We start from the raw sequence: 56,190 nt of genomic DNA on the forward strand, positions 1-56,190 counted from the left end.
GGGGGATGCGGACCACCGTCGCGGCGATACGATTCCCGGCCCCGTTGGGGCCGCCAATCGTGCCGCTTCCTCGAAACAGGCTCGCTGTTTCCGCCGCTGGCGGCGCTTCGCCTGTTTCCCCCACTTTTCTTTTGACGCGTCGAAAGAAAAGTCGCCGCGCCCGGTGGAAAAGAAAAACGCCAGGCGTGACCTTTGCTACGCAAAGGTCAGACCGGGGGTCTCCTCAGACCCAGCCGACCGCGTCGTCGCAAAGTCCGCTTTAAGTGAAAAGCCCAGCGTGAAAGGGCTTTTCACGCGCCGCTCCCGTGCTCCTCCTTTTCCCACCGCAAACGCTTCGCTGGTTTGCGGCGGGAGCCCTGGGGAAGTCTTCTGCCGAGTGCGCCGAACATTGAATGAAGATTGAAACTCTGCCGCCGCAAGTTGGAACTCGGTCAGTCATCGGGGTGCAGAATCGAAAGGCCCCTGCGTGTTGGCCCCGGGCGTTCCGCTTACGCTACGCCCTACCGGGGCAATAAACGATAACCACCCCGGGTATGCGCGTAACGCGCGGGCAGAGAAGAACAGACCTTTCGGTTTTCCACCCCGACAATCGCCGCACTTCCGCAACTTGCGGCGGAGCAGTATCGAATTTGCACTGTGTATAGCGCACCCGGCAGGAGACTGTCCGGGCATGGGAAGCACCGTCTGAGGAATCTCCCGTAGCCTTTGTGTACAAAGGCGAAAAAGCGCTTTTCTTTTGGACCGTGCACGGCCCGTTTTCTTTGGGCAAGACCCAAAGAAAATGGGGGGTGCATCCCCGCCGGGGTCCCGGCATTTTCCGCACCGGAATCGGTGCATCATCTCCCGGCGATGGCCGGACCCCCCGCATCCGGACGGGTGCATCTCCGCCGGAGACCCGGCAATCTTTCCCTGCCGCTGTGGGCGGCAGCCATATTACAGGAGGTCACAACTATGGAACGACGCAGAGTGGCGATCACAGGCATGGGGGCCGTGACCCCCGTGGGCCTGACCGCGCCGGAGAGCTGGCAGGCCGTGAAGGACGGCCGGTGCGGCGTGGCGCCCATTACCGCATACGATCCCGCAGAGCAGAAGGTGAAGCTGGCCGCGGAAGTGAAGGGCTTTGTCCCCGAGGAACACCTGGGGAAGCAGGAGGCCAGGCGCATGGGCCGGTTCACCCAGTTCGCCGTGACGGCGGCCCGGGAGGCCATGGCCGACGCCGGCTTTGCCGCCGGTGAGGAGGCGGACCGCTGCGGCGTTATCGTCTCCAGCGGCATCGGAGGCCTCTCCATCACCGAGGCGGAGCATGACCGGGGCCTGGCCCGGGGCTGGGACAAGGTGTCCCCCTTCTACATCCCCACCGCCATCAGCAACATGGCCGCCGGTCAGATCGCCATCGACACCGGCTTCCAGGGCATGTGCTCCTGCCCCGTCACCGCCTGCGCCGGCGGCACCAACGCTGTGGGCGACGCCTTCCGCTATATCCGGGACGGCTACGCCGACGTGATGCTCTGCGGCGGAACGGAGGCCTGCGTTACCCCCCTGGCCATCGGCGGCTTCACCGCCATGCGGGCGCTGACCACCACCGAGGACCCGGACCGGGCCTCCATCCCCTTCGACGCGGAGCGCAGCGGCTTCGTGCTGGGGGAGGGCGCCGGCATCCTGCTGCTGGAGGAGCTGGAGCACGCCAAACGCCGGGGCGCTAAAATTTACGCCGAAATCGTGGGCTACGGCGCCACCTGCGACGCCTACCACATGACCGCTCCCCGGCCTGACGGCAGCGGCGGCGCCAGGGCCATGGCCCTGGCCCTGCAGGACGGCGGCGTGGAGCCGGAGCAGGTGGGCTACATCAACGCCCACGGCACCTCCACCCACCTGAACGACGCCGGCGAAACCGCCGCCGTGAAGGCGGTGTTCGGCGATCACGCCTGCCGGCTGGCCATCAGTTCCACCAAGTCCATGACCGGCCACATGCTGGGCGCCGCCGGCGCCGTGGAGGCCATTTTCACCGCCCTGTCCCTGCGGGACGGCTTCCTCCCCGCCACCATCCATTACCAGACCCCGGACCCGGAGTGCGACCTGGATGTGGTGCCCAACACCGGCCGGGCGGCGGACGTGGAGTACGCCCTGTCCAACTCCCTGGGCTTCGGCGGCCACAACGGCAGCATCCTGCTGCGGAAATGGGAGGGCTGAAGCATGGGCATGCAGTATGATTCCAACCAGATCGCGCAGATTCTGCCCCACCGCTACCCCTTCGCCCTGGTGGACCGCATCACTGACGGCGAGCCGGGCCAGTGGGCAAAAGGCATCAAGTGCGTCACGGTGAACGAGCCCTTCTTCCAGGGCCACTTCCCTGCCAAACACGTGATGCCCGGCGTGCTGCTCATCGAGGCCATGGCCCAGGTGGGCGGCGTGGCCATTCTCAGCCTGCCGGAAAATCAGGGGAAGCTGGCCTTCCTGGGCCGGGTGAAGGACGCCCGCTTCCGCCGCCAGGTGGTGCCCGGCGACGTGGTGGAGATGGAGTGCCGCCTCACGAAACGGCGGGGCCCCATCGGCGTGGGCGAGTGCAAAGCCACGGTAAACGGCGAAGTGGCGGCCACGGCGGAAATCACCTTTGCCATTGGCGGGGAATGATATGGTTGCCCTTTCCCCGGATATCGGTTATAATTACCTTGCAAAGAGCGGGAATTATGGGGAAAAGAGGGCAAGACAGATGCTGAGAGACGCGTTTTATCAGGTGTACACCAAATTCAAGGTCCATTTTTACCAGGAGATCTTCCAGCGGTTCCAGAACCGGGAAGCCAGCCTCACCACGGTGGAGACCTTCTGCATGGAGATCATCTCCGCCCTTGGCCGCCCCACGGTGAACGAGTTTGCCACCTTCATGCGCATCTCGCCGCCCAACGCGGCCTACAAGGTCAACAGCCTGGTGAAAAAGGGCTACATCAACAAGACCCAGTCCCAGGACGACCGTCGGGAGTATCACCTGGAGGTCACCCAGAAGTACATCGACTACTACAACATCAGCAACAACTACATGCGGGAAGTGATGGACCGCATCGCCGCCCGCTTTTCCGCGGAGGAGTGCCGCCGGCTGGAGGAGATGCTGAACATCGTCAGCGACGAGCTGATGCCGGAGGTGCAGATTCCCCGGGCGCGGATGCCGGAGTGAGGAGTGTCCGCCGCAGGAAGTCATCAATACGCCTAAAGCGGACGGTATTTTGTGGGGAAAATGTGGAAGAATCCACGATTTTCCCCACTTTTCCCCGGTAGAGTGTTGACAGGGCGGACACGGCGTGCTACGATACGGAAAAATTGAATCGCTGAGATAGAGGCGCGGGAACCATCAGTACCTCCGGCAAGGCCAGACAGCCGCCGGCGGGGAAAGGGGCTTCCGCCGAAGCATCCGGGCGTTGTCTGGCGACCGGACGCTGGGCCGGCAGGGAATACCTGACGGACTGTCACAGAGTTGTTTTGTGAAGCGCTATCAATGGCTGACCATGCCCGGGAACGGCAGTTCCCCCATTGTCTGATTTCCATGGACCGCTTGACAAAGCGGTCCAGTTTTTTTCCTCCCCCGGCGCGGCGGCGGAAGGAGGTTCCCCTGTCCGCCGCGATACAAGTCTGGAAATTGGAAAGGTGAAATGAAATGAAGAAGCTGCTCTCTCTTGCCATGGCCGCTGTCATGGCCCTGTCCCTGGCCGCCTGCGGCGGCTCCGGCGCATCCTCCACCCCCGCTGCCTCTGCCCCTGCCGCCCCCGCCGCCTCCGCTCCCGCTGAGGCCGCCGAGTTCACCGGCGTGGAGGACGGCGTCCTCACTGTGGGCATGGAGTGCGCCTACGCCCCCTACAACTGGACCCAGATGGACGACTCCAACGGCGCCGTGCCCATCAGCAACGTCCCCGGCTCCTACGCCAACGGCTATGACGTGATGATCGCCCAGAAGATCTGCGACGCCAACGGCTGGAAGCTGGAGATCGTCTCCAGTGCCTGGGATTCCCTGTGCCCCGCCGTCCAGTCCAAGACCATGGACGCCAACATCGCCGGTCAGTCCATGACCGCTGACCGCATGGCCGAGGTGGACATGGCCGGCCCCTACTACTACGCCACCATCGTCTGCGTCACCACCAAGGACAGCCCCTACGCCTCCGCCACCTCCATCGCCGACCTGGCCGGCGGCAAGTGCACCTCCCAGTCCGGCACCATCTGGTATGACTCCTGCCTGCCCCAGATCGAGAACGCTGAGCTGCTGGCTCCCGCCGAGACCGCCCCTGCCATGATCATGCAGCTGCAGACCGGCGCCGTGGACTTCATCTGCACCGACATGCCCACCGCCATGGCCGCCGTGGCCAAGGACGATAACCTGGTGATCCTGAACTTCTCCGGCACCGACGGCGACTTCCAGTTTGCCTCCGAGGAGGAGCGGGCTGAGAACGTGAACATCGGCATCTCCGTGCTGAAGGGCAACACCGTCCTGAAGGACGCCATCGACAGCGTGCTGTCCGCCATGACCGAGGGCGACTTCAACGCCCTGATGGATCAGGCCATCGCCATCCAGCCCGAGGTTTAATTCGTACCCCTCTCTTCCCTGCGTCCTCCGGCCCCGGAAACGGGGTCGGGGGATGCACCCATCTCACCGAAAGGAGCTTCCTCCATGGAAAAGCTGGTAAAGCTGTGTCAGGACATTGCGCTGCTGTGGAGCAAGTACTGGCCCATGTACATGGCCGGTGTGAAAAATACGCTGGTGCTGGCCCTGGCGGCCACGGCCATCGGCTGTGTCATCGGCCTGATCTGCGGCATCCTGAACACCATTCCCTGCGCGAAAAGCGATCCCCTTCCCAAGCGGTTTCTCCTGAAGCTGATCCGGGTTCTGGTGCGCGTCTACGTGGAGGTGTTCCGGGGAACCCCCATGGTGCTGCAGGCGGTGTTCATCGTCTACGGCCTGCCCTATTTCACGGATAACGCCCTGCGGTTCGACAACATCTGGGCCGCCGCCATCCTCATTGTGTCCATCAACACCGGCGCCTACATGGCGGAGTCCGTCCGGGGCGGCATCATCTCCATCGACCCCGGCCAGACCGAGGGCGCCAAGGCCATCGGCATGACCCACGTGCAGACCATGACCAGCGTCATCCTGCCCCAGGCCCTGCGGAACATCATGCCCCAGATCGGCAACAACTTCATCATCAACGTGAAGGACACCTCCGTCATGTTCATCATCAGCTTTACGGAGTTCTTCGCCGCCCACCGCTACATCGTGGGCGTCAACAACATGTACTTCCCCTCCGCCACCATCGAAATGATCGGCTACCTCACCATGACCCTGGCGGCCTCCTTCCTCCTGCGGCTGGTGGAGAAGCTGATGGACGGCTCCGACAGCTACGAGCTGGTGCAGGCGGACCAGCTGACCATGACCGCCGGCACTTACAGCCACCCGGACAGGGGCACCCCCTTTGACGAGCGCAGCAAGGAGTACCGGGAGCGGACGAAGCTGGCCCTGAAAAACCGCAACGGAAGCACGAGGGGAGATCGATGATATGAGCGATATGATTCTGCAGGTCAACCACCTGTCCAAGTCCTTCGGCAGCCACGAGGTGCTGCGGGACATCGATTTCACCGTAGCCAGGGGGGACGTCACCAGCATCATCGGCGCCTCCGGCTCTGGCAAGTCCACCCTGCTGCGGTGCATCAACCTGCTGGAGACTCCCACCTCCGGCGAGATTCTGTACCACGGGAAGAACGTGGCGGGCCGTGGCGTCAACGCCGCCGCCTACCGCTCCCACGTGGGCATGGTGTTCCAGTCCTTCAACCTGTTCAACAACATGACCGTGCTGGAAAACTGCATGGTGGGCCAGGTGAAGGTGCTGAAAAAGAACAAGGAGGACGCCCGCCGGGCGGCCATGAACTATCTGGAAAAGGTGGGCATGGCCCCCTACATCAACGCCCGGCCCCGGCAGATCTCCGGCGGCCAGAAGCAGCGGGTGGCCATCGCCCGTGCCCTGGCCATGGACCCGGAGGTGCTGCTGTTCGACGAGCCCACCTCCGCCCTGGACCCGGAGATGGTGGGCGAGGTGCTGAACGTCATGCAGGGCCTGGCCCAGGAGGGCATGACCATGCTGGTGGTGACCCACGAGATGGCCTTCGCCCGGGATGTGTCCACCAACGTGGTGTACATGAACCAGGGCGTCATCTGCGAGTCCGGCACGCCGGAGCAGGTGTTCGGCGACCCTCAGAAACAGGAGACGCGGGACTTCCTCTCCCGCTTCCGGGGCCAGTAAATCAGAAAAAAAGACCGTCTCCCGGCCGGGAGACGGTCTTTTCGCGTTTATTGCTTCCGCTGTTTCTCGTACTCCCGGAGGGCGGTGAGGGCCTCCTTCCCCATGGGAATCAGCACGATCATGTTGAAAATGGTCATCAGGCCGATGCCCACGTCGCCCAGGTCCCACACGAAGGTGTAGGCCGCCAGGCCGCCGATGAACAGCATCACCAGCGCCAGAATCTTGTAGGCCGTCTGGGAGGCCCAGTTGTCCCCCAGCAGGTAGGCCACGTTGGGCCGGGCGTAGAACAGGATGCCGATGAAGGTGGAGAAGCAGAACAGCCACAGCACCGAGGCGATGAACACCACGCCGAAGGTGCCCAGATGGTGGCCCATGGCCGCCTGCAGCAGTCCCATGCCGGACAGGCCCTCCGTCACCTCCGCGGGAGCCAGCAGCATGATCATGGCGGTGCAGGTGCAGATGACAATGGTGTCGATGAACACGCCGAAGGCCTGCAGCAATCCCTCCTTGGCGGGGTGGTCGATATCCGCCGCGGCGGCGGCACAGGGGGCGGAGCCGGAGCCGGCCTCGTTGGAGAAGAGGCCCCGCTTCACGCCGTTCATCAGCACCGCGCCGAAGGTGCCTGCCGCCGCCTGGCGCAGGCCGAAGGCCTCGGAGAAGATGCAGCGGAACACCTCCGGCAGCAGCCCGGCGTTCAGCACGATGATGACGATGGTGATGAGGAAGTACAGCCCCGCCATAATGGGCACCACCACGTCCAGCACCCGGACGGTGGCGTTTTTCCGCAGCACAATCACCGCCGCCACCGCCACCAGTACCACCGTGGTGTACAGGGGCGGGATGGAGAAGGCGTTGTAGAAGGCGTCGGACACGGAGTTGCTGATGACCTGGCTGATGCCGCCCCAGCAGATGAGGCCGGAGATGGCGAACAGCACGGCGACGAGGGACTTCTTCCGCCCGGTTTTCCGGGTGAAAAAGGCGTGGATGTAGTAGGCGGGGCCGCCCCGGTAGCCGCCGTACAGGGGGTCCGGCTCCTTGTAGAGCTGGGCCAGGGTGGCTTCCGCGAAGGCGGTGGAGGAGCCCAGCAGGGCCGTGACCCACATCCAGAACACGGCGCCGGCGCCGCCGGCGGAGATGGCGGCCACCACGCCTACCAGGTTGCCCATGCCCCCCCGGGTGGCGGTGGACACAATGAGGGCCTGGAGGCCGGAGATGGAGTCATGGCGGCTCTTCTCCTTCTTTTCCAGGGTGATGCGCAGCATCTCCGGGAACAGCCGCACCGGCAGGAAGCGGGTGCGGACGGTGAAATAGACGCCGGCGGGAATCAGCAGCAGCACCAGCAGCGACAGCCCCACGCTGCCGCCGCCCGGCAGGGGGAGGGTGACCAGGTCGCCCCACAGGAAGTTGTAAACAGCCCGAAAAGCAGCCATGACATTTTCTCCTTTAAATCTTTAAATCCGCAAATCCGGTTCCCCCATTATACAGGAAACCCCCGGCTTTTGAAAGAGGTTTTTTGAGAAAATGTTTTTTCATGGCGGACAAAACAGCTTCAACTGCTTTGTGAAAGCGGTATGCGCTCTGAAAGAACCTTGCATATCTGTGTAATCATCTGTGATTTTACAAAATCATATGCTGGCTGCATGATTTTGTGCTACGATGTAATCGGAGGTGGATATTTATGCGCGAGAAAGAATTCAGAGCATATCTGGAAGATGCAGAGCAGATCAGCAGCAAGGATAAGGCGGTGAGCACCCGTGTCAGCCGCGCAAACGCGGCGGAGGAGATCTGCGGAGTATCATTGGACGATATTGTTGCCGATGATAACAGAATGTATGAAGCTCTGCTCCGCATCCATGCGGATGCAAAGGAGAAAAACGGAAATATTCAAAATGCTGTTCGGTGGTATTATCGCTTTGCGAATGGCAGAGAGTTTCCGAAGCTTTCGTCGTATCGCTGTACAAAGAGAAAGTAGAAATTGCTGCTGTTTCTTTCTGCTCGGCCTTTTAAACTGACAGGCCCCGGACGCTGTGCGCCCGGGGCCTGTGAATTTCGGAAGCAATATCAGTTGCCGCACTCGATGGAGATGCGGTTGAACAGCCCCAGCACGTCGTCCACGGTGGTGGCCTGCTTCTCCGCCCCCGCCCGGTCCAGCACCACATGGCCCTGATTCATCATGAGGATGCGGTCGCCGTACTCCACGGCGTAGCGCAGGTTGTGGGTCACCATCATGGCGGTGAGCTTCTTCTCCCGCACCACCCGGTCGGTGAGCTGCATGATCACCTCTGCCGTCTTGGGGTCCAGGGCGGCGGTGTGTTCGTCCAGAATCAGGAACTGCAGGGGCGTCATGGTGGCCATCAGCAGCGCCACCGCCTGGCGCTGGCCGCCGGAGAGACTGCCCATTTTCACGTTCAGCTTATCCTCCAGACCCAGGCCCAGGCCCGAGAGCTCCTGGCGGTAGTAGTCGATGCGCTTTTTGTTGACGCCCCGGGTGAGATTGAAGGGCTTCCCCTTGTTGTCCGCCAGGGACAGGTTCTCCAGCATGGTCATGTTGGGGGCGGTGCCCAGGGCGGGGTCCTGATATACCCGGCCCATGGTGGCGTAGCGCTGGTAGTCCTTCAGTCTGGCGATGCTCTTCCCCCCTACCAGCACGTCGCCGCTGTCGATGGGGATGGAGCCGCAGATGATGTTCAGCAGCGAGGTCTTGCCGCTGCCGTTGCTGCCCACGATGGCCACGAACTGCCCCTCCTCCACCGACAGGGAGAAGTGGTCGAACAGCCGCAGCTCCGTGACGGTGCCGGGGTTGTAGGTTTTGGTGATGTCACGTACTTCAAGCATGGATGATCTCCTCTCCTTTCCGTCCGGAGAAAATCAGCACCAGCAGGAACAGCATGGCGGTGATGAACTTCATCATGCTGGGGTCGAAGCCCAGGCTCAGCGCCGCCTGGATGCAGGCCTTGTACAGGATGCTGCCCGCCAGCACGGCGGTGGTGCCCCGGACGAAGGTCAGCCGGCGGAACAGGGAGATGCCGATGATGACGGCCGCCAGGCCGAACACCACTTGGCCGGTGCCCATGGTGGCGGCGAAGCTGCGGGTCTCGTGGCACACGATGCTGCCCGCCAGGGCCACCAGCCCGTTGGACAGGGCCAGGCCCAGAATCTTTACGCTGCCGCAGTCCCGGGACAGGGCCGTCACCAGGGTGCTGTTGTCGCCCACGGCCCGCAGCAGCAGGCCGGACTTGGTGCGGAAGTACAGGTCCAGGGCCAGCTTCACCAGCACTGCCAGCACCGCCGACACCACCAGCTTCCGGATGGACAGGGACGTGTTCCCCAGCAGGGCCATCACCGGGGCGGAGGTGAAAATGGTGTCGGTGCCCCGGTCCACCGGCAGGTTGGAGCCGGCGATTTTCAGGTTGATGGAAAACAGGGCCGTCTGGGTGATGATGCCCGCCAGCAGGTTCCGGATGTGGAACTTCACGTGGATGATGCCGGTGAACAGCCCTGCCAGCACGCCCACGCCGGTGGCCGCCAGCAGCGACAGCCACGGGTCGCAGCCATGGGTCAGCAGCACCGCCGTCACGGCGGCCCCCAGGGGGAAGCTGCCGTCCACCGACAGGTCCGGAAAGTCCAGAATGGTGTAGGTGATGTACACACCGAAGGCCACCAGAGCGTAGATCAGGCCCTGGGTCAGCGTGCCGATGAGCAATTCCACAGTCATGGGAAGGTCCTCCTTTTAAGGTGGGAAACACGCCGGAAATCCCGGCACCCGGGCAGAATGCCCGTGCACCGGAATCTCCGACGTTTGGAAAAGAGAGAGGGGAAACAGAATCAGGCTTCGCCGGACTCGATAACGGCCACGCCGTTGCCGGCCAGCTGGGTGATCTCCGGCATGGTGATGTTCATCTCGGCCAGCGCGCCGGAGTTGATGTAGCAGCCGTACTCGGAGATGGTCTCATAGGGGATGTCGGCGCAGGCGGCCTCGCCCTTCAGGACTTTGGCGGCCATCTGGCCGGTCTGCACGCCCAGCTTCACATAGTCCAGACCGGCGGCGGCCACGCAGCCCAGCTTCACCTGCTCCACCTCGGAGCCGTAGACGGGGATGCCGGCGGCGTTGGTCTTGTCCAGAATGGAGGACAGCACACCCACCACGTTGTTGTCGGTCAGGTTGGAGAAGCAGTCAACGCCCTTGGCCAGCAGGGTGTCCACCGCCTGGGGGACCTCTGCCTGGGAGGTGACGCCCAGCTCCACAATGGTGAAGCCGTACTCGGGGGCCTTCTCCTGATACTCGGCGATGGCGGATACGGAGTTGGGCTCGCTGGTGGTGTAGATGATGCCGATGGCCTTGGCGTCGGGCTGCAGCTGGCGGATCAGGTCCAGCTGGGCGTCCACCGGCAGCTTGTCGGAGGTGCCGGTGATGTTGCCGGAGTCCAGCTTGGCGGCCACGGGATCGGTGACGGCGGTGAAGATCACGGGAATGTCCTTCTCCTCGGCGGCGTTGTAGCAGGCGATGGCGGAGGGAGTGGCAATGCCCACCATCAAGGCGGCGCCCTCGGCGGAGAAGCTCTGGCCGATCTGGGTGTTGATGGCGTCGTCAAAGCCGGCGTTCTGATAGTCCACCCTGAAGTCCACGCCCTCTTTCAGGCCGGCCTCCTCCAGGCCCTGCAGAAAGCCGATGCGGCAGTTGTCCAGGGAGCCGTGCTCGCCGTACTGGTTGATGCCGATGATGGGCAGCTCCGCGGGAGCGGACGCGGCGGCGGAAGCAGCGGGTGCGGAGGCGGCAGGCGCGGAGGACGCGGTGTTTCCGGAGCCGCAGGCGGCCAGGGACAGCATCAGGGACAGGGACAGGGCGGCGGCGACCATATTCTTGAACAGCTTTTTCATGATAAAATCTCCTTTACAGACGTTGTTTGTTTGGTTTGGCGGGATGGAAGGGGGTTCAGCGCTGCCATCGGCGCCATCGTCCGGTGAGGGAGATGTGGTTGGTGTTGTGTTTCATCGGGGTCCTTCCTTTCCGGGGAAAAGGTATTTTTGTTTTGCGGAAGCAAAACAAAAAAGCCTTATCCCAATTCTTTGGGACAAGACTTTCATCCTGCGGTACCACCCAAGTTGACGCCGAAGCGTCCGCTCGATTCAGAGACAACCATCTCTGCCGCCACTGGTAACGGGTGCGGTCCCCGTCAGAAGCTACTGGCCGTGCGGCGTTCGCCCTACCCTCACAAGTCCATTCACCGGAAAGTACTCTGCCGTGATTCCACCATCCACGGCTCTCTGAAAGGTTGCCTCGCCGGGTACTCCTCTTGCTCAACGGTTTGCTGGTGTTTGATTGCTTTGCATTATATGCGACCGGCGGTCATTTGTCAACCCCCTTTTTTGACAAATTATCGCTATAAAGCGGGAAAGAACGAAAACCGGGCGGACAGCTGTGCCGTCCGCCCGGGAAATCCCTCTTTTACGACAGGAGGAGGGAGTCCGTCTCCTCCTGGACGCCGGAGACCTCCGCGAACTTCCGCAGCAGGATCTCCTTGGTCAGGTGCTTCTTCTCCTCGCCCCGGATGTCCAGAATGATCTGGCCGGCGTTCATCATGATGATCCGGTTGCCGTGGGCGATGGCGTCGCTCATGTTGTGGGTGATCATCATGGCGGTGAGATTGTTCTCCGCCACAATCTGATCGCTGAGCTCCAGCACCTTGGCGGCGGTGGCGGGGTCCAGGGCGGCGGTGTGCTCGTCCAGCAGCAGCAGCTTGGGCTTGCGCAAGGCGGCCATCAGCAGCGTCAGCGCCTGGCGCTGTCCGCCGGACAGCAATCCCACCTTGGAGGTCATGCGGTCCTCCAGACCCAGGCCCAACGTGGCCAGCCGCTCCCGATACAGCGCCCGCTCCGCCCGGGTGACGCCCCAGCGCAGGCCCCGCTTCTGTCCCCGGCGGTAGGCCAGGGCCAGGTTTTCCTCAATCTGCATGTTGGGGGCGGTGCCCAGCATGGGGTCCTGGAACACACGGCCGATGAAGGCTGCCCGCTTGTGCTCCGGCAGGCCGGTGACGTCCACCCCGTCGATGGAGATGGTGCCGCTGTCCACCGGCCAGACGCCGGCCACGGCGTTGAGCATGGTGGATTTGCCGGCGCCGTTGCCGCCGATGACGGTGACGAAGTCGCCGGGCTCCAGGTGCAGGTTCAGGTCCACCAGGGCCTTTTTCTCGTTGATGGTGCCGGTGTTGAAGGTCTTGGAAACGTGAGACAGCTTAAGCATTGCGTCCGGCCTCCTTTTCCGCCTTGGCGGCGTTTTTCGCAGCGTGCTTGAAGGAGCTGCGGGACTGGGCCTGCAGGTACGGCACCGCCAGGAACAGCGCCACGATGATGGCGGTGAACAGCTTCAGGTCGTTGGGGTCCAGCTTCAGCCACAGGATGATGGTCATGACCATGTAATAGATGATGCCGCCCAGAACCACGAAGCCCAGCCGCACGCCGAAGTTGCAGCCCTTGCGGAACAGGGCGTCGCACAGCACCTCGCCGATGATGATGGCCGCCAGGCCGATGACGATGGAGCCGCGGCCCATGTTCACGTCGGCGGTGCCCTGGAACTGGGTCATCAGGCCGCCGGACAGGGCCACCATGCCGTTGGACAGGGCCAGGCCCAGCACCTTCATGGTGTCGATGTTGATGCCCTGCGCCCGGCTCATGGCGGGGTTGGAGCCGGTGGCCCGGAGGGCGTTGCCCTGCTCAGTGCCGAAGTACCAGTAGAACAGGGCGATGATTGCCGCCGCCAGCACCAGACCCACGGCGATGGCCTGGGGCACGTAGCGGGAGGACAGCAGGAAGCCCTTGCCGTTTTCCCAGAACATGCCCAGCTTCTTGATGTTGGCCGTCTGGTTGGCCCGCATGCCCATAATCCGCAGATTGATGGAGTACAGGGCGAACTGGGTGAGAATGCCGGCCAGAATGGCGGGAATGCCCAGCCGTGTGTGGAGCAGGCCGGTGACCAGGCCCGCCAGCAGGCCCGCCACGATGGCCGCCAGCAGCGCCGCCCAGGCGGGCCAGCCCGCCAGCATCAGCATCACGGTGACGGCGCCGCCGGTGGCGAAGGAGCCGTCCACCGTCAGATCGGCGATGTTCAGCAGGCGGAAGGTGATGTACACGCCCAGAGCCATCAGGCCCCAGATGAGACCCTGACCCACGGCCGCCGGCATACGGGCCAGCAGGTTGGGCAGGCTCAGGGAAGCAAGATACGTCATGAAATGTCCCTCTCTTTACAATTTCATTACCGTTCCGGACCAAAGGAACGGGCATGACCGGGCCGTTCCTTCGCCCCGGAAAACGCACCGTATGGGGCGCCGTGTGCCGGCGCCCCATACGAACAGCAGATTCCGGAAAATCAGGCGATGGCCTCGTACCCGGCGGGGATGGTGACACCCAGGGCGTCGGCCAGGTCCGCGTTGTACTTCTTCACGGGGTTGGGATAGTACTCGATGGGCATCTCGGAGATGTTGCTCTCGCCGGTGAGAATCTTCACGGCCATCTCGCCGGTGGTGCGGCCCAGCTCATAGTAGCTGATGGACAGAGTGGCGATGCCGCAGCCCTTGCAGATGCCTTCCTCGCCGGTGATGATGGGCACGCCGGCAGGCTCAGCCACGTTGTTGATGGCCTCGGTGCAGGAGGCGGCGGTGTTGTCGGTGGGGATGTACAGGGCGTCATTCTCAGCGCAGGCGGTGGCGGTGACGGAGGAGACGTCGTTGGAGTCGGCGAAGGTGTAGACGTTGACGGTCTTGCCGGCGGCGGTGAGGCACTCCTCCACCACGTTGGCCTGGTAGACGGAGTTGGCCTCGGCGGAGCAGTACAGGATGCCGATGGTCTGGGCGTCAGGCAGCAGCTCCATCAGCATGTCGGCCTGCTGGTCCAGGGGGGCCAGGTCGGAGGTGCCGGAGACGTTGCCGCCCACGGTGCCGTTGAAGTTGTCAATGTCCAGGGCCACGCCGTACTCGGTGACGGAGGTGCCCAGGATGGGGATGTTCTCGGTGGCGGAAACGGCGGCCTGCAGGGCGGGGGTGGCGTTGGCCATGATCAGGTCCACGTTGCTGGCGGCGAAGCCGTTGCAGATGGTGGCGCAGGTGGGAATGTCGCCGGAGGCGTTCTGCTCATCGAACTCCACCTGGCCGGGCAGGGCCTCGTTGATGGCGTCCATAAAGCCCTGGGTGGCGGCGTCCAGCGCGTCATGCTGCACCAGCTGGCAGATGCCGACGGTGTACTTGGCGGCCTCGGCGGGGGCGGAGGCCGCGGCGCTGTCGGCAGCGGAGGCGGCGGGAGCCGCGGGGGCGGAGCTGCTGCTGCCGCCGCAGGCGGCCAGGCTCAGTGCCATCAGGGCAGACAGTGCAAGGGCAAGAATCTTCTTTTTCATGATGCAATCTCCTTTTTTCATCAGCCCCCCGGAAGAGGGGCCGTATCAAAAAGCGGCTCCGTCCGATAGGACAGAGCCGCTTTCCCTACCATTCTCAGAGAGCTTTACCCTGTATTACCGGACAGCTGCTTTTCGTGCGCGGTAAGCACGGCCCGCAAAGCGGGCCTGGATAAAGCGGAAATAGGAGATCTGACGGACGGTGTTCAGCTGGTTCATCATCAGGACTCCTTTCCTCATTACTGCTGTGGGGTATGCTCCACTATAAAACTTTAAAGGAGTGAAGTCAATAGACAATTTGCACAGAAAATCCCGGGATTTCTGTTAGAAAGGGAAAACTATGGGAAAATGGCGGAAAAACAGGGGGATTTTTCCACGGCTTTCCCCAATGCGCCTATGGTGGCGGCGAGAAAACTGTGGTACAATGCGGATGAACGGAAAACCGGGGGAGAACGGCGGCCGCCGCCCCGGAGTGCTCCCCGCCTCCGGGGCGGGGAAAGGCAAAGGAGAAACGAGACATGGATCACTTTGGGCAAATCGCCGCCCGCCTGGCGGACCGGGGTCTGGACGCGGTGCTGCTGACGGAGGAGGCGGACCGGTTTTACGCCTCCGGCTTTCACTCCGCCGGCACCGACGGCGCGGCGCTGGTCACCCGGAACGGGGCGTATTATTTCACCGATTCCCGCTATATCGAGGCGGCCCACCGCCATGTGAAACACGCGAAAATCGACATGGTGGGCCGGGGCCGGGGCTACTGCCGCCTGATTCAGGAGGTGGTGGAGGCCGAGAGCATCCGGACCATGGGCTTTGACGACGCCTACATGACGGTGGCTGACTTTGAGGTTTACCGCAAGGCCCTCAGCTGTCAGCTTGTCCCCGCCTCTGCCCTGCTGACGGAGCTGCGGACCGTGAAGGACCAACAGGAGCTGCGGGAGATGATCGCCGCCCAGCGCGTCGCGGAACGGGCGCTGGAGGAGATTTACAACGACATCCGCCCCGGCGTCACCGAGAAGGAGATCGCCGCCCGGCTGCAGTACCTGATGCTCCACTATGGGGCGGAGAACATGTCCTTCGACCCCATCGCCGTGTCCGGCCCCAACGGCAGTATGCCCCACGGCGTCCCCAGCGAAAAGCCGCTGGCGGCAGGGGAGTTCCTCACCATGGACTTCGGCTGCATCAAAAACGGCTACTGCTCCGACATGACCCGCACCGTGGCCATCGGCCGCGTGACGGAGGAGATGGAGCGGGTTTACGGAACGGTGCTCTCCGCCCAGCTGGCGGGCATTGCCGCCGCCCGGGCCGGCGTCACCGGCGCTGCGGTGGACGGCGCCGCCCGGAAAGTCATTGATGACGCCGGCTACGGCGAATACTTTACCCACAGCTTCGGCCACGGCGTGGGGGTGGAGATTCACGAGCAGCCCACCGCCAGCCCCGGCTTTGACCGGCCCCTCCCCGTCGGGGCGGTGATCTCCGCCGAGCCGGGGATCTACCTGCCCGGGAAGTTCGGCGTCCGCATTGAGGACGTGGTGATTCTGCGGGAGGGCGGCTGCGAAAACATCACGATGGCCCCCAAAAAGCTGCTGGTGCTGTGACGCCGCGCGGCAGACAAATAAGGAGGATTACCCATGGATAAAATCTTTGTCACCGGCCACCGGAACCCCGACACCGACTCCATCGTCTCCGCCATGGCTTACGCGGCCCTGCGCAACGCCCTGGGGGAGCAGGCGTTCACCGCCGCCTGCCTGGGCCGGGTCAGCGACGAGACCCAGGCGGTGCTGGACCGCTTCGGCTTCCAGGCGCCCCAGCTGCTGGGCAACGTCCGGACCCAGGTCCGGGACCTGGAGTACGATACGCCCCCCATGCTGGACTCCGGCGTCACCATCAGCCGGGCCTGGCAGGTGATGCAGAGCAACAAAATCTCCGCCATCCCCGTCACCCGGGAGGGGGGAAAGCTGTTCGGCATGCTGTCCGCCGGCGACGTGGCGGCCTATGACATGGCCTCCGTGCGGGAGGCCCACGTGAAAGAGGTGCCGCTGTACAACCTGCTGTCGGTGATCGAGGGCAAGCTGCTCAATGACGCCGGCCAGGCGGTGGACAGCCTGTCCGGCACCATCACCGTGGCCCTGCCCACCTCCCGGAAAAACCTGCTGTTCTCCAGCAAGGACAGCATCGTCATCTGCGGCGCCCAGCCGGACATGGTGCGCTACGCCATGGAGATCGGCGTCAGCTGCGTCATCGTCTGCCAGGCGGAGGTGGACGAGGAGCTGCGGACCATGCCCACGGAGACCTGCCTCATCTCCACCCCCTTTGACGCCTACCGCACCATGCGCCTCATCTCCCACGCTCTCCCCGCCGCCGGCATCTGCAAAACCGACGAGCTGGTGAGCTTCCACCTGGACGACTACATTGATGACGTGCGGGAGGTGGTGCTGCAGAGCCGCTTCCGCAGCTACCCCATTCTGGACGAGAACGAGCACGTGGTGGGCACGCTGTCCCGGTTCCACTTGCTGCGTCCCCGCCGGAAGCGGGTGGTGCTGATGGACCACAACGAGAAGGCCCAGTCCGTGCCGGGCCTGGACCAGGCGGAGATTCTGGCTATCATCGACCACCACCGCCTGGCGGATATCGAAACCGGCAACCCCATCTACGTCCGCAATGAGCCGGTGGGCAGCACCACCACCATCGTGGCGGAGATGTACCAGGAGCGGGGCCTGATGCCCACGGAGAACATGGCGGGCCTCATGGCTGCCGCCATCGTGTCCGACACCGTCATGTTCAAGTCCCCCACCTGCACCCCCCGGGATCAGGAGATGGCCCGCCGCATGGCCCGCATCGCCGACGTGTCCCTGGAGGACCTGGGCCATCTGGTGTTCTCCGCCGCCAGCAATGAAAACCGCTCCGCCGAGGAGCTGCTGGGGACGGACTTCAAGGAGTTCCACATCGCCGGGTACGATCTGGCGGTGTCCCAGATCACCTGCGTGGATTCCGGCCACCTGCTGGCCCGCCGGGCGGAGTTCCTGCAGGCCATGGAGGAGCTGAAGCGCACCAGAGAGTACGACATGGTGCTGCTGATGCTCACCGACGTGCTGCAGGAGGGCACCCGTCTGCTGTATATCGGCGACGACCAGACCATCCGGCAGGCCTTCAACTGCAAGCCGGAGGACCACTCCGTGTTCCTGCCCCGGGTCATGTCCCGGAAAAAGCAGGTCATTCCCGCCCTGTCCGCCCTGTGGGGCTGACGCTCTCAATACAGCCGCTTCCGGGGTCCCGCCGTTGGGCGGGGCCCCGGTTTTTCCTGCCTGTCATCGGTTTTTCGAAATTTTCTCACTTTTTGTCCGCCAATGGTTGACAGATTATGAGAAAACCTATAATATGGTTTTTGAAATCGGATTTAACGGTTTGAAAAACATCGACAGAAAGGACAACACCACCATGGTCCGTATCGTCTCTGACACCTCCACCCTCTACTCCTCCGCCGAAGCCCTGCAGGCGGGCTTTGCCGTGTCGCCCCTGTCCGTCACCGCCGACGGCCGGACCTGGCGGGAATTTGACGGGATCAGCGCCCGGGACTTCGTGGAGCTGGTGCGCCGGGGGCACCTGCCCACCAGCAGTCAGCCCGCCGTGGGAGAGGTGGCGGAGCTGTACAGCCGTTTCCCCGGGGAAGAGGTGCTGAACATCACCATGGCCGACGGCCTGTCCGGCACCTACGCCAGCGCCGTGGCCGCGGCGGAGCTGTGTGACGGCGGGTGCCGGGTGACGGTGCTCAACAGCCGTACCCTCTGCGGCCCCCACCGGTATCTGGTGGAAAACGCGGCGGCCATGGCTGCCGCGGGGAAGACGCTGCGGGAGATTGTGGAGAAAACGGAGGAGCTGATGGACACCGCCAAAAGCTATCTCCTGCCTGCCGATTTCGACTTTCTCCGCCGGGGCGGCCGCCTCTCTCCCCTGACGGCCCACATCGGCCACATGGCCCATCTGGCCCCCATCATGACCCAGACCGCCGACGGCCGGCAGCTGACGGCGGCCAGCGTCCGCCGGGGCTACGCCAACGCGGTGAAATACGTGGGCAAGGCCCTGCGGGAGCGGGGCGTGGGGCCGGGGTGGCGGGTCTACGTCACCCATGCCGACGCGGAGGAAAAGGCGGAGCAGGCGGTCCGGCTGCTGCGGGAGGTCCTGCCGGGGGCGGAGTTTCCGGTGCTGCTCCTGAGTCCGGCGTTCATCACCCAGGGCGGCCCCGACTGCGTGGCCATCCAGGCCATCCGGACGGCGTAAAAGCCAAATGCCCGGGGGTTTTCCACGCCAACGGTGGATTTCTTCCCGCTTTTCCGGTATACTGAAACTACGGGACAGACCGGAATGCTGGAAGGGGGACGATGTTTTGAACCGGAAGAAGGAAGCGTGTCACTGCAGGAATGTCACATACGGCATGATTGAGGATGCCGTCCGGAACGGGGCGGAAACGGTGCAGCAGGTCATGGATGTGACCGGCGCGGGCAAGGGCTGCGGCAAATGCAGGGATTTTCTGGGGTATCTTATCAGAGACATTCAGGAAGAGCTGAAAAAGTGAGGGAGCGGTCGGCGTTTCCCGGAAGAGAAGAGTCCTCCGTATGGCCGAGGCCATACGGAGGACTTGTTGTTTTACGGATATCTGCCTGGGGGCGATGCTGTTTTCCTCACTGGTCGGCCTTGCCGAAGGGGCCGATGTGGAGCATGGACAGGATGAAGGGGATGAACACGGAGATGCAGGCGGCATAACCCAGATAGGCGTAGCCCTTCTTGATGATGGCCATCAGGCCCACCTGAGAGATGGCCCACACACCGGCGGTGAACACCAGCGCCGCCGCGGCGCTGCGGGCCATGTGGCCCCTGGCCCGCTTCTCCGGCTCCATCCGCCGCTCCAGGGCATTGATGGTGCGGGTGACGATGCCGGCGATCATGTTGACGCCGGTGGACACGGAGCCCAGGATGATCAGAATGGAGATGATGGGGGTCAGCACAGTCTTGCCCACGCCGTTGGATACCAGCACCAGCATGGGGATGGTGGCGCCCTCCAGCTCGGGACGGAAGGCGATGGCCAGCATGCCGATGATGGAGAGCATCATGGCGATGAAGTTGCACAGGAACATGTACAGGGCGGCCCGGTCCACCTGCTTGATATCGGTGAGGGGTTCGGTGTGCTGATACATCAGGCCGATGGAGGGCAGCTGGAACATGAAGTACAGCAGCGCACTCTTGACGGCGGCGCCGGTCAGGCCGGTCTCTTTGGAGCAGATGGGCAGCTCACCGGCGGCCATGCGGCTGACGGACTGGGAGATGGTGCCGAACTGGACGATGATGTTGGGGATCAGCACAATCGCCAGGCCGAGGATGATCAGCACGGACAGGGTGGAGGCGCACTTGCGCACCAGATTGGTGCCGTACAGGGCGATGACGAAGATGAACACGCCCACCGCCAGGGTGCACAGCCAGTAGGGAATGCCGAACAGGGTGTTGAGGGTGGAGCCGCCGGTGGCGAAGGCGGCGGAGGTGGCGGTGGCGATGAGAATCAGGTAAGTGATCTCATACAGGTTGGAGAACAGCACCCGGGAGCTGCCGTAAAAGCTGTCGCCGAAGGCCCGATAGTCGTAGGTCCTGTGGGTGTAGGCGTAGCGCAGGCCGTACCAGAAGAAGAAGGCCAGCAGGAACTGGGACAGCAGGGGCAGAATCAGGCCCAACAGCCCATAGTTGATGAAGTAGGAGTAAATCTGGGCGCCGGAGGCGAAGCCGCCGCCGAACTGGGTGGTGAAGGCGACGAAGGCGACGCCGACTGCCAGGGGCATTTTATTCTTGTCGATCATACGATTTTCCTCTTTCTCTCATTTGCCGCTTCATATTGTCTGCTCCCGCCGGGAGCGGAGAGCCTCAGTCATCGAAGGTGATCATCTTTCCGGGGTTCAGAATCAGCTTGGGGTCGAAGGCCAGCTTGATGTTCCGGTACAGCTGGTACATCCCCTCCCCCACGAAGGGCCGCAGGAACTCCAGCCGGCCGTTGCCGATGCCGTGCTCGCCGGACAGCTGCCCGCCCAGTTCCTTGCTCTTGGCGTACAGCTCCGTCAGGCAGGCGTGGGTGGCGGTTTTCCACTCCTCGTCGCTCATGCCGCTCTGGCGGAGCAGCTCCGTGTGGATGTTGCCGTCGCCGGCGTGGCCGCAGGGTTCCACCACCACGCCCCGGGCCAGGCAGATGCGCTTGGCCGCTTTCACAAACTCGGCGATCTTGGACCGGGGCACCACCACGTCGCACTCCTCCTGGCCCACGGAGTCGGCCTTCATGCCCTCCAGAATGGCGGCCCGGACGGACCAGACGGAGCCGATGCGCTCCGGCGTGTCCGCCAGCGCCACGTCCAGGGCGCCGGCCGCCAGGGCGGCCTCCGCCGCGGCGTCGCAGCACTGGGTCAGCTCCTCCTGGGAGGAGGCGTCGTACATGACGATGAGCACCGCGCTGCCGTCCCGCACCGGCAGCACCTTGTGAAGCGTCCGCTCCACAATGTCGATCAGCTCCCGCTCCAGAAACTCCACGGCGGTGGGGACGAAGGGCAGCCGCAGCAGCACGGGGACGCAGTCAATGCAGGTCTCCAGGTCGGCGAAGGGAATCACCAGGGTGCAGGTGTACTTGGGTGCGGGAATCAGCTTCAGCGTCACCTCCGTGCAGATGCACAGAATGCCCTCGCTGCCCACCACCAGGTCCTTCACGTCAAAGCCGGTGGTGTTTTTCACCACGTTGGAGGAGAAGTGGACAATGTCGCCGTTGGGCAGCACCGCCTCAATGCAGCGGACATAGTCCCGGGTGACGCCGTAGCGCACCGCCCGCATGCCGCCGGCGTTGGTGATGATGGACCCGCCGATGGAGGCGGTCTTTTCGCCGGGGTCCGGGGGATAGAACAGCCCCGCCTCCGCCGCGGCGGCGGCCACCTCGGTGATGAGGGCGCCGGGCTGGGCGGTGACGGTCATGTTCTGGGTGTCCACGGGGAAGATTTTGTTCATCTTCATCAGCGACAGCATGATGCCGCCGTATTTGCAGTTGGCGCCGCCGGCCAGGCCGGTGCCGGCGCCCCGGGCCACCACGGGGATGTTGTTCTCGTAGGCGTATTTCATGATGGCGGAGACTTCCTCCCGGCTCAGCGCCTCCACGTACAGCTCCGGGGGGAACACGCCGTACTCCGGCATCTCGTCGTGGAAATACTCGTTGGGGATGGCATCCCCCACCCGGACCCGGGCGGGGTCCGTCACGGAGCGGATGTACTGGAAATCCGCCTCGTCCATTTTCTTGTAGGGATAAGGCATGTCACTGGGCCTCCTTTGCCGCCCGGATGCGGGCGATGAGTTCCGGGACCACCTGATACAGGTCGTCCACAATGCGGTAGTTGGCGATGCGGAAGATGGGGGCCTCCGGATCGGAATTGATGGCCACGATGGTCTGGGCGGCGTTCATGCAGGCGGTGAACTGCACCGCGCCGGATACGCCGCAGGTGATGATCAGTTTGGGCTTCACCGTCCGGCCCGACAGGCCGATCTGGTGGGCCGCGTCGCCGAAGCCGCCCTCCACCATGGGACGGGTGAAGCACAGCTGGCCTCCCAGCAGCGCCGCCAGCTCCCGCACCATCTCCACGTCCCTGGCGGTTTTCACGCCCCGGCCCGCCACCACCAGCACGTCCTCCTCCTCAATGGACTTGGTGCGGCGGATGGCGGCCCGTTCCACAATGCGGATGCCGGAGCGGACCATCAGGTCCGTCACCGGGCAGACCGTCACTTTTCCGGCGGGGTCCGGCACCTTCTTCGCCTTGTCCATCACCTTGTAGCGGACGGTGGCGAACTGGGGCCGGGTGTTGGAGATGAGAATCTGGGCCATGATGTTGCCGCCGAAGGCGGGGCGGATCTGCACCAGGTCCGTGTTTTCCTTCATCCGCAGCTCCGTGCAGTCGGCGGTGAGGCCGGTGTGGAACCGGGTGGACAGCCGCGGCGCCAACGAGCGGCCGCAGGCGGTGGCGCCGATGAGCACGCAGGAGGGCCTGACGGTGGAGATGCAGTCCGCCACGGCGTCGGAGTAGCAGTCGGCCTTGAAGCCCTCAAAGCCGGGGTGCTGGTAGACGAACACCTCTTTCACGCCGTAGGGCAGCAGCTTCTCCGCGTTCTCCCGGGTGCCTTCGCCGCCCACGATGACGCAGCTGACGCTGTAGCCCACCTTTTCGGCCAGCTTCCGGGCCTCGCCGATGAGCTCAAACACCACCGGGTGCAGCCCGCCGTTTTCCTGCTCGGCGTAGACCAGAATGTCCTTCCACTTGCTCTTGTCAAAGGACTTGGCCTTCTGCTCGAAGCGGATGGCCTTCTGGGGGCAGGTCTTCACGCACACGGAGCACATGCGGCACTTGTCCCCCACCGCGATGCCGTCCTTTTCCATCCGCAGCGCCCCGAAGGGACACTTCTCAATGCACTGTCCGCACAGGTCGCAGCGGGACATATCAAATCTCAGCAATTCCATGACGGCCCCTCCTCAGCAGTATTTGGCCCGGGCCAGCAGGTCGAACAGCTGGCCGGCCTTCTGGGCGGCGGTGCCCTCCAGGGTGACGCTGCCGCCGCCGGCGGGAGGCGGGAAAATGCGCTCCACCGTGGTGGGGGAGCCCACCAGGCCGAAGCGGGTCAGGTCCGGGTCCGGCAGGTCCGCCAGGGTGATGACCCGGATGGGCTTCTCCGCCGCTGCCGCCTTCCGGCGGTAGGAGGGCAGCCGGGGGACGCACACGTCCTTGTCCACGGTGATGAGGCAGGGGTAGCGCATCTCACTGACCTGGAACACGCTGGCCAGGTCCTGGCGCACCTGAATCTTCTCGCTGTCCACGGCGGTGATGGCGTTGACCCAGGCCGCGTGGGGCAGGTGCAGGTGCTCGGCCATGGCGGGGCCGATCTGGGCGGTGTCGCCGTCGGTGGTCTGGCGGCCGCAGATGATCAGGTCTGCGCCCCCCAGTGCCCGGATGCCCTGGGACAGGGTGTAGGAGGTGGCCAGCACGTCGGACCCGGCGAATTTCCGGTCCGACAGAATCACGGCGTCATCGGCGCCCATCATGTAGGCGTCCCGCACCATGGACTCCGCCTGCTGAGGCCCCATGGTCAGCACCGTCACCGTGCCTCCCACCTGCTCCCGGATGCGCAGGGCGCACTCCAGGGCGAACAGGTCGAAGGGGTTGGTGCGGGTCTGGGCGCCCAGCCGCTTCAGATTTCCGGTCTCCTGGTCAATCTCCACCCTGGAGCTGAGGGGGACCTGCTTCATGCAAACGATGATCTTCATTTCCGCATCCCTTTCCGATACAGGATTCATTAACGCTTTAAAGCGAGAAGTTCCAATGCGGCTCAAGTATACCACTGCAAAGTGGAAAAGTCCAGCTTTTTCCCGTAATTTCCCGCGGAAAATGACAAAAACTGGTCCCGGTTTTCACCGGGACCAGTTCAATCTGCCGGATGTTCCCGCAAAAACGGGCCGGAGGCGTCACTTCTCCTTCCGGCAGTACCACCGGAGGGACAGGGGGATGGACAGGGCGGTCAGCGCCGCGGCGGCGATCATGGGGCCGAACCAGGGCACGGAGAGGCTCCCCGCCGCCGGGACCTCCAGGTCCCCCAGCAGGCTGGCGCAGACGCAGATGGAGGCGATGACCACCATGTTGATGAGCCTTGCCCGGGTGGTGCCGAAGCGGATGATCAGGGGGATGGTGACGGCCATGAGACACACCGCCAGGCAGAAGCTGGCCGCCAGCAGGGGCAGCTCCGTGCGGTGGGCCATGAAGGGCCGCTCCAGCAGCTGGATGAGGACCGCCACTGCCAGGTCGAAGGCGGCGCAGCCCCAGCCCAGCAGATACCGGCTGAGGACGATCTCGCCGGGGGAATAGGGCATCATGGCGGCCATGCGGCCCCAGTGGGTCCGCTCGTCATCGTTGATGACGGAGAAGGGAATGATGGAGGCGAAGAGGATGGCGAAGGTGTTGAAGTAGCCCGTGGGGATGGCGGCGAAGGCCACCGTGATGACCAGCAGGAACACCCCCTGCCGGCCCAGCACATACAGGTCCTTCCGCAGCAATGCTTTCAGTTTCATGATTGTCTCGCTCCTTTCACCGCAAAGAGGATCACGTCCTCCACCGTGGGCCGCTGCAGCTCCAGGGTGGGGGGCACCAGGTTCCGCTTCACCAGCGCCCGGACGCCGCCGTAGCCGCTGGCCTCCCGGCCCACCACCGCCTCCGGCAGCAGGCTGTCCGCCTGCTCCGCCGTGCCGGTGAACAATCCCAGCTCCTCCAGCATGGCGTCCTTCTCCGCGCAGAACAGCAGCTGTCCGTTGTGGAGGAAGGCGATGTAATCGCAGAGCTTCTCCAGGTCGCTGAGAATGTGGGAGGAGATGAGCACGGAGTGGTCCTCCTCCCGGGTGAACTCCCGGAACAGCTCCACCACCTCGTCCCGGACGATGGGGTCCAGCCCGGCGGTGGCCTCGTCCAGCACCAGCAGCTTCGCCTGGTGGCTCAGGGCCGCGGCGATGGACAGCTTCATTTTCATGCCCCGGGAAAACTCCCGGATCCGCTTGTTCCGGGGCAGGCGGAAGCGGTCAATATAGCCGTTGAAGCGGTGGCTGTCCCAGCGGAGATAGGTGTCCGCCAGCACCCGCTCCAGCTGGGGCACGGTGATCAGGTCCGGGAAGCAGCCCTCGTCCAGCACCACGCCCACGTCCTCCCTGGCTGCGGCGAACTCCGGCGTGCCGGCCTCTGCCCCCAGCAGGGTGATCTGGCCGCTGTCCGGCCGGGCGGCCCCCAGCAGCAGACGGATGAGGGTGGTTTTGCCGGCGCCGTTCTCCCCCACCAGGCCGCAGATGGCCCCGGCAGGCAGCGCGAAATCCAGATCGGACAGGGAAAAGTCACCGTAGGTCTTGTTCACCTTCCGGAATTCCAAAGCGTTCATTGGTTCTCCTCCTTCAAAAGGATGTTCAGCATTTCCGTCAGCTCCGCCGGGCTGAGGCCGCAGGCCCTGGCCAGCTCCGCGGCGGCGGTGAGGTGGCGCTCCAGCTCCACCAGCCGCTGCTCCCGTACCAGCGCCAGATCCTTCTCTGCCACGAAGCTGCCCTTCCCCGCCACCGTGTGGATAAAGCCCTGGGCCTCCAGCTCGTCGTAGGCCCGCTTGGTGGTGATGACGGAGATTTTCAGGTCCTTGGCCAGAGCCCGGATGGAGGGCAGCGGCTCCCCGGGCGGCAGCTGCCCGGCGATGATCTGGGCCTTGATCTGCCGGCAGATCTGCTCGTAAATGGGTTGGTTGTCGGTGTTGCGGATGATCAGTTCCATGGACGCGCCTCCGTTCTTACTGTTCATGCACAGTATATACAGTATGAACAGTAATGTCAATAGGGAAATGAAAAAATCTCCCGGGCTATGCAGCGGCGGGAAAACATGGTATAATATCTGCCCGAAATCAACGAGAGGAGGGGCCGGAACGTGGAGACCATCCCCGGGGAAAACAACCTGCTGCTGACCTGCCGCCGGGAGGAAGCCAGCGTCACCGTCACCCGGGCGGAGAGCTGGGACGCCCGGGCGGCCATCCCGGACACGGTGTGGGGACTGCCGGTGACGGCCCTGGGCCACCACGCCCTCACCCCCGGACCCCGGGCCGCCGAGGGGACGCCGGTGCGGTTCACCTGCGGCCCGGAGAGCGGTGAGCCGGACAACGGAAAGCTGCGGGAGCTGACCCTGCCGGACAGCCTCACCGCCATCGGTGACTACGCCCTGTTCCGCTGCGCCGCCCTGGAGCACCTGACCATGGGGGACCGGGTGGAAAGCTGGGGCGGGTGCGTGTTCATGAACTGCCGTGCCCTGAACCGCTTCACCCTTCACCTGGCGGACGATCGGGCGGTGACGCTGTGCCGGATTCTGGACGAGCTGTCCCGGGAGCTGGAGGTGACGCTCCGCTACCCCGACGGCGGGGAGGCGCGGCTCGTCTTCCCGGAGTATCAGGAGTCCTACGAGGAAAACGGCCCCGCCCACCACTTTGACTACAACATCTTCGGCGCCGGCTACCCCTACCACCACAGCTTCCGGAACCGCACCTTTGACCTGGGGGCCTATGACCGGCTGTGGCCCGCCTATCTGCGGACGGAGCACGACCCGGACTGCGCGCTGCGGATGGCCTGGCAGCGGCTGCGGACGCCCCGGGGGCTGAAGCCGGAGGCGGCGGAGGCGTATCTGGCCCATCTGAAGGGCCGGGCGGGAGAGGTGCTGGACTGGCTTCTCACCTGCCGGGACATGGAGGGGCTGCACTGGTTCCTCACCGCGGGAGAGCCGGACCGGGAGACGCTGTCCGGCGCCTGCGAAACCGCCCGGCGGCGGCAGCTGCCGGAGGCCCAGGCGCTGCTGCTGGAATCGCTGCACCGCCGGTTCCCGGCGGACCGGAGACGGCGGTTTGATCTGTGAATTTCCGCGAAAGGAGGGTCCCCCATGGCCAGAAGTCTGGAGGAGATTGGCGGCGACATCCTGTCCGCCGCCCGGAATGAGCTGTATCTGAACCTGCCCTATCTGGACACGGCCCTATGCGGCCTGGCCTTCGCCCCGGGCGGCGGCGTCACCGTCACCCTGGCCACCGACGGCGAGACGCTGTACTATGACGGCAGCTACCTGTCGGACCGGTATCTCCGGTCCCGGACCATGACCAACCGGGCCTACCTCCACGTGATTCTCCACTGCATGCTGCGGCATCTGGCCAAAAAGCGGGGAAGGGTGCCGGAGCTGTGGGACCTGGCCTGCGACATGGCGGTGGAGAGCATTCTGGATGACATGGACTACCCCTGCCTGGGCACCGGCAATGCCCCCACCCTCCGCCGCCGCTGGTACGGGGAGCTGCGGGGAGAGATGAAGGTGCTGACGGCGGAGGGAATCTACCGCTTCCTGCTGCGGCGGGACCCGGAGGAATATGAGCGGGCGCGGCTCCAGCGGGAGTTTTTCGCCGATGACCACGGCCTTTGGGCGCCGGAGAGCCGGGAGGAGCAGGAGCAGTCGGAGCGGCAGGACCGGAAGTGGCAGGCGGCGTCGGAGCGGACCCGGACGGGGCTGGAGACGGTGCTGGCGGGCCAGGCCGCCGGCGGCGAGGCGGTGGCCCAGCAGCTGCGGGTGGCCAACCGGGAGCCGGTGGACTACCGGGCCTTCCTGCGGCGGTTTGCCGTGCCCCGGGAGGTCATGGCGGTGGACGGCGACGCCTTCGACTACATCTTCTACACCTACGGACTGCGGCTCTACGGCAATATGCCTCTGGTGGAGCCAACCGAAACGAAGGAGGAGCGGCGCATTGAGGACTTCGTTATCGCCATCGACACCTCCATGTCCACCTCCGGCGACGTGGTGCGCCGGTTTCTGGAGTGCACCTACGCCATCCTCCGCAGCACCGGCACCTTCACCCGGAAGGTGAACATCCGCATCCTCCAGTGCGACGACCGGGTGCGCTCCGACCGGGTGATCCGGGATCTGGAGGAGCTGCGGGACTATATGGAGCATTTTGAGCTGGTGGGCGGCAGCGCCACCGACTTCCGCCCCGTGTTTGAACACGTGGCGCATCTGCAGGAGCAGGGGGCTTTTACGCAGCTGCGGGGCCTGCTGTACTTCACCGACGGCATGGGCATCTATCCGAAAAAGCGGCCCCCCTACGACACGGCGTTCATCATGATGGAGGACCCGGGGGCGTCCTTCCCGGTGCCCCCCTGGGCCATCCGGCTGACGCTGACGGAGCCGGAGCTGGAGGCGGCGGCCTCGCCGGAGGACTGGGAGACGGATCTGGACGAGATGCCGGAGCTGTAAATAAAGGAAGAGAACGATATGAACATCAAACAGGCGAAAGAAGAAATTCAGAACACCCTCCGGGCGTACCTGGCCCGGGACGAGCTGGGAAACTACCGGATTCCCGCCATCCGCCAGCGGCCCATTCTGCTGATGGGCCCTCCCGGCGTGGGCAAGACCCAGATCATGGAGCAGATCGCGGCGGAGACCGGCGTGGGGCTGGTGGCCTACACCATCACCCACCACACCCGCCAGAGCGCCGTGGGCCTGCCCTTCATCGAGCACCGCACCTACGGCGGCCGGGAGTTCACCGTCACCGAGTACACCATGAGCGAGATTCTGGCCTCTGTCTACAGCCTGATGGAGCGGACGGGGCTGAAAGAGGGCATCCTCTTTCTGGACGAGATAAACTGCGTCTCCGAGACTTTGGCGCCCATGATGCTGCAGGTCCTCCAGTGCAAGACCTTCGGCAACCAGGCGCTGCCGGAGGGCTGGACCATTGTGGCGGCGGGCAACCCGCCGGAGTACAACAAGTCCGTCCGGGACTTCGACGTGGTGACGCTGGACCGGGTGAAGCGGATGGACGTGGAGGCGGATTTCGCCGTGTGGAAGGAGTACGCCCGGCGGCGGAACCTCCACGGGGCGGTGGTGTCCTATCTGGACATCAAAAAGGAGAACTTCTACCACATTGAAACCACCGTGGACGGCCTGCAGTTTGTCACCGCCCGGGGCTGGGAGGACCTGAGCGAGCTGATCTGCGCCTACGAGCAGCTGGGCATCCCGGTGGACCGGCAGGTGGTGGGGCAGTACATCCAGACCCCCGCCATCGCCCGGGACTTTGCCAACTACCTGGCCCTCTACTATAAATATCAGCGGACCTACCACGTGGAGGACATTCTCCGGGGCCGGTGGAGCGCCGCCACGGTGCTGGAGCTGCGGGCGGCGCCCTTTGACCAGCGGCTGTCGGTGATGGGGCTGCTGCTGTCCCGCCTCAGCGAGGCGGCAGCACTGGCCCACCGGCAGGACAGCCTGTGCGCCGCCCTCCACGGTGACCTGACGGCGGTGAAGCAGCGCCCCGGCGAGGACGCCGCGGCGGTGCTGGAGGAGCTGCGGGAAACGCGGCAGGAAGCGCTGCAGCGGGACAAGGAGGCCAACCGGCTCACCAAAGACGCCCGGGACCTGGGCCAGCGGGAGCTGGCGGCGCTGGAGGATTACCGCGGGGCGCTGGCCGGGGAAGCCGTCACCTGCGCCGCCGCCATGGAATTGCTGCGGCAGCGGTTTGCCCGGGAGACGGACCGGGGTGAGGCGCTGGCGCGGGACTGCGGGGAGCAGATGGACGCGGCCTTCCGCTTCCTGGAGGAGACCTTCGGCGCCGGGCAGGAGCTGGTGCTGTTTGTGACGGAGATCACCGCCGGGTATGACACCTCCTGGTTTGTGGAAACCTTCGGCTGCGACGCCTACTTCCGCCACAACCGGGAGCTGCTGTTTGACGACAGCCGCCGCCGCATCGCGGAGGACATTGCCGCCGCCCGGCACGAAACGAAGAATTGACGGAGGGACTGGGTATGGAAGCTGACCGGGAAGCCCTGCTGGATTTCAGCAGCGAGATGGGCCGGGAGTTGATGCGCAACGGCGCGGAGATCTACCGGGTGGAGGAGTCTGTGGAGCGGCTGCTGCGGGCCTACGGCTGCCGGGAGACGGAGGTGTTCGCCATTCCCTCCTGCATCATCGTCAGCATCCGGGAGGATGGGAAGAACTACACCAAGGCCGCCCGCATCAAAAGCTGCGCCAACAACCTGCGGCGGCTGGAAAAGCTGAACGCCCTGTGCCGCGGCATCTGCCGGGACACCCCGCCTCTGGAGGACAACCGCCGCCGCATGGACGAGGTGATGAACGAGCCCTGCTACCCCACCTGGGTCAGCTATCTGGCCCACGGGTTCGTGGCCGCCTTCTTCACGCTGTTCTGGGGCGGCGGGGTGCTGGACGCCGCGGCGGCCTTCCCCTGCGGCCTCATCGTCCGGTGGGTGGTGACGGCCATGCGGGGGCTGCGGGCCAACGTGTTTTTCACCAACCTGCTGGCGGGAATGCTGTGCTCGCTGCCGCCGCTGCTGCTGCAGCGGGCGGTGCCGGGGCTGAAGCCGGACCAGATCATCATCGGCACCATCATGCTGCTGGTGCCGGGCATCGCCATCACCAACGTCATGCGGGACGTGCTGGCGGAGGACTTCCTGACGGCCCTGACCCGGCTGGCGGAGGTGCTGATTGTGGCGGTGGGCATCGCCGCCGGGGTGGCCATGGCCATCACCCTGGTGCGCCTGACGCCGCTGTGAGAAAGGGGGAGGCGTGATGGAGCTGTTTTTGCCCTGCGTTTACGCGTTTCTGGCCTGTGCCGCCTTCTGCGTGGTGTTTGAGCTGCGGCGGTGGCGGTATATCCTGCCCGCCTGCTTCACCGGCGCGGTGTCCTGGCTGGTGTATCTGGCGCTGCCGTCAGGCGGCGTGGCGGTGCGGTGCTTCTTCGCCACCATGGTGGTGGAGACCCTGGCCCAGATCTTCGCCCGGATGTTCAAGGCCCCGGCCACCATCTTCCTGATCATCGGCATCATCCCCCTGGTGCCCGGCGGCGGCATTTACTACACCATGTACGCCCTGCTGGGCGGCGACATGCAGCTGTTCGCCCAGAAGGGGGCGGAGACGGCGGCCTGCGCGGCGGCCATCGCCGTGGGCTGCTCCCTGGTGTCCTCGGCGGTGCAGATTCTGTCGCTGCTGCGCCAGCGGGCGGCACAGAAAAAGCGGGTATAGCCAAAAAACCCCGGAGTTCCGAACAGGAACTCCGGGGTTTTTTCGGCAGCTTACAGCTCCTCGGCGGTGACCACGCCCTGCACCTGATACAGGGCGGAGAGCAGCCCCTCGGCGGAGCAGTGCTTGTTGAGCCGCAGGTTGAAAATGACGCAGGCGTTGTGGTGCTCGCTGCCGTCGGAGCGGGTGACCTCCATGTCCAGCACCTTCACGGCCCGGTCCTGGAACAGCTGCAGCACCCGGTCCAGGCAGTCCCGGTCGGCGTATTCCAGATAGAGGTTCACCTCCGGGGCGTTCTGGAGGATGTAGTACTCCAGCCTGGAGAACAGCAGCTCCGCCAGCAGGATCAGCCCCGTGGCCAGCAGTCCGCCCTCGCAGAACCCGGCGCCGATGGACAGCCCCACAATGGCGGCGGCCCACAGTCCGGCGGCGGTGGTGAGGCCCTTCACCCGCTGGCGGCGGGTGACGATGATGGTGCCGGCACCGATGAAGCCCACTCCGGCGATGACCTGGGCGCCCAGCCGGGCCGCGTCGGTATAGTAGTGGGCGGTGCACAGGTACTGGCTGGTGAGGGTGGTCATGGCGGCGCCCAGACAGATGAGGATGTGGGTGCGGAAGCCGGCGGGGCGGCGCTTGTACTCCCGCTCCACGCCGATGAGGCCGCCGCACAGGCAGGCCAGCACCATCCGCACCGTGACGGACAGCACGGTCAGCTCCCGCAGGAAGTCAAAACAGGACAGCATGGCGGCGCCTCCTTTCAAATCTCGTCAATCATGCGGATGCACTCCAGCTTGGCGATGGCTGCCACCACCTGGGAGTGGGCCTGCTTTTTCCGCAGCCGCAGGGAGAACACGGCGCTGGGGTGCTGCGCCCGGTCCTTCCGGCCCCGCTCGATGTCCACGTCGTAGATGTCCACCTCCTGGGCCTTGATGCAGCCCAGAATCAGCCCCACGTCGTCCAGGGAGGCGAATTCGATGTACAGGTTCATGTTCCGGGCGTTTTCCACCATGACGGCCTCCGCCGCCGGCAGCACCCGGACACACAGGAAAATCAGCACCAGCCCCGGCAGCACGCACTCGTAGAACCCGGCGCCGATGGCCAGGCCCATGCAGGCGGAGGCCCACAGCCCCGCGGCGGTGGTGAGGCCCTTCACCTCCTGGCGGCCGGTGACGATGATGGTGCCGGCGCCCAGAAAGCCGATGCCGCTGATGACCTGGGCCCCGAACCGGGCCACGTCGGTCCTGAGGGGGGCGCCGCTGCTGTCGGTCCAGCCGGAGGACACCATCAGGGCCAGGTACTGGCCCAGCAGCATGGTCAGCGCCGCCCCCAGGCACACCAGCATATAGGTGCGGAAGCCCGCCGGCCGGTGGCGGCGGCCCCGCTCCATGCCGATGACGCCGCCGAAGAGCATGGCCAGCGTCATCCGCAGCAGCACAGAGGCGGCGGTGATATCCCGAAATTGTGAAAACAGCTCCAGCATTTTCCCGGCACCTCCTGTAGGTCAGATTTTTGGGGTTCCCCGGCTCAGCAGCCGGCGATCACCCGGTCAGAAAGGGGATCCAGCAGCCCCAGATCCCAGATCATCTGCAAAATGGTGTACCGCGCCCGGACCTCCTTGCAGTAGAGGAAGGTGTTTTTCAGCATCTCCCGGTCCACGCCGATCTCGCCGGGCAGACAGGGGGAGTCCAGGGAGCGCAGCAGCTCCGTCACCGTCCGGGAGGAGGGCAGGGATTTCAGCAGGGCGGTGATCTCCTCCCAGCGGGCCTCCATGGCGTCGATGCGGGCAAGGCGGCCGGCGGGATCGTTCTTCCGGGCCTTTGCCTCCATGGCGATGACGCCGTCGGCGGCGGGACCGTAGGCGGCGCGGATGTCCCGCTCCCATTGGGCGGGATCGTAGCTTCGGGCGGCGGAGCGGGCGGCGTCAAAGTCCACCGGGGTGTCCAGCAGGGCCTCCACCAGCTTCAGCACCAGCACGGTGCCCACCCCCACCTGGGTGCCGTGGGGCACAGGCCGCTGGCCCTTCTGCTCAAACATCATCTCCCAGTAGTGGGACATATGGTGCTCGCAGCCGGAGGCGGGGCGGGAGTTGCCGTACAGGCTCATGGCGACGCCGGTGAGCACCAGGCCCTCCATGATGTCCCCCAGCACCTGCGGGTCCCGGTCCTTGGCCTTGCCGGCGTCCTGCAGCACGCTCTGGACGCAGCTTTCCACCAGCTCCACAATATTTTCGCAGTAGTGCTCGCCGGTGATGACCCGGGAGAGCTTCCAGTCGCACAGGCAGGTGAACTTGCCCAGCAGGTCCCCCAGCCCGGCGGCGATCATCCGGTAGGGGGCGTTTTTCAGAATGTCGGTGTCTCCCAGAATGCACAGGGGGGTCTGGGCGTCGAAGGTGGTTTTCAGGTGGTTCACCTGAATGGCGGCGATGCTGGAGGCGAAGCCGTCCATGGGCGCGGCGGTGGCCACAGTGAAGAAGGGACGGCCCGTGCGGAAGCTGAAAAACCGGGTCATGTCATTGATGGCGCCGGTGCCCACCGCCACCATCAGGTCGCAGTCGGCGGGCATGTGGATCAGCAGCTCCCCCACGGTGGCCTCGTCAAAGTCGGTGTGGGTCAGCTGGATGATCTGGGCCTTCACGCCGGCGGCGGAGAGCAGCTCCATGCACCGCTCCCCGGCGATGCCGTAGGTGATGGGATCGCTGATGAGATACAGGCTGCCAAAGCCCAGCTCTTTCGCGAACACCGGCAGGTCCTCCAGTGCCCCCTTCCGGACGCTGACGTGCTTCAGCGGGGCGTAGTGCTCCCGGCCGCAGGAGCAGGTGAAATGCTGGTCCAGATAGTCCCCCAGGCTGTGGGGGTGATCATACATGGCGTTCATATGGCGCTCTCCTTTATTTTATGAGTGGTGTTTCTTTGGGGACAGGTCACAGGAATTCCCACAGGTACTCCCCCAGCCGGGTGTAGTCGTCCACCGACACGAAGCGGATGTCGGAGCGGGCGATGCTCTCGTCGTTGCCGCCGGGGCCGTAGTCATCGCCGCAGTAGACCACCTCTTCCCGGGAAATGCCCTGCTCCTGGCAGTAGCGGCACAGGGCGAAGTACTTGTCATAGGGCCGGGGCGCCAGGTCAAAGGAGGAGGAGCCGCCCACAAAGGCGGTGTACTCCGGAAAGGCCTCCCGCACGGCGGGCAGAAGGCGGCGGCGCAGGGAGCGGTCCGGGTCGAAGGCCAGCTTGTCCGCCTGCCGGGCTTTTGTGCCAAGAAGGGGCAGCGTGATGCTGCCGGAATCGTGGAACTCCACGTTCTCCCCGGCGTACTCCTCATAGCCGAAGCGGCGGCGCAGGGCGGTCATCCGCCGGTCCACCGACTCCCGGTCGCAGTCCACCGCCACGTCCCGCACCAGGACAATGTCGCCGGCGGCGGCGTCATAACGGCCCTCCTGCAGACCGTAGTTGCCGATGATGTCCATGGGGAAGCTCCCCAGCTGGCCGAAAATGCGGCGGACGGTGCCGGCGCCCACCATCAGCAGGCGGTATTTCTCCCGCAGCCGCTCCAGAACGGCCCGGTTGGCCGCCTCCAGCGGGGTTTTGTGCTGGGTCAGGGTACCGTCCAGGTCGAAAGCGATCAGTTTTACCGCCATTGCAAAAGCCCTCCTGCAGTATTGACAACCCGGCTCCGGGCCGGGTACACTGGATGTAACACTTATTATGAAGCAGTGATCGAATATGTCAATCCCCGGCGGGAAAATAGAAAAACGATCAAAAACATTCAGAGGAGGAACGGTATGCTGAAGGAGGAGCGGCTGCAGCGTCTGCTGCAGATTCTGGATGAACAGGGCAGCGTCACGGCGGAGCAGCTGAGCCAGAAGCTCTTTGTCAGCCTGCCCACGGTGTACCGGGACCTGCGGGAGCTGCAGCGGCGGCAGCTGGCGGTCCGCGGCGACGGCCGGATCCGCCGGAGCCGGGAGCGGTCCGTCACCACGCCGCTGGACTTTCGGCGCACCATTCACGCGGCGGAGAAGGCGGCCATCGCCAGGGCGGCGGTGAAGCTGATCCGGGACGGTAGCGTTATCTTTCTGGACGCCTCCACCACCGTGTCCTACCTCATTGACGATCTGGCGGGCTTTCAGGATCTGACGGTGCTGACCAACGGCCTGGCTACGGCGGCGCTGCTGCGTCAGGCGGGGGTCCGCACCTGCTGCGTGGGTGGCGCGCTGGTGGAGAACTCCCTGGCGGTGGGCGGCCGCATGGCCCGGGACACGGCGGCCCGGTTCCCCATTGACACCATCCTGTTCTCCGCCTACGCCGTCAGCGAAAAGGGGATGATCATCGATCCCTCGGAGGAGGAGACGGCCCTGCGGCGGTACATCCTGCAGCGGGCCGCCGTCAGTGTGCTGCTGTGCGACAAAAGCAAGTTCGGCAAAACCTCCCTGTTCAACGTGGCGCCCCTCAGCGACATCGACTATCTGGTCACCGACGCCTGCCTCACCTTCAAGGAGGCGCCGGTGAAGCGGAAGATCATCACCGTCTGAGACTTTCGAACAAGCGGCCCTGCCCGGGCATCCGGACAGGGCCGCTTGTTATTCCGCGAGAATCACCTTTTTCCGGGGGGTGGGGAAGCTCTCCGGCAGCGGGCCGTTGGAGATCAGGTAATCCACATCCCCCAGGGGCGCCAGGTTGAACACCGCGTTCTTCCCGAATTTGCTGCGGTCGCACAGAAACACGCTGGAGGTGGCCTGGCGCAGCACGTGGCGGCGCAGCTCGTTCTCCCCCTCGCTGGAGTCCACAATGACGCCCTGACCGTTGACGCCGAAGGAGGAGAAGAACATCACGTCAATGTTGAAGTTCCCCACCGCCTCCGTGGCGATGCGCCCGCCCACCGCCAGGGAGTCCGGCAGCACCTCGCCCCCCAGGCAGTAGGTGCGCACGCCCCGGTTTTTCAGGTGGATGGCGGTCATCAGACTGTTGGTGATGACAATCAGCCCCCGGATGCCCTCCAGATGCTCCGTCAGGTAGGCGGCGGTGGTGGAGGCGTCGATGAAAATGACGCTGTCCTCCCGGATAAAGGCGGCGGCAGCCCTGGCGATGACCGCTTTTTCCCGGGCGTTGATGCTGCGGCGGAAGTCGATGGGCGGCGCGGTGTTGTTTTTCGCGTCCATCCGCATGGCCCCGCCGTGACTGCGGACAATCTGATTCCGGGCCGCCAGCTCCGTCAGGTCCCGGCGGACGGTCGGCATGCTCACATCCAACTTTTCGCTGAGGTTTTTCACGGTTATGAACTCATTTTCGTCCAAAACGGAAAGCAATTTCTGAAATCGTTCCTCTTTTAACATTCTGACTGCCTCCTGATCGAAAATGATTTTTTCTCGACTTAAAGAATCATTATTGACAAAATTGACCAACCGCAGTTAAATAAGATCAGAGATTTTACATAAACTTTACAAAGGTAGATCGGCGGTTTTCTCTTAAATTATAAAAGAACCGGCCCAAAAGTCAACCTTGTGAAAGGAAGCTGTCATGCGGATTGACCCTGCCCAATACGGCGGCACCTGCCGGTGCGGAAAAGAGCACCGGATGGCCACCGCCCTGTGCGTGATTGAGCCCGGCGCCCTGAGGCATCTGGAGACGTACATGAGCGAGGCGGGCGTCTCCGGCAAACGGTGTGCCGTATACGATACCAATACTTACGAAATCCCCGGCCTGGTCCGCCCCGCGGCGGAGCAGGAGGTGGTGCTGGACGCGGCGGGCCTCCACGCCGACGAGGTTTCCACGGCGGAGCTGCTGCGGCGGCTGGAGGAGGACGTGGAGGTGCTCATCGCCGTAGGCGGCGGCACCGTCCACGACATTGTCCGCTTCTGCGCCCGGGAGCGGGGCGTCCCCTTTGTTTCCGTGCCCACGGCAGCCAGCTGCGACGGCTTTTGCTCGAATGTGGCGGCCATGACGTGGTATGGTTATAAAAAAACCATGGCCTGCGCCGCCCCCGCGCTGGTGGCGGCGGACCTGGACATCATCGCCGCCGCCCCTTGGTTCCTGACCCTCACCGGCGTGGGGGATATGCTGGGCAAGTTCGTGGCCCTGGCGGACTGGCGCATGGCCCATGCCGTCACCGGCGAGGAGGTCTGCCCGGTGATCTACGGCGTGATGCGCGGGGCGCTGGAGCAGGTGTGGACCAACTGCGCCGCCCTGCGGCAGGGGAGCCGGGAGGCCTACGAGGCGGTGACCTACGGCCTTCTCATGAGCGGCCTTGCCATGCAGATGCTGGGCACTTCCCGCCCGGCCTCCGGCGGCGAGCACCATATTTCCCATTTCATTGAGACGGAGCCGTCCGTTCTGGGCGCCCGCAGCGACGCCCTCCACGGCGAAAAGGTGGGTGTGGGCACGGTGCTGGCCAGCGCCGAGTACCACCGCCTGGCGGAGACGGAGGACATTTCGGACCGGGTGGTGCCCTTTGAGGCCATCCCGGAGGAGACGCTGCTGGAGGTGTTCGGCCCCAGGCTCTTTGAGGCTGTCCGGGACGAAAACCGGCAGGACTGTCTGGCCGGCGTGACGCCGGAGACGCTGCGGAGGGCCTGGCCGGAGATGCGGGCCATCATCGGGGACATCCCTCCGGCGGAGGAGATTTTCCGGATGCTGGAGCTGCTGGGCGCCAGGCGCACCCTGCCGGACATCGGGGTGCCGGAGGACCGGCTGGCGGTGCTGCTGCGGTGGTCCCCCATCATCCGCAACCGCCTGACGCTGATGCGGATGCGGCGGATGCTCCGGATTTGAAACAGAAAGAGAAATAAGTGAACACAGGACCTACGGACGAGAGGAGAAAGAAACGTGAGTGTTACCATTTCCATCAAGCATGCCCTGAAGAAGTACGGCGAGAACGTCATCATCCCGGACCTGAACGTGGATATCAAAGAGGGTGAGTTCTTTACCCTGCTGGGCCCCTCCGGCTGCGGCAAGACCACCCTGCTGCGGATGATCGCCGGCTTCAACAGCATCGAGGGCGGCGACTTCTACTTCAACGAAAACCGCATCAATGACCTGGACCCCGCCAAGCGCAACATCGGCATGGTGTTCCAGAACTACGCCATCTTCCCCCACATGACCGTGCGGAAGAACGTGGAGTTCGGCCTGAAGAACCGGAAGCTGCCCAAGGATGAGGTCCGGAAGAAGGCGGACGAGTTCATGAAGCTGATGCACGTGGACGAGTACGCCGAGCGCCTGCCGGAGCGTTTGTCCGGCGGCCAGCAGCAGCGTGTGGCCCTGGCCCGCGCCCTGTGCATCGAGCCGGACGTGCTGCTGTTTGACGAGCCGCTGTCCAACCTGGACGCCAAGCTCCGGGTGGAGATGCGCACCGTCATCAAGAACATCCAGCACAGCGTGGGCATCACCACCGTCTACGTCACCCACGACCAGGAGGAGGCCATGGCCGTCTCCGACCGTATCGCCGTCATGAGCGCCGGCGTCATCCAGCACGTGGGCACCCCCAAGAACATCTACCAGCGGCCCGCCAACCTGTTTGTGTCCACCTTCATCGGCCGGTCCAACGTCATGAAGGGCGAAAAGCTGGTGGTGGAGGGCGGCCGTACTTACGTGGTCACCAAGAGCGGCTACAAGGCGGAGTTCACCAACATCCTGCCGGAGTATCAGAAGGACCAGGAGGTCATCCTCTCCGTCCGGCCGGAGGAGTTCCTGCTGAACCCCGACGCCTCCGCCGAGGGCATCGCCGCCACGGTGGACGACTGCGTGTTCCTGGGCCTCAACACCCACTACTTCGTCCACCTGGAATCCGGCGAGGAGGTGGAGATCATCCAGGAGTCCTCCATCGACTCCACCCTCCAGCCCGGCACGAAGATCAGACTGACCATGAACACCAGCAAGGTCAACATCTTCACCGCCGACGGCTCCGCCAACATCCTCACCGGCGTGTGCAACGACTGCGTCTGACCCCGGGAGGTGCACCATGAAAACCAAGAGAAAATTTGAGCTGTGGACCGTGGTGTCGCTGGTGCTGCTGGCTTCCTTCCTGCTGTTCCTGGTGTATCCCATGTTCGGTCTGCTGAAGCAGGCGGTCATCACCCCGGAGGGCCAGTTCTCCCTCCGGGAGTTCGCCAAGTTCTTCAGCAAGTCCTACTACACCGATACCATCCTCAACAGCGTGAAGGTGACGGTGACGGTCACCATCGTCTCTCTGCTGCTGGGCATCCCCATCGCCTACTTCTACTCCTTCTACAAGATCAGGGGCGCCAAGGCCCTGTTCGTCCTCTCCATTCTGTGCTCCATGTCCGCGCCCTTCATCGGCGCCTACTCCTGGATCATGCTGCTGGGCCGCTCCGGCGCCATCACCCAGTTCCTGGAGGGCGTGCTGGGCATCAGCGTGGGCAGCATCTACGGCTTCAAGGGCATCCTCATCGTCCAGTCCCTGAAGTTCTTCCCCCTGGTGTTCATCTACATGAACGGCGCCTTCAAGAACATTGACAACACGCTGATGGAGGCCTCCGCCAACATGGGCTGCACCGGCGTCCGCCGCCTGGTGAGCATCGTGCTGGCCCTGTCCATGCCCACCATCCTGGCTGCGGCGCTGATGGTGTTCATGCAGGCCTTCGCCGACTTCGGCACGCCCATGCTGCTGGGCGAGGGCTTCCAGACCTTCCCCGTGCTGATCTACAATCAGTACCTGGGCGAGAACGGCCAGAACTTCAACTTCGCCGCCGCCCTGGCCACCATCGCCATCATCATCACTGCCATCGTATTCTTCTTCCAGAAGTGGGCCACCAGCCGCTTCAAGTTCTCCATGAATGCCCTGCACCCCGTGGAGAAGAAGGACTGCAAAGGCATCTCCGGCTTTTTGATGCACGCCTACTGCTACATTCTGGTGGCGGTGGCCTTCATGCCTCAGCTGTACATCATCTACCTGTCCTTCCGCAACTGCAAGGGCGCCATTTTCCACCCCGGCTTCTCTCTGGGCAACTATCAGCTGGCCGTGAAGAAGCTGCTGGTCCGCTCCATCAAGAACACCGCCGTGCTGGGCGTGGTGGCCCTGGCCATCATCATCGTCATCGCCGTGCTCATCGCCTATCTGGTGGTCCGCCGGTCCAGCGCCCTGAACAACGCCATCGACACGCTGTCCATGCTGCCCTACATCATGCCCGGCGCCGTCATTGGCCTGGCGCTGCTGATTGCCTTCGGCAAGAAGCCCTTCGCCCTCACCGGCACCCTGGCCATCATGGCCATCTCCCTGGTGATCCGGCGTCTGCCCTACACCATCCGGTCCGCCACGGCCACGCTGATGCAGATCTCCATGAGCATCGAGGAGGCCTCCATCAGCCTGGGCGCCTCCAAAGCCAAGACCTTCGTGAAGATCACCGTGCCCATGATGGCCAACGGCATCCTGTCCGGCGCCATCCTCAGCTGGGTGGCCATCGTGACGGAGCTGTCCTCCTCCATCATCCTGTACAACAACAAGTCCATCACCCTGACCATGTCCACCTACGTGGCCATCACCCGCGGCAACTACGGCCTGGCCGCCGCCTTCGCCGCCATCCTGACTGTGGTCACCACCGTGTCCCTGCTGATCTACCTGTGGGTCAGCAAGAGCGAGGACGTGAGTCTGTAACCCCCATCCCGGCTTGACCCGCGGCCGGCCCCCGAGCCGGTCCGCGTGTTGAGATAAATTCAAAAAAGGAGAAGAAAGAATGAAAAAGTTTTTTGCTCTCGCACTGGCTCTGGCCATGACGTTGTCTCTGGCCGCCTGCGGCGGTAAGTCCGGCTCCTCTTCTGCCGCCCCCGCCGCCTCTGCCCCCGCCGCCGCATCCAGCGCCGCGGCTTCCTCCGCTGCCGAGGAGCCCGCCGAGCTGTCCGGCGATCTGGTCCTGTACTCCTCCATGACCGAGGGTGACCTGGACGCCCTGATCACCTGCTTCAACGAGAAGTATCCCGACGTCAACGTGGAAGTGGTCAACGGCTCCGCCGGTGAGCTGACCACCCGTCTGGCCGGCGAGGCCTCCAACCCCGTGGGCGACCTGGTCTGGGGCGGCATGGCCGACTCTGACGGCGACCGCTATTCCGACATCTTCGAGGCCTGGGTCACCCAGTACAACGACGAGGCCATCTCCGGCTACTCCACCCCCAACGGCCTGTACTCCATGGACCACCTGTCCACCGTGGTGTTCTGCGTGAACACCGAGTTGGAGGCTCAGCTGGGCCTGAACATCCAGTCCTATCAGGACCTGCTGGATCCGAAGCTGAAGGGCCAGATCGTGTTCTCTGATCCCAACAGCTCCTCCGCCGCCTGGAACAACGTGTCCAACATCATGTCCGTGTTCGGCGCTGACTCCGACGAGGCCTGGAACTACATCGAGCAGCTGATGCCCAACCTGGTCATCGCCGGCTCCTCCTCTGCTTGCTTCAAGAGCGTGCAGCAGGGCGAGTATGTGGTGGGCCTGACCTACGAGGACGGCGCTGTCAAGCTGGTGAAGGACGGCGCTACCAACATCCGCCTGCAGTATCCCTCTGAGGGTACCTCCGCTACCGCTTTCGGCTGCGCCCTGGTGAAGAACGGCCCCAACCCCGAGAACGCCAAGGCCATGATCGACTTCCTGTGCTCCGCCGAGGGCCAGACTGCCCTGGCTGAATATCAGGAAGGCACCCTGCGTTACACCAACGCCAACTATGAGGTTCCCGCCAACGCCTGGCTGACCCCCTCCAACGAGATGAAGTGGGTTGACCGTGACGTGGAGTACCTCACCGCCAACAAGGACGCCATCCTGGAGCACTGGAACGACCTGTGGGCCACCGTTGGCAACAACTGACGGACCATCCCATCAACGACTGCGCTTGACGCGGTTTCACCGGAAGGCCGGGGCAGAGACTGCCCCGGCCTTCCGTGATAAAGATCGTCTCACAGAGTTTCGCCGCCGCTGCGGCGAAATCAAATGAAATCATTTTCTGCCGCGGCGGGTACGTGGCAGAAAATACTTCCCGGCCCGCAAACGTGCGAACCGGCCGCTGCGGCGGACGGTGAGTGCGCTGCGGCGGGCCGCAGCCCCCTCGAAAAAGCGGCGGAGCCGCTTGTTCGATCACAGGCCGGGGCAGAGACTGCCCCGGCCTTCCGTGTTCCGGCATCTGGGCCGGAGCGACTCTGAAAGGAGGAAAACAATGCTGGAACAGTTGAAACAGGAGGTCTGCGCCGCCAATCTGAAGCTGGTGGAGTACGGCCTGGTGGTGCTGACGTGGGGCAACGTCTCCGCCATTACGGAGGACCGGAGGTACGTGGTGATCAAGCCCTCCGGTGTGGATTACGCCACTATGACCCCGGAGCAGATGGTGGTGGTGGACCTGGAGGGAACCGTGGCGGAGGGAGAGCTGCGGCCCTCCTCGGACCTGCCCACCCATCTGGAGCTGTACCGTGCCTTCCCGGCGGTAAGGTCCGTGGTCCACACCCATTCCCGTTACGCCACCGCCATGGCCCAGGCGGAGCGGAGCCTCCCCTGCTACGGCACCACCCACGCCGACACCTTTTACGGCGACGTGCCCTGCACCCGCCACCTGACGGCGGAGGAGGTGGCGGAGGCCTATGAGCGGAACACGGGGCGGGTGATTGCCGAGACCTTCCGGGACCGGGACCCGGAGGCGGTGCCGGGGGTGCTGGTGTGCAAGCACGGCCCCTTCACCTGGGGCGCCAGCTGCCGCAAGGCGGTGGAAAACGCCCTGATTCTGGAGGAGACCGCCCACATGGCATTGCTGACGGAGCAGCTGGCCCCCGGCGTGGCCCCCGCCCCCCAGTACCTGCAGGACAAGCACTACTTCCGCAAGCACGGCGCCAATGCCTACTATGGCCAGAAGTGACAGACGATACACCGTGGGCGTGGACTTCGGCTCCCTGTCCGCCCGGGCGGTGCTGATGGACCTGGACACCGGCGACGCCGTTGGCTCCGCGGTGTATGACTACCCCCACGGCGTTCTCACGGAGCGGCTGCCGGACGGCACACCTCTGGGGCCGGACTGGGCGGTGCAGGACCCGGAGGACTACTGGAACGCCTTCCCCGCCCTGATTCCGCCGCTGCTGGAGGGCTGCGGCGCGGCGGCGGAGCAGGTGGCGGGCCTGGGGCTGGACGTCACCTCCTGCACCCTGCTGCCCACCACCGCCGACGGCAGGCCCCTGTGCCGCCTGCCGGAGTTTGCCTCCCGGCCCCACGCCTGGGTGAAGCTGTGGAAGCACCACGCCGCCCAGGACTGGGCGCCCCGCATCGACGCTCTGGCGGAGGAACGGGGGGAGCCGTGGCTGGCGCGGATGGGCGGCCGGGTGTCCGGGGAGTATTACCTGCCCAAGGCGGCGCAGATGGCGGCGGAGGACCCGGCGCTGTACCGGGCGGCGGAGCGCATTCCGGAGATGGGAGACTGGCTGGTGCGGCGGCTGTGCGGCCGGGAGACCCGGGGCAGCTGCGCCGCGGCCTTCAAGACCTTCTGGAGCCGGGAACGGGGCGACGTGAGCCGGGAATTCCTGGCGGCCCTCCATCCCCTGCTGGCGGACCTGAATGAAAAGCACCCCGGCGCCGTGGTGCCGCCCGGCAGCATGGCCGGGACGCTGACGGAGGAGGCGGCCCGGTGGACGGGCCTGCTGCCGGGCACGGCGGTGTCCGCGGCGGGGGTGGACGCCCACGTCACCCTGCTGGGCAGCTCCGTGGGCCGCCCCGGGGAGCTGCTGCTGATCATCGGCACCTCCACCTGCGCCATTCTGAACAGCGATGTGTACCGGCAGGTGCCGGGCCTCAACGGCGTGGTGCCGGAGGGCATCCTGCCGGGGCTCAACGCTTACGAGGGAGGCCAGTCCTGCGTGGGGGACCTGTTCGCCTGGTTCACGGACAACTGCGTCCCCGCCGCTTATGTCCGGGAAGCGCGGCGGGAGGGGAAAAGCCTCCACCAACTGCTGTCGGAAAAGGCGGCAGCCCTGGTGCCCGGGGAAAGCGGCCTGGTGGCCCTGGACTGGTGGAACGGCGTCCGCTCCACCCTGATGGACTTCGACCTGTCCGGCGTGGTGGCGGGCCTGACCCTGGCCACCCGGCCGGAGCACCTTTACCGGGCGCTGCTGGAGTCCACCGCCTACGGCGTCCGCCGCATCATGGACGCCATGGAGGAGCGGGGCGTGCCGGTGACGGCCCTGTACGCCGCCGGGGGCATCCCCCGGAAAAACCCGCTGCTGATGCAGATTTACGCCGACGTCTGCGGCCGGGAGGTGCGCCTGACGGAGGGGGAGCACAGCGGCGCCCTGGGCAGCGCCGTGCTGGCGGCGTCCGCCGCCCTGTGGGGCGAGGAGGGATTCGCCCATCTGACGGAGCTGACGGAGCGGTACCGCCGCCCCTGCGCCGCCGTGTACCGGCCCGATCCGGCCTGCGCCGACACCTATGAGCGGCTCTACGGTGTCTACTCCCGGCTGTACCGGCGGTACGGCCAGGAGGACGAACTGCTGAAGGAGCTGAAAGCCATCCGCCTGGCGGCGAAGTGAAAAAGGCGTCCCGCCCGGATGGGCGGGACGCCTTTTGGCGCGGACCGCCGCGAAAGGCGGCCGGGACCAGCACTGTGCGGCGGATTATCGGGCTTTGTGGATTTTTTACGTTTTTTTTTGCAGCACCTTGTTAAGTTAATAGTATTCTGACCTTGTGTGTAAAAAGGAGGCAGCTATGCAAAAGAAAAAGAGAGAATTTCCCCATGCGTTCGTGATCCTGTTCGCCATCCTGGCATTGATGGCAGTGCTGACATGGATCGTCCCCGCCGGCCAGTACGGCCGTGTGGAGGTCAACGGCAAGACCGTGGTGGACCCCGCCAGCTTCCAGTATGTGGAGCAGTCCCCCGTAGGCGTGATGGAGGTCTTTGAGTCCATTCCCCAGGGCATCCAGGGCGGTATCGCGCTGATTGCCATGATCCTGACCATCGGCGCCTGCATCGGCCTGGTGAACGGCACCGGCGCCCTGACGGCGGCGGTGATGGCGTTCTCCAAGAAGGTGGGCGCGAAGAACAGCAAGCTGGTATTGATCGGTGTCATGGTGTTCTTCCTGTTCATCGGTGCTTTCCCCTCCATGTTGGAGGGCTCCATCCCCTTCGCGGCGGTGATCGTCCCCATCTGCCTGTCGCTGGGCTATGACGTGATCACCGGCATCGCCGTGGTGTTCGTAGCGGACATCATCGGCTGGTCCGCCGGCCCCGCCAACTACTACACCGTGGGCAACGCCCAGGCCATCGGCGGTCTGGAGCTGTTCTCCGGCTTCGGCTACCGTATGGTGAGCCTGGTGGTGCTGGGCCTCATCGGCATCGTTTATGTGGTCCGCTACGCGGAAAAGGTGCGCCAGAATCCCGCCTGAGCATCATGGCCGGCACCGACTATTCCGACCTGATGAATGCTCAGGAGGAAGTGGAATTTGACGGCCGCAAAAAGCTCATCTGCGTGGTGTTCCTGGTGACGGTGGCCCTCATCGTCATCGGCTGCCTGAAGTGGGGATGGGGCCTGACGGAGATGTCCGGCGTGTATCTGCTCTCCGGCATGATCTGCGGCGTCATCGCCGGCTACAACAGCGGCAAGATCGCCGATGAGCTGCTGGTCGGCGCCCAGTCTGTGTTTGTGGCCGCCATGGCCATCGGCGTGGCCCGGGGCATCGGCATCGTGATGGCCAACGGCATGATCCAGGACACCATCGTCCATGCCCTGGCCCAGGTCCTCAACGGCCTGCCTGCGGCGCTGGTGGGCATCGGTATGTTCCTGGTCCAGACCATCCTCAACTTCTTCATCCCCTCCGGCAGCAGCCAGGCCCTGGTTACCATGCCCATCCTGATGCCCGTGGCCGAGATCACCGGCTTCAGCAAGCAGCTGACCATTCTGGCCTTCCAGTTCGGCGACGGCATGAGCAACCTCTGCTATCCCACCATGGGCGCTCTGATCGCCTTCCTGATGTTCGGCAGGGTTCCCTTCAACAAGTGGTTCAAGTTCATCATGCCCTTCATGCTCATCAGTTGGGCGGCCTGCATCGCCCTGCTGGTCATCGGCGCGGCCATCGGCTATTAAGCGCCTGCTTCCGTGCTCCAATCCCCTCCGGCCATCCGGCCGGAGGGGATATTTTATGCGCCTGCAAGACAGGAAGAAAATGGGAACTGTGCGAAAGCAAACGATTGCATCCGTGGCGCCTTCGGCAGACTGTCCAGCGACGGCAGGCGGTTTTTGTGGGAGTATACGAAATATCCAAATCTGCTTGACAGTTGCCGGACCGATTGTTGTATACTGTACATGAAAACGTTCCCGGAAACGTTGCCGGGAACGTTTACGAAACGAAACGGGACGAGGTGAGGCCAGTGACCATCCGCGATATTGCCCGGCGCTGCGGCGTCTCCGTCAGCACGGTCTCCCGGGTCCTCAACAACCATCCCGACGTCAGCGAAGCGGTGCGGGAGCGGGTGCTGGAAGCGGTGCGGGAGGCCCATTACGTGCCCAACAACAGCGCCCGGGACCTGGTGCGCCCCCAGTCCGACAGCATCGGCCTGGTGGTCCGCGGCATCGGGAACCTGTTCTTCTCCCCTGTGATCCACGCGGTGGAGCAGGCGGTGGACGAGGCGGGCTACACCCTGGTGCTCCACCAGATCCGCTCCGGCGAGGACGAGCTGCAGGCTGCGGCCAGTCTGGCCCGGTCCAAGCGGCTGCGGGGCCTGGTGCTGCTGGGAGGCTGCTTCGACTACACCCCCGAGGACACGGCGGCCCTGGACATCCCCTTCGTCTGCTGCACCTATACCAACAGCTTCGGCACGCTGGGCCGGGAGAGCTACTCCTCCGTGTCCATCGATGACCAGGCGGAGGCCTACCAGGCGGTGCGGGAGCTGACGCGGCGGGGCCACCGGCGCATTGCCGTGCTGCTGGACTCCGTGAACGACCACTCCATCAGTGAGCTGCGCTACAAGGGCTACTGCCGCGCCCTGGCGGACAGCGGCATCTCCCTGGACCCGGCGCTGGTGGCGGAGACGGGGGCCTTCGATCTGGCCTCGGCCTACGAGGAAACCCGGAAGCTGCTGGAGCGGACGGATTTCACCGCCGTGTTCGTCATTGCCGACTCCATGGCCGTGGCGGCCATGAAGGCCCTCCGGGACGGCGGAAAGCGGGTGCCGGAGGACTGTTCCGTCATTGCCATCGACGGCGTGGAGCTGTCGGCCTACACGATCCCCACCCTCACCACCCTGATCCAGCCCACGGGGGAGCTGGGGGATGAGGCGGTGCGCATCCTGCTGGACATGGTGGAGGGCCGGGCGGGAAACCGCCATGTGCAGCTCCACACCACCCTGCGTCCCGGCGGCAGCGTCCGGACGCTGACACCCTGATTTTTACATCGCTGATGTGAAAATAAATTTGATGAGAAGGAGTTTGTCCGTGATGAAAAAAGTCGTTACTCTGTTTCTGTCTCTCGCAATGGTCCTGAGCATGGCTGCCTGCGGCTCTCAGGGCGGTACTTCCTCCACCCCCGCTGCTCCCGCTGCCTCCGCCGGCACCGCTGCCCCCGCCGCTGCAGGCGAGGTCTACTACCTGAACTTCAAGCCCGAGCAGGATGAGGCCTGGCAGAACCTGGCCAAAGCCTACACCCAGGAGACCGGCGTGCCCGTCACCGTGGTCACCGCCGCCTCCGGCACCTATGAGCAGACCCTGATGAGCGAAATCGCCAAGAGCAATCCCCCCACCCTGTTCCAGGTCAACGGCCCCGTGGGTCTGGCCAACTGGAAGGACTACTGCCTGGACCTCACCGGCTCTGACGTGCTGGGCCAGCTGACTTCCGACGGCTTCGCCCTGAAGGACGGCGACGCCACCCTGGGCATCGCCTACGTCATCGAGTCCTACGGCATCATCGCCAACAAGACCCTGCTGGCCAAGGCCGGCTGGGACGTGGCCGACATCGACTCCTTTGAGGACCTGAAGGCCTGCGCCGAGGACATCACCGCCCGCAAGGCCGAGCTGGGCTTCGCCGCCTTCTCCTCCACCGGTATGGACGGCTCCTCCGACTGGCGCTTCAAGACCCACCTGGCCAACCTGCCCATCTACTTCGAGTATCAGGCCGACGGCATCGGCACCACCGACGCCATCAAGGGCACCTATCTGGACAACTACAAGGCCATCTTCGACCTGTATATCAACAACTCCACCTGCGATCCCGCCGTCCTGTCCGGCAAGACCGGCGACGACTCCCGCAACGAGTTCCTGGCCGGCGAGGCCGCCTTCTTCCAGAACGGTTCCTGGGAGTACGGCAACCTGGTGGGCGAGGGCAAGTTCTCCGATGACGACCTGCAGATGATCCCCATCTACATCGGCGTGGGCGACGAGGCCAACCAGGGCCTGTGCACCGGCACCGAGAACTACTGGTGCGTCAACAACTCCGCCAAGGAGGAGAACATCCAGGCCACCCTGGACTTCATGAACTGGTGCGTCACCTCTGAGGCCGGCACCAAGGCCATGGCCAACGACATGGGCTTCGTCATCCCCTTCAAGGCCGCTCAGGAGTCCCCCAACCTGTTCGTGAAGCAGGACGCCGCCTACACCGCCGCCGGCAAGAACCCCGTGTCCTGGAACTTCCCCACCATGCCCTCTGAGAACTGGAAGAACGAGCTGGGCAACGCCCTGACCGCCTATGCCGCCGGCACCGGCAGCTGGGACGCCGTGGTCTCCGCCTTCGTGGACGGCTGGGCCAGCGAGTACGCCGCCCTCAACGGCTGATTTTCCCGCAGACAAGACACAGAGATACCCAACCGGGGTGGGCAGACCGCCCACCCCGGTTTTTCAGATGCCTTCCCCGCGCGCCGGCCCCCCGGCGATCTGATCTGTTTGGAGGGATATTGTGGAAAAAGCCATCAAGCGATACTGGCCGGTGTTTGTGCTGCCCACCCTGGCGGCCTTCATCATCGGCTTCGTGTGGCCCTTTTTGCAGGGCCTGTACCTGTCTTTCTGCAAGTTCATCACCATTGACAAGGCCAGCTTCAACGGCCTGAAAAACTACATCTTCGCCCTCACCGAAGCGGACTTCCTCCACGCCTTCTGGTTCACGGCCCTGTTCACCGTGGTCTCCACCCTGTGCATCAACCTGGCGGCCCTGGCCATCGCCCTGGCCCTGACCCGGGAGATCAAGGGTACCAACCTGTTCCGCTCCGTGTTCTTCATGCCCAACCTCATCGGCGGCATCGTCCTGGGCTACATCTGGCAGATTCTGTTCAACTGCGCCCTGACGCTGCTGGGCAAGCCCCTGCTGAGCCTGCACGCCCCCTACGGCTTCGCCGGACTGGTGATCCTCATGTGCTGGCAGCAGATCGGCTACATGATGATCATTTACATCGCGGGCCTGCAGGCCATCCCCAGCGACTACCTGGAGGCCGCCCGCATCGACGGCGCCACCGACCGGCAGATTCTGTGGAAGGTGAAGCTGCCCAACCTGATGCCCTCCATCACCATCTGCCTGTTCCTGAGCCTCACCAACGGCTTCAAGCTGTTTGACCAGAACCTGGCCCTCACCAACGGCGACCCCGCCCACAAGACGGAGATGCTGGCCCTGAACATCTACCAGACCTTCTACGGCCGCTCCGGTCCCCAGTGGAAGGGCTACGGCCAGGCCAAGGCCGTCATCTTCTGCATTCTGGTGGTGGCCATCGGCCTTGTGCAGCTGAAAACCACCCGCTCCAAGGAGGTGCAGCAGTAATGAAACATACCGTCAAGGACAATATCACCTCCGTGGTGCTGGGCATTCTGTGCCTGGCGTGGGTGTACCCGGTGTTCATGATTCTGTTCAACTCCCTGAAAAAGGAGACGTCCATCAGCACCGGCACCGCCTTCCAGCTGCCCGGCAGCGACAGCTTCGCCGGCCTTGTGAACTACATTGACGCCCTGGCCTCCAAGGGCTTCCTGTCCGCCTTCTGGTACAGCCTGGTGATCACCGTCACCTCCGTGGTGCTGATTCTGGTGTGCTGCTCCATGTGCGCCTGGTTCATCACCCGGGTCAGCGGCGCGTTCAGCAAGGGCCTTTACTACCTGTTTGTGTTCTCCATGGTGGTGCCCTTCCAGATGCTGATGTTCACCCTGTCCGCCACCGCGGACCGCCTGCACCTCAGCAGCCCCTACACCATCTGCATCATCTATCTGGGCTTCGGCGCGGGACTGGCGGTGTTCATGTTCTGCGGCTTCATGAAGTCCATCCCCATCGAGATCGAGGAGGCCGCCATGATCGACGGCTGCAACCCCATCCAGACCTTCTTCCGGGTGGTGCTGCCCATCCTGAAGCCCACCCTCATCTCCGTGGGCATTCTGGAGACCATGTGGCTGTGGAATGACTACCTGCTGCCCTATCTGGTGCTGGACCGCACCAAGGGCTACATGACCATCCCCATCCTGATCCAGTATTTCCGGGGCAGCTACGGCAAGGTGGAGATGGGCCCCATGATGGCCTCCATCATGATGAACATCATCCCCATCATCATCGTCTACCTGCTGTGCCAGAAGCACATCATCAAGGGCGTGGCCGCCGGCGCCGTGAAGGGCTGAGGAGGAGTGCCCATGAAGCGAAGCTGCGGTGTTCTGCTGCCCATCTCCTCCCTCCCCTCCCCCCACGGCATCGGCACGCTGGGCAAGGAGGCCTACGGGTTTGTGGACTTCCTGGCGGCGGCGGGCCAGTCCTACTGGCAGATGCTGCCGGTGGGCCCCACCAGCTACGGCGACTCCCCCTATCAGAGCTTTTCCGCCTATGCCGGCAACCCCTATTTCGTGGACCTGGACGCCCTGGTCCGGGACGGGCTGCTGACGGCGGAGGAGACCGAAGCGTATGACTGGGGCGATGACCCCGGGAAGGTGGACTACGCCGGAATCTACGCCCACCGCCTGGCGCTGCTGCGGAAGGCGGCGGACCGGGGCTGGGACCGGGACCGCCGGCAGGTGGAGGCCTTTGCGGCGGAAAACAAGGGCTGGCTGCCGGACTATGCCCTGTTCATGGCCCTGAAGCGCCATTTCGGCATGAAGTCCTGGACGGAGTGGCCCGACGCGGACATCCGGCTCCGCCGCCCCGGCGCCGCGGAGCGGTACGGGGAGGAACTGGCCGGAGACGTGCGGCTGTTCACCTATATCCAGTACCTGTTTTTCACCCAGTGGGAGGCCCTGCGGACCTACGCCCATCAGAAGGGCGTGTCCATCATCGGCGACCTGCCCATTTACGTGGCCATGGACTCCGCCGACGTGTGGGCGGACCCCGGCAGCTTCCAGCTGGACGGGGAGAACGTGCCCAAAGAGGTCTCCGGCGTGCCGCCGGACTCCTTCAACGCCGACGGCCAGCTGTGGGGCAACCCCCTCTACAACTGGGACGCCATGAAGGCCGACGGCTACGGCTGGTGGATCCGGCGCATCGCCGGCGCCGCCCGGCTGTATGACGTGCTGCGCATTGACCACTTCCGGGGCCTGGAGAGCTACTGGGCGGTGCCCTACGGGGCCAAAACTGCCAAGGAGGGCCGCTGGGTGAAGGGGCCGGGCATGGACCTGGTGGGGGTGCTCACCGGCTGGTTCCCCAACATCCGGTTCATCGCCGAGGACCTGGGCTACCTGACGCCGGAGGTGCGGCAGCTGCTGCAGGACTCCGGCTTCCCCGGCATGAAGGTGCTGGAATTCGCCTTCGACTCCCGGGAGCCCAGCAACTACCTGCCCCACACCTACACCTCCCACTGCGTCTGCTACGCCGGCACCCACGACAATGCCCCCATCATGCTGTGGAAAGACGAGGCGGCGGAGGAGGACATCGCCATGGCCCGGCAGTACCTGGGCATCAATGACGGTGAGGGCTTCCACTGGGGCATCCTCCGGGGGGGCTTAAGCTCCGTGGCGGACCTGTTCGTGGCCCAGATGCAGGACTACCTGGGCCTGGGAGCCGGCTCCCGCATGAACACCCCCGGCATTCTGGGGGGCAACTGGCAGTGGCGGCTGCTGCCGGGCCAGCTGACGCCGGAGCTGGCGGAAAAAATGGCCGCGGCGGCCAGGCTGTACGGCCGCGCCTGAACATTGAAAAAAGCGGTATGAGAGCTTGCTCTCATACCGCTTTTTTCAATGCGGAAAAACAGTGGGCCGCCATCCGGCGGCCCACTGCAGTCTTATGATGTTCAGAGGAAATCAGCCCTGGCAGACCTTCACGATCCAGCCCTTGGAGTCCTCGATCTTGCCCCACTGGATGCCGGTGAGAGTGTCGTACAGCTTCTGGGTGACGGGGCCGATCTTGCCGCCGGAGATGTCCACCTTGTCGCCCTTCCAGTCCAGCTCCTTGACGGGAGAGACCACGGCGGCGGTGCCGGTGCCGAAGACCTCGTTCAGCTTGCCCTCGTGGCCGGCCTTCATGATGTCGGCGATGGCCAGCTTGCCCTCGATGACCTCATAGCCCCAGTCGCGCAGCAGCTCGATGCAGCTGCGGCGGGTGACGCCGGGCAGCACGGTGCCCACGCAGGCGGCGGTGTAGATCTTGCCGTCGATCATGAAGAAGATGTTCATGGCGCCCACTTCCTCCACGTACTTCTTCTCCACGCCGTCCAGCCACAGCACCTGGGCAAAGCCCTTCTTCTCGGCCAGAGCGCCGGCCTTGATGGAGGCGGCGTAGTTGCCGCCGCACTTGGTGAAGCCGGTCAGGCCGGGAGCGGCGCGGATGTACTCGTCTTCTACGTAGATGCGGACGGGATCGATGCCCTCGGCGTAGTAGGCGCCGGAGGGAGAGCAGATGATGCAGAAGGTGTAGTTGTGGCTGGCGTGAACGCCCATGCCCACGTCGGTGGCGAACACGAAGGGACGGATGTACAGGGAGGAGCCGTCAATGTGGGGCACCCAGTCCTTGTCCACTTCCACCAGGGCCTTCACGGCCTGGACGAAGTCCTCCACGGGGATCTGGGGGATGCACATACGGTCGCAGGAGTCCTGCATCCGCTGGCCGTTGCACTCGGGACGGAACAGCTGGATGGTGTTGTCGGCGGTGCGGTAGGCCTTCAGACCCTCAAACAGCTCCTGGGCGTAGTGGAACACCACGGTGGCGGGGTCCAGAGCGAAGGGAGCGTAGGGGACGATGCGGGCGTCGTGCCAGCCCTGCTCGGGGGTGTAGTCCATCAGGAACATGTGGTCGCTAAACAGCTTGCCGAAGCCCAGCTTGTTCTCGTCGGCGGGCCGGGCCTTGGGGGCGGTGGTCTTGGTGATCTTGATGTCCAGCATGATAAATGTCTCTCCTTATCTAATAATGAATTTTTGTTTTGTTCCGGGTAATCCGGGGTCCGGACAGAATAAAACGGCCCTCGCCGCCCTGCGGGTGTGCAGGAGAGGCGAAAGCCGAACTTCCGTGGTACCACTCTCGTTGCCGCCGGAGGCGGCCGCTCGTGCGCCTCTGTACCGGGAGGCTCCCGGCCCGCTCTACTGGGGGACAAACGTCCCTGTTCTGCGGGCTGCTCACAGGTCAGGCCGGGGGAAAGGTTCCCGCCGCCTTGCACCCACCGGCGGCTCTCTGAAAGGCTTCTTTCGCCAGGCAACTCCTGTTCATCGCATTACCCTATGCTTTTTATACGCCGGGGCGGCGGCAAAGTCAACCGTTTTTTGGGATTTTGGCTCCTTTTTCCCGGAAAAAGGGAAAAAACCCGGCGGAGCGGACCGCTCCGCCGGGCCTTTCTGACAGGGAGGATTATCCCGCGCAGGCAATGCCCCGCTCCAGGGCCTGCAGGTTCAGAGGCACCAGTTTGGCCTTGGCGCCGGTGAACATGTGGTGGATCATGGAGCGGACGGTGTCGGGGTGCAGGGCGCCGGTGGCGCCGATGTAGGCCCCCAGCATCACCATGTTGGCCACCTTGGGGTTGCCCAACTCCTCGGCGATTCCGCCGCAGGGGATGTACAGCGTCCGGACACCGGGCTGCTCCGCCTTCTCCCGGACCACGGAGCTGTTGATGAGGATCAGGCCGCCCTGCTGCACCAGATGGGCGAACTTCTCCAGGGACGGCCCGTTCATGGCGATCAGCTCCGTGGGGCGCACCACCAGCGGGGAGCCGATCTTCCGGTCCGACAGCACCACGTGGCAGTTGGCGGTGCCGCCCCGCATCTCGGGGCCGTAGGAGGGCGCCCAGGTGACCTCCAGCCCCTCTTCCAGACCGGCCTCCACCAGGTTCTTGCCGATGGCCAGAACGCCCTGGCCGCCGAAGCCGGAAATGATGATCTCTTTTTTCATGGCAGCACACCTCCTCAGCCGGTGGGGTTGACGTCCTTCACGACGCCCAAGGGATAGTAGGGAATCATGTTGTCCTTCAGCCACTGCTGGGCCTTCAGCGGCGTCATGCCCCAGTTGGTGGGACAGGTGGACAGCACCTCCACAAAGGTGAAGCCCTCGCCGTTGAGCTGCTTCTGGAACGCCCGCCTGATGGCCCGTTTGGCCTTCACCAGGTTGGGGATGTCCGCCACGCACACCCGCTCGGCGTAGACGCAGCCGTCCAGGGTGGAGAGCATCTCCGCCACCCGGATGGGCATGCCCGCCTGCTCCACGGTGCGGCCGAAGGGGGCGGTGGTGGCCTTCTGGCCGATGAGGGTGGTGGGGGCCATCTGGCCGCCGGTCATGCCGTAAATGGCGTTGTTGACGAAAATGGTGGTGATCTTCTCCCCCCGCATGGCGGCGTGGACGATCTCGCCGGCGCCGATGGAGGCCAGGTCGCCGTCCCCCTGATAGGTGAACACCGGCTGGTTGGGGTGGGTGCGCTTGATGCCGGTGGCCACGGCGGGGGCACGGCCGTGGGCGGCCTCCAGCATGTCGCAGCTGAAATAGTTGTAGGCGAACACGGAGCAGCCCACGGGGCACACGCCGATGGTCTCGTCGATGATGCCCAGCTCCTCCATCACCTCCGCCACCAGCTTGTGAATGATGCCGTGGTGGCAGCCGGGACAGTAGTGCAGTTCCTTGTCCGTCAGACCTTTGGACTTCTGATAAACAATCGCCATATCAGTTCGCCTCCTTCAGCGCCTTCCGCGCCGCGTCCATGATCTCCTCCACGCTGGGAATGGCGCCGCCGGCGTGGCCGGTGAACCGGATGGGCTTGCGGCCCTCCACCGCCAGGCGCACGTCGTCCAGCATCTGGCCGGTGGAGCTCATCTCCACGTCCAGAATGGCCCGGACGTTCTCCCGGGCGGACAGCTCCGCCAGGGCCTTCTCCGGGAAGGGCCACAGGGTGATGGGCCGGAACAATCCTGCCCGGATGCCCTCCTCCCGCAGCAGCTCCAGGGCGGTGAGGGCGATGCGGGCCGGGGTGCCGTAGGCGGTGATCACCACTTCGGCGTCCTCGCAGTCCACTTCCTCCCAGCGGACCTCCTTTTCCTGGATCTCCGCGTATTTCTCCGTCAGGTGCTGGTTCAGCTTGTCGCACTCGTCGGGGTCAATGTACAGGGAGTTGATGATGTTGGTGTGGGCCCGGCCCCGGCGGCCGCCGGCGGCCCAGTCCTTGGGAGGCAGGTCCCGCTTGGGCAGCTCCCGCCACTCGATGGGCTCCATCATCTGGCCGATGAGGCCGTCCATCAGCACCACCACCGGGTTGCGGTAGGCGTCGGCGATGTCGAAGGCCTCCTGCATGAAGTCCACCGCCTCCTGCACGTTGCTGGGGGCCAGCACCACGGTGCGGTAGTCGCCGTTGCCGCCGCCCCGGGTGGCCTGGAAGTAGTCGCCCTGGGCGGGCTGAATGGTGCCCAGGCCCGGGCCGCCCCGCATGCAGTTGACGATGACGGCGGGCAGCTCCGCGCCGGCCAGGTAGGTGATGCCCTCCTGCTTCAGGCTGATGCCGGGAGAGGACGAGGAGGTCATGGCCCGCATGCCGGACCCGGCGGCGCCGTAAACCATGTTGATGGCCGCCAGCTCCGACTCGGACTGGACGAACACCCTTCCATGCTCCGGCATGTGCAG

The 56,190-nt window shown here is 64.4% G+C and carries 53 protein-coding genes, 1 riboswitch and 1 other annotated feature (1 of these 55 only partly in view); of the genes, 30 read left to right on the forward strand and 23 right to left on the reverse strand.

Going from position 1 to position 56,190, the window contains the following annotated elements:
- Positions 1–951 precede the first annotated feature (951 nt).
- The 6 genes from fabF (at position 952) to SOX55_RS06800 (ending at position 6,275) form a co-directional block, all read left to right on the forward strand.
- Positions 952–2,190, forward strand: a complete 1,239-nt coding sequence (gene fabF, locus SOX55_RS06775; RefSeq protein ID WP_325286680.1) for a beta-ketoacyl-ACP synthase II — start codon at positions 952–954, stop codon at positions 2,188–2,190.
- A 3-nt stretch (positions 2,191–2,193) separates the two neighbouring features.
- Positions 2,194–2,631: a 3-hydroxyacyl-ACP dehydratase FabZ gene (gene fabZ, locus SOX55_RS06780; protein ID WP_442873616.1), complete on the forward strand. Its 438-nt coding sequence runs from the start codon at positions 2,194–2,196 to the stop codon at positions 2,629–2,631.
- 79 nt (positions 2,632–2,710) lie between these two features.
- Positions 2,711–3,169 carry a MarR family transcriptional regulator gene (locus SOX55_RS06785; RefSeq protein WP_325286681.1) on the forward strand — a complete coding sequence of 153 codons (459 nt, stop codon included), beginning with the start codon at positions 2,711–2,713 and terminating at the stop codon, positions 3,167–3,169.
- Between the two features lie 149 nt (positions 3,170–3,318).
- Positions 3,319–3,492, forward strand: a riboswitch (Lysine riboswitch).
- A gap of 154 nt (positions 3,493–3,646) precedes the next feature.
- Positions 3,647–4,567: a transporter substrate-binding domain-containing protein gene (locus tag SOX55_RS06790; RefSeq protein ID WP_325286682.1), complete on the forward strand. Its 921-nt coding sequence runs from the start codon at positions 3,647–3,649 to the stop codon at positions 4,565–4,567.
- An 84-nt stretch (positions 4,568–4,651) separates the two neighbouring features.
- Entirely contained in the window at positions 4,652–5,533 is an 882-nt protein-coding gene (locus SOX55_RS06795; protein WP_325286683.1) for an amino acid ABC transporter permease, read from the forward strand.
- Between the two features lies 1 nt (position 5,534).
- Positions 5,535–6,275: an amino acid ABC transporter ATP-binding protein gene (locus SOX55_RS06800; protein ID WP_325286684.1), complete on the forward strand. Its 741-nt coding sequence runs from the start codon at positions 5,535–5,537 to the stop codon at positions 6,273–6,275.
- A 47-nt stretch (positions 6,276–6,322) separates the two neighbouring features.
- Here SOX55_RS06800 and SOX55_RS06805 read toward each other — a convergent pair whose 3' ends face one another.
- Entirely contained in the window at positions 6,323–7,705 is a 1,383-nt protein-coding gene (locus tag SOX55_RS06805) for an alanine/glycine:cation symporter family protein (protein ID WP_325286685.1), read from the reverse strand.
- Positions 7,706–7,953: 248 nt separating this feature from the next.
- Between SOX55_RS06805 and SOX55_RS06810 the strand changes: the two genes are divergently transcribed.
- Positions 7,954–8,247 carry a hypothetical protein gene (locus SOX55_RS06810; protein WP_325286686.1) on the forward strand — a complete coding sequence of 98 codons (294 nt, stop codon included), beginning with the start codon at positions 7,954–7,956 and terminating at the stop codon, positions 8,245–8,247.
- Positions 8,248–8,336: 89 nt separating this feature from the next.
- On the opposite strand, the gene SOX55_RS06815 is transcribed toward SOX55_RS06810, so the two are convergent.
- From SOX55_RS06815 to SOX55_RS06840, 6 genes are all read right to left on the reverse strand, one after another.
- Positions 8,337–9,110: an ABC transporter ATP-binding protein gene (locus tag SOX55_RS06815; RefSeq protein ID WP_325286687.1), complete on the reverse strand. Its 774-nt coding sequence runs from the start codon at positions 9,108–9,110 to the stop codon at positions 8,337–8,339.
- Positions 9,103–9,990, reverse strand: coding sequence for an ABC transporter permease (locus tag SOX55_RS06820; protein ID WP_325286688.1), 888 nt, complete (start codon positions 9,988–9,990; stop codon positions 9,103–9,105). Before SOX55_RS06820 ends, SOX55_RS06815 begins: the two co-directional genes overlap by 8 nt.
- A 110-nt stretch (positions 9,991–10,100) precedes the next feature.
- On the reverse strand, positions 10,101–11,153 hold the full coding sequence (locus SOX55_RS06825) for an ABC transporter substrate-binding protein (protein WP_325286689.1): 1,053 nt from the start codon (positions 11,151–11,153) through the stop codon (positions 10,101–10,103).
- Between the two features lie 187 nt (positions 11,154–11,340).
- Positions 11,341–11,586, reverse strand: a binding site (T-box leader).
- 135 nt (positions 11,587–11,721) lie between these two features.
- Positions 11,722–12,516, reverse strand: coding sequence for an ABC transporter ATP-binding protein (locus tag SOX55_RS06830; RefSeq protein WP_325286690.1), 795 nt, complete (start codon positions 12,514–12,516; stop codon positions 11,722–11,724).
- On the reverse strand, positions 12,509–13,498 hold the full coding sequence (locus SOX55_RS06835; protein WP_325286691.1) for an ABC transporter permease: 990 nt from the start codon (positions 13,496–13,498) through the stop codon (positions 12,509–12,511). Before SOX55_RS06835 ends, SOX55_RS06830 begins: the two co-directional genes overlap by 8 nt.
- A gap of 140 nt (positions 13,499–13,638) precedes the next feature.
- Positions 13,639–14,658, reverse strand: coding sequence for an ABC transporter substrate-binding protein (locus SOX55_RS06840; RefSeq protein WP_325286692.1), 1,020 nt, complete (start codon positions 14,656–14,658; stop codon positions 13,639–13,641).
- A gap of 515 nt (positions 14,659–15,173) precedes the next feature.
- Between SOX55_RS06840 and SOX55_RS06845 the strand changes: the two genes are divergently transcribed.
- The 4 genes from SOX55_RS06845 (at position 15,174) to SOX55_RS06860 (ending at position 19,222) form a co-directional block, all read left to right on the forward strand.
- The gene (locus tag SOX55_RS06845) at positions 15,174–16,247 is read left to right on the forward strand and encodes a M24 family metallopeptidase (RefSeq protein ID WP_325286693.1); all 1,074 of its coding nucleotides are present in this window, start codon (positions 15,174–15,176) and stop codon (positions 16,245–16,247) included.
- Between the two features lie 33 nt (positions 16,248–16,280).
- Positions 16,281–17,894, forward strand: a complete 1,614-nt coding sequence (locus SOX55_RS06850; RefSeq protein WP_325286694.1) for a putative manganese-dependent inorganic diphosphatase — start codon at positions 16,281–16,283, stop codon at positions 17,892–17,894.
- A gap of 160 nt (positions 17,895–18,054) precedes the next feature.
- Positions 18,055–18,927 carry a DegV family protein gene (locus tag SOX55_RS06855; RefSeq protein WP_325286695.1) on the forward strand — a complete coding sequence of 291 codons (873 nt, stop codon included), beginning with the start codon at positions 18,055–18,057 and terminating at the stop codon, positions 18,925–18,927.
- 7 nt (positions 18,928–18,934) lie between these two features.
- Positions 18,935–19,222 carry a (2Fe-2S)-binding protein gene (locus tag SOX55_RS06860; protein ID WP_325286696.1) on the forward strand — a complete coding sequence of 96 codons (288 nt, stop codon included), beginning with the start codon at positions 18,935–18,937 and terminating at the stop codon, positions 19,220–19,222.
- A gap of 106 nt (positions 19,223–19,328) precedes the next feature.
- On the opposite strand, the gene SOX55_RS06865 is transcribed toward SOX55_RS06860, so the two are convergent.
- The 7 genes from SOX55_RS06865 to SOX55_RS06895 form a co-directional block, all read right to left on the reverse strand.
- The gene (locus SOX55_RS06865) at positions 19,329–20,492 is read right to left on the reverse strand and encodes a hypothetical protein (protein ID WP_325286697.1); all 1,164 of its coding nucleotides are present in this window, start codon (positions 20,490–20,492) and stop codon (positions 19,329–19,331) included.
- Between the two features lie 64 nt (positions 20,493–20,556).
- On the reverse strand, positions 20,557–21,975 hold the full coding sequence (locus SOX55_RS06870; protein ID WP_325286698.1) for an FAD-binding oxidoreductase: 1,419 nt from the start codon (positions 21,973–21,975) through the stop codon (positions 20,557–20,559).
- 1 nt (position 21,976) lies between these two features.
- Complete coding sequence (locus SOX55_RS06875) at positions 21,977–23,170, reverse strand: electron transfer flavoprotein subunit alpha (protein WP_325286699.1); 1,194 nt, start codon at positions 23,168–23,170, stop codon at positions 21,977–21,979.
- 12 nt (positions 23,171–23,182) lie between these two features.
- Positions 23,183–23,971 carry an electron transfer flavoprotein subunit beta/FixA family protein gene (locus SOX55_RS06880; RefSeq protein ID WP_325286700.1) on the reverse strand — a complete coding sequence of 263 codons (789 nt, stop codon included), beginning with the start codon at positions 23,969–23,971 and terminating at the stop codon, positions 23,183–23,185.
- A gap of 198 nt (positions 23,972–24,169) precedes the next feature.
- Positions 24,170–24,769 (reverse strand): ABC-2 transporter permease, encoded by a 600-nt coding sequence (locus tag SOX55_RS06885; RefSeq protein ID WP_325286701.1) that lies wholly within the window; start codon positions 24,767–24,769, stop codon positions 24,170–24,172.
- Positions 24,766–25,620, reverse strand: a complete 855-nt coding sequence (locus SOX55_RS06890; RefSeq protein WP_325286702.1) for an ABC transporter ATP-binding protein — start codon at positions 25,618–25,620, stop codon at positions 24,766–24,768. The genes SOX55_RS06885 and SOX55_RS06890 overlap by 4 nt, the downstream gene beginning before the upstream one ends.
- Complete coding sequence (locus SOX55_RS06895) at positions 25,617–25,997, reverse strand: GntR family transcriptional regulator (RefSeq protein ID WP_325286703.1); 381 nt, start codon at positions 25,995–25,997, stop codon at positions 25,617–25,619. Before SOX55_RS06895 ends, SOX55_RS06890 begins: the two co-directional genes overlap by 4 nt.
- A 150-nt stretch (positions 25,998–26,147) precedes the next feature.
- Here SOX55_RS06895 and SOX55_RS06900 point away from each other — a divergent pair, with 150 nt between their 5' ends.
- Genes SOX55_RS06900 through SOX55_RS06920 form a run of 5 tightly spaced genes read left to right on the forward strand, consistent with a single transcriptional unit; the run spans position 26,148 to position 31,271 of the window.
- Positions 26,148–27,119: a leucine-rich repeat protein gene (locus SOX55_RS06900; protein ID WP_325286704.1), complete on the forward strand. Its 972-nt coding sequence runs from the start codon at positions 26,148–26,150 to the stop codon at positions 27,117–27,119.
- 24 nt (positions 27,120–27,143) lie between these two features.
- Positions 27,144–28,493, forward strand: a complete 1,350-nt coding sequence (locus SOX55_RS06905; protein WP_325286705.1) for a vWA domain-containing protein — start codon at positions 27,144–27,146, stop codon at positions 28,491–28,493.
- Positions 28,494–28,511: 18 nt separating this feature from the next.
- A complete protein-coding gene (locus SOX55_RS06910) occupies positions 28,512–30,023 on the forward strand; it encodes an ATP-binding protein (RefSeq protein ID WP_325286706.1) in 1,512 nt (503 codons plus the stop codon).
- 14 nt (positions 30,024–30,037) lie between these two features.
- Entirely contained in the window at positions 30,038–30,802 is a 765-nt protein-coding gene (locus SOX55_RS06915) for a threonine/serine exporter family protein (protein ID WP_325286707.1), read from the forward strand.
- A gap of 16 nt (positions 30,803–30,818) precedes the next feature.
- On the forward strand, positions 30,819–31,271 hold the full coding sequence (locus SOX55_RS06920) for a threonine/serine exporter family protein (RefSeq protein ID WP_325286708.1): 453 nt from the start codon (positions 30,819–30,821) through the stop codon (positions 31,269–31,271).
- Positions 31,272–31,321: 50 nt separating this feature from the next.
- Here the strand turns inward: SOX55_RS06920 and SOX55_RS06925 are convergent, their stop codons facing one another.
- Genes SOX55_RS06925 through SOX55_RS06940 form a run of 4 tightly spaced genes read right to left on the reverse strand, consistent with a single transcriptional unit; the run spans position 31,322 to position 34,902 of the window.
- A complete protein-coding gene (locus SOX55_RS06925) occupies positions 31,322–32,011 on the reverse strand; it encodes an MgtC/SapB family protein (protein ID WP_325286709.1) in 690 nt (229 codons plus the stop codon).
- Between the two features lie 14 nt (positions 32,012–32,025).
- Positions 32,026–32,748 carry an MgtC/SapB family protein gene (locus SOX55_RS06930; protein ID WP_325286710.1) on the reverse strand — a complete coding sequence of 241 codons (723 nt, stop codon included), beginning with the start codon at positions 32,746–32,748 and terminating at the stop codon, positions 32,026–32,028.
- Positions 32,749–32,792: 44 nt separating this feature from the next.
- Positions 32,793–34,142, reverse strand: coding sequence for a sn-glycerol-1-phosphate dehydrogenase (locus SOX55_RS06935; protein ID WP_325286711.1), 1,350 nt, complete (start codon positions 34,140–34,142; stop codon positions 32,793–32,795).
- Between the two features lie 46 nt (positions 34,143–34,188).
- Positions 34,189–34,902, reverse strand: a complete 714-nt coding sequence (locus SOX55_RS06940; RefSeq protein ID WP_325286712.1) for an HAD-IIB family hydrolase — start codon at positions 34,900–34,902, stop codon at positions 34,189–34,191.
- Between the two features lie 144 nt (positions 34,903–35,046).
- Here SOX55_RS06940 and SOX55_RS06945 point away from each other — a divergent pair, with 144 nt between their 5' ends.
- Positions 35,047–35,793 carry a DeoR/GlpR family DNA-binding transcription regulator gene (locus SOX55_RS06945; RefSeq protein ID WP_325286713.1) on the forward strand — a complete coding sequence of 249 codons (747 nt, stop codon included), beginning with the start codon at positions 35,047–35,049 and terminating at the stop codon, positions 35,791–35,793.
- A gap of 48 nt (positions 35,794–35,841) precedes the next feature.
- On the opposite strand, the gene SOX55_RS06950 is transcribed toward SOX55_RS06945, so the two are convergent.
- Positions 35,842–36,594 (reverse strand): DeoR/GlpR family DNA-binding transcription regulator, encoded by a 753-nt coding sequence (locus tag SOX55_RS06950; protein WP_325286714.1) that lies wholly within the window; start codon positions 36,592–36,594, stop codon positions 35,842–35,844.
- Positions 36,595–36,778: 184 nt separating this feature from the next.
- Between SOX55_RS06950 and SOX55_RS06955 the strand changes: the two genes are divergently transcribed.
- The 13 genes from SOX55_RS06955 to malQ all read left to right on the forward strand — a co-directional run bounded on the left by SOX55_RS06955 (position 36,779) and on the right by malQ (position 52,292).
- Entirely contained in the window at positions 36,779–38,029 is a 1,251-nt protein-coding gene (locus SOX55_RS06955) for a sn-glycerol-1-phosphate dehydrogenase (protein ID WP_325286715.1), read from the forward strand.
- A gap of 54 nt (positions 38,030–38,083) precedes the next feature.
- Positions 38,084–39,199, forward strand: coding sequence for an ABC transporter ATP-binding protein (locus SOX55_RS06960; protein ID WP_325286716.1), 1,116 nt, complete (start codon positions 38,084–38,086; stop codon positions 39,197–39,199).
- Positions 39,200–39,215: 16 nt separating this feature from the next.
- On the forward strand, positions 39,216–40,868 hold the full coding sequence (locus SOX55_RS06965; RefSeq protein ID WP_325286717.1) for an ABC transporter permease: 1,653 nt from the start codon (positions 39,216–39,218) through the stop codon (positions 40,866–40,868).
- Positions 40,869–40,947: 79 nt separating this feature from the next.
- On the forward strand, positions 40,948–42,063 hold the full coding sequence (locus SOX55_RS06970) for an extracellular solute-binding protein (protein WP_325286718.1): 1,116 nt from the start codon (positions 40,948–40,950) through the stop codon (positions 42,061–42,063).
- 346 nt (positions 42,064–42,409) lie between these two features.
- Entirely contained in the window at positions 42,410–43,099 is a 690-nt protein-coding gene (locus SOX55_RS06975) for an L-ribulose-5-phosphate 4-epimerase (RefSeq protein ID WP_325286719.1), read from the forward strand.
- Positions 43,086–44,756, forward strand: coding sequence for a ribulokinase (locus tag SOX55_RS06980; RefSeq protein ID WP_325286720.1), 1,671 nt, complete (start codon positions 43,086–43,088; stop codon positions 44,754–44,756). The genes SOX55_RS06975 and SOX55_RS06980 overlap by 14 nt, the downstream gene beginning before the upstream one ends.
- A 175-nt stretch (positions 44,757–44,931) precedes the next feature.
- A complete protein-coding gene (locus SOX55_RS06985; RefSeq protein ID WP_325286721.1) occupies positions 44,932–45,609 on the forward strand; it encodes a hypothetical protein in 678 nt (225 codons plus the stop codon).
- 5 nt (positions 45,610–45,614) lie between these two features.
- Positions 45,615–46,307 (forward strand): hypothetical protein, encoded by a 693-nt coding sequence (locus tag SOX55_RS06990; protein WP_325286722.1) that lies wholly within the window; start codon positions 45,615–45,617, stop codon positions 46,305–46,307.
- A gap of 284 nt (positions 46,308–46,591) precedes the next feature.
- Complete coding sequence (locus SOX55_RS06995) at positions 46,592–47,605, forward strand: LacI family DNA-binding transcriptional regulator (RefSeq protein ID WP_325286723.1); 1,014 nt, start codon at positions 46,592–46,594, stop codon at positions 47,603–47,605.
- A gap of 52 nt (positions 47,606–47,657) precedes the next feature.
- Positions 47,658–48,986, forward strand: coding sequence for an ABC transporter substrate-binding protein (locus SOX55_RS07000; protein WP_325286724.1), 1,329 nt, complete (start codon positions 47,658–47,660; stop codon positions 48,984–48,986).
- 121 nt (positions 48,987–49,107) lie between these two features.
- Complete coding sequence (locus SOX55_RS07005) at positions 49,108–49,959, forward strand: carbohydrate ABC transporter permease (protein WP_325286725.1); 852 nt, start codon at positions 49,108–49,110, stop codon at positions 49,957–49,959.
- The gene (locus tag SOX55_RS07010; protein ID WP_325286726.1) at positions 49,959–50,798 is read left to right on the forward strand and encodes a carbohydrate ABC transporter permease; all 840 of its coding nucleotides are present in this window, start codon (positions 49,959–49,961) and stop codon (positions 50,796–50,798) included. Before SOX55_RS07005 ends, SOX55_RS07010 begins: the two co-directional genes overlap by 1 nt.
- Before the next feature lie 12 nt (positions 50,799–50,810).
- Positions 50,811–52,292 (forward strand): 4-alpha-glucanotransferase, encoded by a 1,482-nt coding sequence (gene malQ / locus SOX55_RS07015; protein WP_325286727.1) that lies wholly within the window; start codon positions 50,811–50,813, stop codon positions 52,290–52,292.
- A 111-nt stretch (positions 52,293–52,403) separates the two neighbouring features.
- On the opposite strand, the gene SOX55_RS07020 is transcribed toward malQ, so the two are convergent.
- The 4 genes from SOX55_RS07020 to SOX55_RS07035 all read right to left on the reverse strand — a co-directional run.
- The gene (locus tag SOX55_RS07020; RefSeq protein WP_325286728.1) at positions 52,404–53,480 is read right to left on the reverse strand and encodes a branched-chain amino acid aminotransferase; all 1,077 of its coding nucleotides are present in this window, start codon (positions 53,478–53,480) and stop codon (positions 52,404–52,406) included.
- Between the two features lie 460 nt (positions 53,481–53,940).
- Positions 53,941–54,477 carry a 2-oxoacid:acceptor oxidoreductase family protein gene (locus SOX55_RS07025; RefSeq protein ID WP_325286729.1) on the reverse strand — a complete coding sequence of 179 codons (537 nt, stop codon included), beginning with the start codon at positions 54,475–54,477 and terminating at the stop codon, positions 53,941–53,943.
- 14 nt (positions 54,478–54,491) lie between these two features.
- Positions 54,492–55,238 carry a thiamine pyrophosphate-dependent enzyme gene (locus SOX55_RS07030; protein WP_325286730.1) on the reverse strand — a complete coding sequence of 249 codons (747 nt, stop codon included), beginning with the start codon at positions 55,236–55,238 and terminating at the stop codon, positions 54,492–54,494.
- Between the two features lies 1 nt (position 55,239).
- Positions 55,240–56,190, reverse strand: partial view of a 3-methyl-2-oxobutanoate dehydrogenase subunit VorB gene (locus SOX55_RS07035; protein WP_325286731.1) — the 3' portion only. The gene runs 120 nt beyond the window's last position; only the last 951 of its 1,071 coding nucleotides appear in the window; the start codon falls outside the window, past its right edge; it ends in the stop codon at positions 55,240–55,242.

Origin of the sequence: Dysosmobacter sp. (genome assembly GCF_034093755.1) — a bacterium.
Classification (GTDB): Bacteria; Bacillota; Clostridia; order Oscillospirales; family Oscillospiraceae; genus Oscillibacter.

Bases quoted from the DNA above. Each gene is read 5' to 3' on its own strand.
- fabF (WP_325286680.1), top strand. From the start codon at position 952: ATGGAACGACGCAGAGTGGCGATCACAGGCATGGGGGCCGTGACCCCC.
- SOX55_RS06830 (WP_325286690.1), bottom strand. From the start codon at position 12,516: ATGCTTAAGCTGTCTCACGTTTCCAAGACCTTCAACACCGGCACCATC.
- SOX55_RS06990 (WP_325286722.1), top strand. From the start codon at position 45,615: ATGGCCGGCACCGACTATTCCGACCTGATGAATGCTCAGGAGGAAGTG.
- SOX55_RS07030 (WP_325286730.1), bottom strand. From the start codon at position 55,238: ATGGCGATTGTTTATCAGAAGTCCAAAGGTCTGACGGACAAGGAACTG.
- SOX55_RS06975 (WP_325286719.1), top strand. From the start codon at position 42,410: ATGCTGGAACAGTTGAAACAGGAGGTCTGCGCCGCCAATCTGAAGCTG.
- SOX55_RS07000 (WP_325286724.1), top strand. From the start codon at position 47,658: ATGAAAAAAGTCGTTACTCTGTTTCTGTCTCTCGCAATGGTCCTGAGC.
- SOX55_RS06980 (WP_325286720.1), top strand. From the start codon at position 43,086: ATGGCCAGAAGTGACAGACGATACACCGTGGGCGTGGACTTCGGCTCC.
- SOX55_RS06850 (WP_325286694.1), top strand. From the start codon at position 16,281: ATGGATAAAATCTTTGTCACCGGCCACCGGAACCCCGACACCGACTCC.
- SOX55_RS06875 (WP_325286699.1), bottom strand. From the start codon at position 23,170: ATGGAATTGCTGAGATTTGATATGTCCCGCTGCGACCTGTGCGGACAG.
- SOX55_RS06815 (WP_325286687.1), bottom strand. From the start codon at position 9,110: ATGCTTGAAGTACGTGACATCACCAAAACCTACAACCCCGGCACCGTC.
- SOX55_RS06935 (WP_325286711.1), bottom strand. From the start codon at position 34,142: ATGAACGCCATGTATGATCACCCCCACAGCCTGGGGGACTATCTGGAC.
- SOX55_RS07010 (WP_325286726.1), top strand. From the start codon at position 49,959: ATGAAACATACCGTCAAGGACAATATCACCTCCGTGGTGCTGGGCATT.
- SOX55_RS06870 (WP_325286698.1), bottom strand. From the start codon at position 21,975: ATGCCTTATCCCTACAAGAAAATGGACGAGGCGGATTTCCAGTACATC.
- SOX55_RS06790 (WP_325286682.1), top strand. From the start codon at position 3,647: ATGAAGAAGCTGCTCTCTCTTGCCATGGCCGCTGTCATGGCCCTGTCC.
- SOX55_RS07020 (WP_325286728.1), bottom strand. From the start codon at position 53,480: ATGCTGGACATCAAGATCACCAAGACCACCGCCCCCAAGGCCCGGCCC.
- SOX55_RS06785 (WP_325286681.1), top strand. From the start codon at position 2,711: ATGCTGAGAGACGCGTTTTATCAGGTGTACACCAAATTCAAGGTCCAT.
- SOX55_RS06840 (WP_325286692.1), bottom strand. From the start codon at position 14,658: ATGAAAAAGAAGATTCTTGCCCTTGCACTGTCTGCCCTGATGGCACTG.
- SOX55_RS06800 (WP_325286684.1), top strand. From the start codon at position 5,535: ATGAGCGATATGATTCTGCAGGTCAACCACCTGTCCAAGTCCTTCGGC.
- SOX55_RS06810 (WP_325286686.1), top strand. From the start codon at position 7,954: ATGCGCGAGAAAGAATTCAGAGCATATCTGGAAGATGCAGAGCAGATC.
- SOX55_RS06915 (WP_325286707.1), top strand. From the start codon at position 30,038: ATGGAAGCTGACCGGGAAGCCCTGCTGGATTTCAGCAGCGAGATGGGC.
- SOX55_RS06925 (WP_325286709.1), bottom strand. From the start codon at position 32,011: ATGCTGTCCTGTTTTGACTTCCTGCGGGAGCTGACCGTGCTGTCCGTC.
- SOX55_RS06890 (WP_325286702.1), bottom strand. From the start codon at position 25,620: ATGAACGCTTTGGAATTCCGGAAGGTGAACAAGACCTACGGTGACTTT.
- SOX55_RS06880 (WP_325286700.1), bottom strand. From the start codon at position 23,971: ATGAAGATCATCGTTTGCATGAAGCAGGTCCCCCTCAGCTCCAGGGTG.
- SOX55_RS06945 (WP_325286713.1), top strand. From the start codon at position 35,047: ATGCTGAAGGAGGAGCGGCTGCAGCGTCTGCTGCAGATTCTGGATGAA.
- SOX55_RS06920 (WP_325286708.1), top strand. From the start codon at position 30,819: ATGGAGCTGTTTTTGCCCTGCGTTTACGCGTTTCTGGCCTGTGCCGCC.
- SOX55_RS06965 (WP_325286717.1), top strand. From the start codon at position 39,216: ATGAAAACCAAGAGAAAATTTGAGCTGTGGACCGTGGTGTCGCTGGTG.
- malQ (WP_325286727.1), top strand. From the start codon at position 50,811: ATGAAGCGAAGCTGCGGTGTTCTGCTGCCCATCTCCTCCCTCCCCTCC.
- SOX55_RS06805 (WP_325286685.1), bottom strand. From the start codon at position 7,705: ATGGCTGCTTTTCGGGCTGTTTACAACTTCCTGTGGGGCGACCTGGTC.
- SOX55_RS06885 (WP_325286701.1), bottom strand. From the start codon at position 24,769: ATGAAACTGAAAGCATTGCTGCGGAAGGACCTGTATGTGCTGGGCCGG.
- SOX55_RS06910 (WP_325286706.1), top strand. From the start codon at position 28,512: ATGAACATCAAACAGGCGAAAGAAGAAATTCAGAACACCCTCCGGGCG.
- SOX55_RS06940 (WP_325286712.1), bottom strand. From the start codon at position 34,902: ATGGCGGTAAAACTGATCGCTTTCGACCTGGACGGTACCCTGACCCAG.
- SOX55_RS06950 (WP_325286714.1), bottom strand. From the start codon at position 36,594: ATGTTAAAAGAGGAACGATTTCAGAAATTGCTTTCCGTTTTGGACGAA.
- SOX55_RS07025 (WP_325286729.1), bottom strand. From the start codon at position 54,477: ATGAAAAAAGAGATCATCATTTCCGGCTTCGGCGGCCAGGGCGTTCTG.
- SOX55_RS06835 (WP_325286691.1), bottom strand. From the start codon at position 13,498: ATGACGTATCTTGCTTCCCTGAGCCTGCCCAACCTGCTGGCCCGTATG.
- SOX55_RS06955 (WP_325286715.1), top strand. From the start codon at position 36,779: ATGCGGATTGACCCTGCCCAATACGGCGGCACCTGCCGGTGCGGAAAA.
- SOX55_RS06825 (WP_325286689.1), bottom strand. From the start codon at position 11,153: ATGAAAAAGCTGTTCAAGAATATGGTCGCCGCCGCCCTGTCCCTGTCC.
- SOX55_RS06985 (WP_325286721.1), top strand. From the start codon at position 44,932: ATGCAAAAGAAAAAGAGAGAATTTCCCCATGCGTTCGTGATCCTGTTC.
- SOX55_RS06860 (WP_325286696.1), top strand. From the start codon at position 18,935: ATGCCCGGGGGTTTTCCACGCCAACGGTGGATTTCTTCCCGCTTTTCC.
- SOX55_RS06820 (WP_325286688.1), bottom strand. From the start codon at position 9,990: ATGACTGTGGAATTGCTCATCGGCACGCTGACCCAGGGCCTGATCTAC.
- fabZ (WP_442873616.1), top strand. From the start codon at position 2,194: ATGGGCATGCAGTATGATTCCAACCAGATCGCGCAGATTCTGCCCCAC.
- SOX55_RS06795 (WP_325286683.1), top strand. From the start codon at position 4,652: ATGGAAAAGCTGGTAAAGCTGTGTCAGGACATTGCGCTGCTGTGGAGC.
- SOX55_RS06865 (WP_325286697.1), bottom strand. From the start codon at position 20,492: ATGATCGACAAGAATAAAATGCCCCTGGCAGTCGGCGTCGCCTTCGTC.
- SOX55_RS06845 (WP_325286693.1), top strand. From the start codon at position 15,174: ATGGATCACTTTGGGCAAATCGCCGCCCGCCTGGCGGACCGGGGTCTG.
- SOX55_RS06895 (WP_325286703.1), bottom strand. From the start codon at position 25,997: ATGGAACTGATCATCCGCAACACCGACAACCAACCCATTTACGAGCAG.
- SOX55_RS06970 (WP_325286718.1), top strand. From the start codon at position 40,948: ATGAAAAAGTTTTTTGCTCTCGCACTGGCTCTGGCCATGACGTTGTCT.
- SOX55_RS06930 (WP_325286710.1), bottom strand. From the start codon at position 32,748: ATGCTGGAGCTGTTTTCACAATTTCGGGATATCACCGCCGCCTCTGTG.
- SOX55_RS06905 (WP_325286705.1), top strand. From the start codon at position 27,144: ATGGCCAGAAGTCTGGAGGAGATTGGCGGCGACATCCTGTCCGCCGCC.